Origin of the sequence: Mycobacterium xenopi, assembly GCF_009936235.1 — a bacterium.
GTDB lineage: Bacteria > Actinomycetota > Actinomycetes > Mycobacteriales > Mycobacteriaceae > Mycobacterium > Mycobacterium xenopi.
Window position 1 is genome coordinate 1,659,708 of sequence record NZ_AP022314.1, and the last position, 57,671, is coordinate 1,717,378.

A 57,671-nucleotide genomic window follows, 5' to 3' on the forward strand; every position below is an offset into this window, starting at 1 on the left:
TTCCGAGCAGCCTAAGTACGAGAATGCCGTGGAAATCGCCTCGACGCTAGTCGAAACATTCATGGCCGGCACCGGCGAAGGTAGTGGGGGCCGCGAGGCTGACACTGAGGGTGTGGACGAGTTGCACATTGTTGCGACCGAATTCAAGTCGATGTTGTCGCAATCGGCTGAAGCGCGGCGGATCGCACCCATGGTCGTGGAGTACGTCGAAGAGCCGCCAACAGTGCGCACGCTCTACTCGTTCGAACCAGACGCGACAACACTATTCGAGTCATTGTTGCCGCGGTATCTGACCACCCGGGTCTACGCCGCGCTGCTCGAAGCCGCCGCCTCCGAGCTGGCGTCGCGGCAGCGGGCGATGAAATCAGCCACCGACAATGCCGACGATCTCATCAAAGCCCTGACGCTGGAAGCCAACCGCGAGCGGCAGGCCCAAATCACCCAGGAGATCAGCGAAATCGTCGGTGGCGCAAACGCATTGGCCGAGGCTGTCGGCAGGTAAGTCCCATAAGGAAGCGAAGACGACATGGCTACTACTACTGAGAAGTCCACCAACAGACAACGCCGCGATTCGGTGAGCAACGGCAAAGGTACGGACACCAACGGACGCGTGGTGCGGGTCACCGGGCCGGTGGTCGACGTAGAATTCCCGCGGGGTTCGGTGCCGGAGCTGTTCAACGCGCTGCACGTCGACGTCACGTTCGAGGCGCTCGCGAAAACCCTGACGCTGGAGGTTGCTCAACACCTCGGCGACAACCTGGTGCGCTGCATCTCTTTGCAGCCCACCGACGGGTTGGTGCGCGGCATCGAAGTGATCGACACCGGCAACTCGATCTCGGTCCCGGTCGGTGAGGGCGTCAAGGGTCACGTGTTCAACGTGATCGGTAATTGCCTCGACGACCCGGGCTACGGAAAAGACTTCGAGCGCTGGTCGATTCACCGCAAACCGCCGTCGTTCGAGCAACTGGAACCGCGCACCGAGATGTTAGAGACCGGGCTGAAGGTCGTAGATTTGCTCACCCCGTATGTGCGTGGCGGAAAGATCGCGCTGTTCGGTGGCGCCGGCGTGGGTAAGACGGTGCTGATCCAGGAGATGATCCAGCGTATCGCTCGCAATTTCGGCGGTACCTCGGTGTTCGCGGGCGTGGGTGAGCGCACCCGTGAGGGCAATGACCTGTGGGTTGAGCTTCGCGAAGCCGACGTGCTCAAGGACACCGCGCTGGTGTTCGGCCAGATGGACGAGCCGCCTGGTTGCCGCATGCGGGTTGGGCTGTCGGCGCTGACGATGGCCGAGTGGTTCCGCGACGTGCAGGGCCAGGACGTGCTGTTGTTCATCGACAACATTTTCCGGTTCACTCAGGCCGGCTCCGAGGTGTCGACGCTGCTCGGCCGAATGCCGTCCGCGGTGGGGTATCAGCCCACCCTGGCCGACGAGATGGGCGAGCTGCAGGAGCGCATTACCTCGACGCGGGGCCGGTCGATCACGTCGATGCAAGCAGTCTACGTGCCCGCCGACGACTACACCGACCCGGCGCCGGCGACCACCTTCGCGCATCTGGACGCCACCACCGAGCTGTCTCGGGCGGTGTTCTCCAAGGGCATCTTCCCTGCGGTGGACCCGCTGGCGTCCAGCTCGACGATCCTTGACCCGGGTGTCGTCGGTGACGAACACTACCGGGTGGCACAGGAAGTGATCCGGATCCTACAGCGCTACAAGGATCTTCAGGACATCATCGCGATCCTTGGCATAGACGAGTTGTCCGAGGAGGACAAGCAGCTGGTGCAGCGCGCGCGGCGGATCGAGCGTTTCTTGTCGCAGAACATGATGGCAGCTGAGCAGTTCACAGGTGTGCCCGGCTCGACCGTGCCGGTCAAGGAAACTATCGAGGCGTTCGACCGGTTGTGCAAAGGCGAATTCGACCATGTGCCAGAGCAGGCGTTCTTCTTGATCGGTGGCCTTGACGACTTGGCCAAGAAGGCAGAGGAATTCGGCGCCAAGCTCGAGGGCGGCGGCCACAAGTCCAAGAAGGATAGAGGCGGCGACAAATCGGGCGGTGCCGACCAGGCCGACAACACCGACAAATCGGACGAAGACGAGTAGGCAGCGATGTGCGAACCCGCCAACAGCATCGACTTGCCTCACCGAAAGGTGATGTGACGTGGCCGAAATGGACGTCGATATCGTTGACGTCGACCGGAAGATGTGGTCGGGCAAGGCAACATTCATCTTTACTCGCACCACCGTCGGCGAGATCGGGATTATGCCGAGGCATATCCCGTTGGTGGCCCAGCTGGTCGAGGATGCGATGGTCCGCGTCGAACGCGAGGGCGAAGAGGATCTGCGCATCGCGACGCACGGCGGGTTCTTGTCGGTGACCGAGGACGGTGTCACCATCCTCGCCGAATCTGCCGAGTTCGCATCAGAGATCGACGAGGCGACCGCCCGGCATGATGCCCAGTCCGGCGATCCGCGGATCGCCGCACAGGGCCGAGCCAGGTTGCGCGCCTTGGGCGTTCTGGACTAGCGGGCGCGGCGATGAGCGCGCCCATGATACTCATGGTCGCGCTGGTTTTTGTGCTATTTCTGGCCGTCGTTGCGCTTAGCTACCGGCTCTGGAAACTCCGGCAGGGCGGGACCGCGGCGATCTTGCGCGACACGCCGGCCATCGGAGGTCAGGGCTGGCGGCACGGCGTGGTCCGCTACCGCGGTGGTGAAGCTGTGTTCTACCGGTTGTCCAGTGTGCGCTGGTGGCCCGATCGCCGGCTCAGCAGACGGGGCATCGAAATTGTCTCGCGCCGTTCACCACGCGGCGACGAGTTCGACATCATGACCGACGAGATCGTTGTGCTGGAATTACACGACGCCACACAGGATCGCAGGTGGGGTTACGAAATCGCGCTGGACCGTGGTGCTTTGACCGCGTTCCTGTCATGGTTAGAGTCCCGGCCGTCACCGCGTGCGCGCCGCCGCGCTGTGTGAAATCGCCGAATCTCAGCCGCGCCTTCAGTTCTCGGGCTGCCCCGCTTGCCCACCGCCTGGCTGCCAAAGTACGTCGCCATCGGGGTTGGCCAACCTCGACAGTATGAACAGCAAGTCTGAGAGCCTATTTAGATACTTTGCCGGCAGCGCGCTGACCCCTGAGGGATAAGCATCCACCGCTGCCCACGCCGAACGCTCGGCGCGGCGCACCACAGTGCGCGCAACGTGCAGGAGCGCGGACAGCGGTGAACCCCCGGGCAGCACAAAGGAATTCAACGCTGGCAGATCCGCATTGTACTGGTCGCACCACTTCTCCAGCCGGTCGATGTAGGGCTGGGTGATGCGCAGCGGCGGATGCTCGGGGTTTTCCACGACGGGAGTCGAGAGGTCCGCCCCGGCATCGAACAGGTCGTTTTGGATTTGCCGGAGCACGTCAGCGATTTGCGCGTCTGGCCGGCCCAGTGCGATGGCGACACCGATTGCCGCGTTCGCTTCGTCGCAGTCGGCATATGCCACCAGTCGGAGATCGTTCTTCGAGACCCGCGAGAAGTCACTCAAACCGGTAGTCCCGTCGTCGCCGGTACGGGTATAGATGCGGGTGAGGTGAACGGCCATACCTCAAACCTACTGGGCTGACTGACAGGCGGGTACCGCCTCACTAAACTAGCCCGAGTGGGCGAGCGTTTCGTGGTGACCGGCGGGAACCGGTTATCGGGCGAAGTTGCTGTCGGGGGCGCCAAGAATAGCGTGCTTAAGCTGATGGCTGCCGCGCTGTTGGCCGAAGGCACCAGCACGATCACCAACTGTCCAGACATCCTCGACGTCCCATTGATGGCCGAGGTGCTTCGGGGCCTGGGCGCGACGGTGGAACTGTCAGGTTCGACCGTGCGGATCACCTCCCCCGACGAGCTCAAATACGACGCGGATTTCGCAGCGGTACGGCAGTTTCGGGCCTCGGTGTGTGTGTTGGGGCCACTAGTCGGCAGGTGCAAGCGCGCCAAGGTCGCCCTTCCGGGTGGTGATGCCATCGGCTCGCGGCCCCTAGACATGCACCAAGCGGGTCTGCGACAGCTGGGAGCGGACTGCAATATCGAGCACGGCTGTGTCGTCGCTCAAGCAGAAACGTTGCGCGGCGCGGAGATTCAGCTGGAGTTTCCGTCGGTGGGCGCTACCGAGAACATCCTGATGGCCGCGGTGCTGGCCGAGGGTGTTACCACCATCCACAACGCGGCGCGCGAACCCGACGTGGTCGACCTGTGCACGATGTTGAATCAGATGGGCGCGCAGGTGGAGGGCGCAGGCTCGCCGACGATGAAGATCACAGGGGTGCCGCGGCTCTACCCCACCGAGCACCGGGTGATCGGTGACCGCATCGTCGCCGCCACCTGGGGGATCGCGGCGGCCATGACCCGCGGCGATATCACGGTCACCGGTGTCGACCCCGCTCATCTGCAGGTGGTGCTGCACAAGTTGCATGACGCCGGCGCCACCATCACGCAGACCGACGACAGCTTCCGGGTTGTGCAGTACGAGCGTCCGAAGGCTGTCAATGTCGCGACGCTGCCGTTCCCGGGGTTTCCGACCGATCTGCAGCCGATGGCGATCGCGCTGGCCTCGATCGCCGACGGGACGTCGATGATCACCGAGAACGTGTTTGAAGCGCGGTTCCGCTTCGTCGAGGAGATGATCCGACTCGGTGCCGACGCCCGCACGGACGGGCACCATGCCGTGGTGCGGGGTCTGCCGCAACTCTCCAGTGCGCCGGTGTGGTGTTCGGACATCCGTGCCGGGGCCGGGCTGGTGCTGGCCGGACTGGTGGCTGACGGCGACACCGAGGTCCACGACGTCTTCCACATCGACCGGGGCTATCCGTTGTTCGTGGAAAACCTTGTTAGTCTCGGCGCCGAGATCGAACGCGTAGAATAGCGACCAGTTGGAGAACCGCGTCTCTCCAGAAACGGAGCGACGCAAAAGGAGTTGACGCTTACCCTGCGACGGAGTATAGTCACAGGGTTGCCTGTTGGTGGGTGTTGTTTGAGAACTCAATAGTGTGTTGGTGGTTTTGTTTGTTGTTTTTGCCGTGCCCTGATGTTCCTCGTGTCGGGGTGTGGTGTTTTGTTTGTCGGGGTTTTCTCTGAATGGTTTTGTTTGGAGAGTTTGATCCTGGCTCAGGACGAACGCTGGCGGCGTGCTTAACACATGCAAGTCGAACGGAAAGGCCCCTTTTTTGGGGTGCTCGAGTGGCGAACGGGTGAGTAACACGTGGGTGACCTGCCCTGCACTTCGGGATAAGCCTGGGAAACTGGGTCTAATACCGGATAGGACCATTCTGCGCATGTGGGGTGGTGGAAAGTGTTTGGTAGCGGTGTGGGATGGGCCCGCGGCCTATCAGCTTGTTGGTGGGGTGATGGCCTACCAAGGCGACGACGGGTAGCCGGCCTGAGAGGGTGTCCGGCCACACTGGGACTGAGATACGGCCCAGACTCCTACGGGAGGCAGCAGTGGGGAATATTGCACAATGGGCGCAAGCCTGATGCAGCGACGCCGCGTGGGGGATGACGGCCTTCGGGTTGTAAACCCCTTTCAGCCTCGACGAAGCTGCGGGTTTTCTCGTGGTGACGGTAGGGGCAGAAGAAGCACCGGCCAACTACGTGCCAGCAGCCGCGGTAATACGTAGGGTGCAAGCGTTGTCCGGAATTACTGGGCGTAAAGAGCTCGTAGGCGGCTTGTCGCGTTGTTCGTGGAATGCCACAGCTTAACTGTGGGCGTGCGGGCGATACGGGCAGGCTGGAGTGCTGCAGGGGAGACTGGAATTCCTGGTGTAGCGGTGGAATGCGCAGATATCAGGAGGAACACCGGTGGCGAAGGCGGGTCTCTGGGCAGTAACTGACGCTGAGGAGCGAAAGCGTGGGGAGCGAACAGGATTAGATACCCTGGTAGTCCACGCCGTAAACGGTGGGTACTAGGTGTGGGTTCTTTCCTGAAGGATCCGTGCCGTAGCTAACGCATTAAGTACCCCGCCTGGGGAGTACGGCCGCAAGGCTAAAACTCAAAGGAATTGACGGGGGCCCGCACAAGCGGCGGAGCATGTGGATTAATTCGATGCAACGCGAAGAACCTTACCTGGGTTTGACATGCACAGGACGGTCGAGATACGGCTTCCCTTGTGGCCTGTGTGCAGGTGGTGCATGGCTGTCGTCAGCTCGTGTCGTGAGATGTTGGGTTAAGTCCCGCAACGAGCGCAACCCTTGTCCCATGTTGCCAGCACGTGATGGTGGGGACTCATGGGAGACTGCCGGGGTCAACTCGGAGGAAGGTGGGGATGACGTCAAGTCATCATGCCCCTTATGTCCAGGGCTTCACACATGCTACAATGGCCGGTACAAAGGGCTGCGATGCCGTGAGGTTAAGCGAATCCTTGGAAAGCCGGTCTCAGTTCGGATCGGGGTCTGCAACTCGACCCCGTGAAGTCGGAGTCGCTAGTAATCGCAGATCAGCAATGCTGCGGTGAATACGTTCCCGGGCCTTGTACACACCGCCCGTCACGTCATGAAAGTCGGTAACACCCGAAGCCGCTGGCCTAACCCCGTTTGGGGAGGGAGGCGTCGAAGGTGGGATCGGCGATTGGGACGAAGTCGTAACAAGGTAGCCGTACCGGAAGGTGCGGCTGGATCACCTCCTTTCTAGGGAGCACCGTAAACGCATCCCGCGTGGGGTGTGGGTTCGGCGTGTTGTGGCGTCGGGCCGAGGTGTTGGGCAGCAGGCAGTAACCGCCGGCACACTGTTGGGTTTTGAGGCAACACCCGTGGTGGTGTTGTGCTCCGCGTGGTGGCGGGGTGTGGTGTTTGAGTGTTGGATAGTGGTTGCGAGCATCTGGCAAAGACTGTGGTAAGCGGTTTTTGTTGAGTGTTTTCTGGTGTTTGTAAGTGTGTAAGGGCGCATGGTGGATGCCTTGGCATTGGGCGCCGATGAAGGACGTGGGAGGCTGCGATAAGCCTCGGGGAGCTGCCAACCGAGCGTGGATCCGAGGGTGTCCGAATGGGGTAACCCGGCACGAGTGATGTCGTGTCACCCGCATCTGAATGGATAGGGTGCGGGGGGGAACGCGGGGAAGTGAAACATCTCAGTACCCGTAGGAGAAGAAAACAACCGTGATTCCGTTAGTAGTGGCGAGCGAACGCGGAGGATGGCTAAACCGCGCGCATGGGATACCCGGCGGGGGTTGTGTGTGCGGGGTGGTGGGGCGTTTCGTCTCGGGTCCGCCGGCCGGGCGGGAGTGAGAAACCGTGGTGTTAGCCGAAGTGGCCTGGGATGGTCTGCCGTAGACGGTGAGAGCCCGGTAGGCGAAAACATTACGGCTCCCGAGGAGGCGTTCCCGAGTAGCAGCGGGCCCGTGGAATCTGCTGTGAATCGGCCGGGACCACCCGGTAAGCCTAAATACGTCCCAATGACCGATAGCGGAAAAGTACCGTGAGGGAATGGTGAAAAGTACCCCGGGAGGGGAGTGAAAGAGTACCTGAAACCGTGTGCCTACAATCCGTCAAAGCCCCCGGGTGGGGTGATGGCGTGCCTTTTGAAGAATGAGCCTGCGAGTCACTGGCATGTCGCGAGGTTAACCCGGGTGGGGTAGCCGCAGCGAAAGCGAGTCTGAATAGGGCGTAGCACGTGTTGAGCGTGTGTAGTGGCATGTTGTGGACCCGAAGCGGGGTGATCTACCCATGGCCAGGGTGAAGCGCGGGTAAGACCGCGTGGAGGCCCGAACCCACTTAGGTTGAAGACTGAGGGGATGAGCTGTGGGTAGGGGTGAAAGGCCAATCAAACTCCGTGATAGCTGGTTCTCCCCGAAATGCATTTAGGTGCAGCGTCGCATGGTTCACACCGGAGGTAGAGCTACTGGATGGCCGATGGGCCCGACTAGGTTACTGACGTCAGCCAAACTCCGAATGCCGGTGTGGTTAGTGTGGCAGTGAGACGGCGGGGATAAGCTTCGCGCGTCGAAAGGGAAACAGCCCAGATCGCCGGCTAAGGCCCCTAAGGGTGTGCTAAGTGGGAAAGGATGTGCAGTCGCGAAGACAACCAGGAGGTTGGCTTAGAAGCAGCCATCCTTGAAAGAGTGCGTAATAGCTCACTGGTCAAGTGGTTGTGCGCCGATAATGTAGCGGGGCTCAAGCACACCGCCGAAGCCGCGGCAACACGTAGGTGTTGGGTAGGGGAGCGTTCCCTCATCGGGGAAGCAGCAGAGTGATCTGTTGTGGAGGTGGGGGAAGTGAGAATGCAGGCATGAGTAGCGTCAAGGCAAGTGAGAACCTTGCCCGCCGGAAGACCAAGGGTTCCTGGGCCAGGCCAGTCCGCCCAGGGTGAGTCGGGACCTAAGGCGAGGCCGACAGGCGTAGTCGATGGACAACGGGTTGATATTCCCGTACCCGTGGGTGCGCGCCCATACCGAATCGGATCTGCTAACCACCCAAACGGTGGGTGATCACGCCCTTTCGGGGGTGTGGGCCCGCCCGCTGCGTGGGGCCCGGTCCGCTAGTAGGTAAGCGAGGGGGTGACGCAGAAAGGTAGCCGTACCAGTCAGTGGTGATACTGGGGCAAGCCCGTAGGGAGTCGGATAGGCAAATCCGTCCGGCGTGAAATCCTGAGAGGTGATGCATAACCGGTTGAGGTGAATTCGGTGATCCTCTGCTGCCAAGAAAAGCCTCTAGCGAGTGCACGCACGGCCCGTACCCCAAACCGACACAGGTGGTCAGGTAGAGAATACCGAGGCGTACGAGTTAACTATGGTTAAGGAACTCGGCAAAATGCCCCCGTAACTTCGGGAGAAGGGGGACCGGAATACCGTCAAGGCCCCCGCGGCCGGCAGCGGGATCCGGTGGCACAAACCAGGGAGAAGCGACTGTTTACTAAAAACACAGGTCCGTGCGAAGTCGCAAGACGAGGTATACGGACTGACGCCTGCCCGGTGCTGGAAGGTTAAGAGGACCCGTCAACCCCGGTTTTCGGGGTGAAGCGGAGAATTTAAGCCCCAGTAAACGGCGGTGGTAACTATAACCATCCTAAGGTAGCGAAATTCCTTGTCGGGTAAGTTCCGACCTGCACGAATGGCGTAACGACTTCTCCACTGTCTCAACCATAGACTCGGCGAAATTGCACTACGAGTAAAGATGCTCGTTACGCGCGGCAGGACGAAAAGACCCCGGGACCTTCACTACAACTTGGTATTGGAGTCCGGTGCGGCTTGTGTAGGATAGGTGGGAGACTAAGAAGCCCGCACGCCAGTGCGGGTGGAGTCGTCGTTGAAATACCACTCTGGCCGTATTGGGTTTCTAACCTCGAACCCTGAACCGGGTTCAGGGACAGTGCCTGGCGGGTAGTTTAACTGGGGCGGTTGCCTCCCAAACGGTAACGGAGGCGCCCAAAGGTTCCCTCAACCTGGACGGCAATCAGGTGGCGAGTGCAAGTGCACAAGGGAGCTTGACTGCAAGACCCACACGTCAAGCAGGGACGAAAGTCGGGACTAGTGATCCGGCACCCCGAGTGGAAGGGGTGTCGCTCAACGGATAAAAGGTACCCCGGGGATAACAGGCTGATCTTCCCCAAGAGTCCATATCGACGGGATGGTTTGGCACCTCGATGTCGGCTCGTCGCATCCTGGGGCTGGAGCAGGTCCCAAGGGTTGGGCTGTTCGCCCATTAAAGCGGCACGCGAGCTGGGTTTAGAACGTCGTGAGACAGTTCGGTCTCTATCCGCCGCGCGCGCCAGAAGCCTGAGGAAACCTGTCCCTAGTACGAGAGGACCGGGACGGACGAACCTCTGGTGCACCAGTTGTCCCGCCAGGGGCACCGCTGGATAGCCACGTTCGGCAAGGATAACCGCTGAAAGCATCTAAGCGGGAAACCCCTTCCAAGACCAGGCTTCTCACCCATCAAGTGGGATAAGGCCCCCCGCAGAACACGGGATCAATAGACCAGACCTAGACACCCCGCAAGGGGCGAAGGCCACTGGCACTAACCGGCCGAAAACTTACCCACACCAAGCAACCACACACCACACCACACCACACCCCCCACCACCCACCAACAAAAAACTCCACAAAGTTACGGCGGTCCATAGCGGCTGGGAAACGCCCGGACCCATCCCGAACCCGGAAGCTAAGCCAGCCAGCGCCGATGATACTACCCACCCCGGGTGGAAAAGTAGGACACCGCCGAACACACAAAAAAGCACCCCCACACCAGGGGTGCTTTTTCAATTTGGTGTATTTAGTCGAATAACGTTGGATTAAGCGTTGTCCGGCCCTTTTCCAATTCGAGCAAAGCCCTTTTCCGGTCGAGTCCGCCGCCGTATCCGGTAAGGCTGCCGCTGGCGCCGATTACCCGGTGGCACGGCACGATAATTGCGATAGGGTTTCTTCCATTAGCAAATCCGACAGCTCGGGCTGCGCCCGGCGCACCAATTTGCTCGGCGATTTCTCCGTGTGACCTGGTTTCGCCGTATGGGATCGTCAGCAGTGCCTCCCATACTTGCCGCTGAAACTGTGAGCCCCGCAGTTCGAGTTGGAGGTCAAATGTGGTGCGCTGGCCGGCGAAGCACGCTTCTAGCTGCTCGACTGAACCGTCCCGGGTTTCGTGCACACCTTCTTTTGAGGGAAGGATGGCACGATGCCGAGCAAGTACGATGAGAACACCAAGGCCAAGGCGGTGCGGCTGGTCCGAGAGCATCGCGATGACTACGAGACCGAGTGGGCGGCGATGCGCGCGATCTCGGCGCGGTTGGGGATGAGCGCGGAGACGCTGCGCAAATGGGTGCGCCAGGCCGAGGTGGACGACGGTGAGGCTGCGGGTGTGCCGACTGAGACCGCACGCGAGCTGCGGGAGCTGCGCCGCAAAACCAAGGAACTTGAGCAAACGATCGAAATACTAAAGGCCGCAACAACTTTCTTCGCGCGGGAGTGCGACCCGCTACACCGCTGATCTGCGAGTTCATCGACGAACACAAGGACCGGTTCGGGGTCGTACCGATGTGCCGCGCCCTGGGTGTCCAGGGCGTGGCGATCGCCCCACGCACCTACTGGGCACACCGGTCGTCGGCGCCGTCAAAACGGGCCCTGTGGGACACCACGATCACCGAGATCCTCGCCGGCGTCTATGAGCCTGACGAGCACGGCAAACGCCCACCGGAGTGCCTGTACGGCAGCCTGAAGATGTGGGCGCACCTGCAGCGCCAGGGCATCCCGGTGGCGCGCTGCACGGTCGAACGGATCATGCGCAAGCACGGCTGGCGCGGGGCCACGCGCGCCCGGACGATACGCACTACCGAGCGCGATCCGGCCGCCGCGAGAGCGCCGGACCTGGTGCGGCGGCGCTTCCATGCATCGCGGCCCAACGAGCTGGACGTGGCGGACTTCACCTACGTGCCGCTCGATGGCGGCGGGTTCGGCTACACCGCATTCGTAATCGACGCCTATGCCGGGCTGATCGCGGGCTGGGAGTGCTCGTTGACGAAGAACACCGCCTTCGTCGAGCGGGCGATCCGCCAAGCCACGGCATACCGGGCGCGGCAGGGACATCCGCTCACCGGTGACACGATTCATCACAGCGATGCCGGATCACAATACACCGCAACACATTTCACTGAGACACTGATGCTGGCCGGACTCGTCCCGTCGATCGGGACTGTCGGGGACGCCCTCGATAACGCGTTGGCCGAAACCACGATCGGGCTCTACAAAACCGAGTGCGTGCGCGCGGGCTCCCCGTTCCGCACCGGACCGATCCGCACCCTCGCCGACCTGGAGAACATCACCTCGGCGTGGGTGCACTGGTATAACACCGCCAGGCTCATGCACCGCCTTGGCCGCCGCCCGCCAGCCGAAGCCGAGGCCGAGTACTACGCCCGGCTGCAAGCCGGCGACCCCATCAGCAGTCCGTAGGCTCGGGTCGCGACGGGGGTGTCACCCAACACCGATGGCAGACTCGGGACTTGTGGCGGAGTTGTTGATCGCGGTCAACCCGGATGAAGACTCCAGGCTGCCGTTGTTGCTGAGGGTCCCGCTCGGTGGCGGTGACCTGCTGTTCCGCACGTCGGGAACCTGGCCGCGGGAAAAAGCTTTGTTCGCCTACCCGGTACCGCTGGACGAGTGGCCCGACGATCCGGTAATCGTCGAACGAGTGCGGTTGCGGTCGTGTCGTCGGCGCGGCGCAGCGATCGACGTGATCGCCGACCGGTCCCGGCACAACCGCTCCCAGCTCGTGTTCACCCAGGCTCGGGGCCGCGACGTGGTGTTTTGGCAGTCGCCGCGCACCCGCAAACAGGCACGCCCGAACGTGCGCACCCCGACCGCCCGCGCGCACGGCATCGAGGAGCTGCAGATCGTGGTCGACAGCCACGAGCAGTACGCCTACCGGTTCGCAACCCAGCAGGTCACCACGGTCAAGCGGGCGCTGCCGTGCGGGGACTACGGAATCGTCGTTGATGGTCAGCTTGTCGCCAGCGTGGAACGCAAGTCACTGGTCGATCTGGTAGCCAGCCTCACCGGCGGCAAGCTGCGCTACCAGGTCGGCGACCTAGCCGCGCTCCCGCGCGCGGCGGTGGTCATCGAGGATCGCTACTCGCAGCTGTTCAAGCTTGACCGCATCCGGCCCGCGGTGGTCGCCGACGGGCTCGCCGAGTTGCAGATCCGCTGGCCGAACGTGCCCGTCGTGTTCTGCGAGACCCGCCAGCTCGCCGAGGAATACACCTACCGGTTCCTCGCCGCCGCCAACGCCTGGGCGACCACCGAACACGCTGCCATGCAACGTATCTCACCGATCAGAGTCGACATCGCCCACCTCGACCAGGCACCCGCAGCGCCGACGCCATCCACCGCCGAAGTCCGCGCCTGGGCTCGCGGCACCGGCTTACCGGTACCCGACCGCGGCCGGCTCCGCCCCGAGATCTGGACTGCTTGGTACGACACCAACTCGTCGAACCGAACCTAGCGTCTACGGCCGCGTACTACGCTCACCACCAGATCAGGAAGCACACCGGTCACACGAAACGAGGTGTGCATCAAACCCGGGATGGTTCACGACCGCGTCCGGAAACGCCCGGCCATCGGATACCCACTCGGCGCGGCTGGGCTCCGCAGTTTGATCGACCATGCGTAGATGGGTCAGGACTGGCCCGCGACCGGCCAATGTCAGCGGACCAATCGGACTGTCGACGGTGCGGTAAAGAATCACGCTGTCTCCTGTGCCGGCCAGCGGTGTACTGGGTGGTCGAGCGCGGTCCACAGATGCTGAGTGGCGTAGGACCGCCATGGTCGCCAACGCTGGCTTCGCGCGGTCAGCATCCGTCGATCCCTGGGCAGGCCAGCCAGCCTGTTGAGCTGCCAGGCGTAGACCGAGGTCCCCGAGGGGCAAGGCATCCGGATCGCCGAGGCCGCGCATCGCGATCACTTCCGCGCTCCCGGGGCCAATTCCCGGCAACGCCAATAACTGTCGGCGCGGGCGTTCCCAGTCGCAGTGCCAGCGTCCAAGACCACGCTGCCGTCCCTGAGCCCAGCAACGAGTGCGGCCAGGCTCCGTCGGCCGCGCTCTTGGGACCGCCAGATGCGCCGAATCGATTTCGCCAAGCCGGTCGACGGACGGAAAGAGATGCGTCAGGCTACCGTGCGCGTCGTGAATCGGTTGCCCATAAGCCGCGACCAGCCTGGCCGCGTGGGTCCGCGCCGCGTGGGTCGACACCTGTTGGCCCAAAACGACGCGCACTGCCAGCTCAGCCTCGTCGATGGTGCGCGGGATCCGCTGCCCGGGTGCCTTGGCTACCAGCGGGCCCAAACTGGGATCCCGCTCCAGCACTTCGATTACCGCTTCGGGGTCCGCATCGAGGTCCAACAGCCGGCGGCAACGGGCGATCGCGGTTGCCAAGTCGCGGAGGTCGTCGACCAGCAGCAGGCAACGGACATGGTCGGGGGCCGGGGTGAGGCTAACGAGGCCATTGCCGTTTGGCAGCCGCAGTGTACGCCGGTACGCGCCATCGTGGACCTCCTCACAACCGGGCACAGCGGTGGTGGCCAGATGCCCCAAAATTCCCTCATAGGCGAACGGCGTGCGGACCGCCAGGCGCAGCGACACGCTTCCGGCGAAGCCGGTCTTACTGGTGAACCGGGCCGCTGCGCGGTTGCGCACTGCCGTCGGGGTGGTGCCGCAAACGGAGTGGATGGTGTCGTTGAACTGGCGGATGCTCGAAAACCCCGCCGCAAACGCGACGTCGCTAAGCGCGAGCGCCGTGGTCTTGATGAGTATCCGGGGGGTCTGCGTTCGCTGGGCACGGGCCAAAGCGAGTGGGCCAGCACCGACTTCGGCCTGCAGCAGCCTCTTCAGTTGGCGTGTGGTGTACCCCACCCGCCGGGCTAGACCTGCGACGCCCTCACGATCTACAGTGCCGTCACCTATCAGGCGCATGGCGCGGGCGACGACGTCGCCGCGCACATTCCACTCCGGAGAACCCGGGGAGGCGTCGGGACGGCATCGTTTGCATGCCCGGAAACCGTCCCGTTGCGCGGCCGCGGCTGTGGGATGGAACCGCAGGTTGCAGGCGAATGGTGTACGAGCAGGGCAACTGGGCCGGCAATATATCCCGGTGGTCAACACCGCGGTGACAAACCAACTGTCGAACCGGGCATTTCTGGATTGGACGGCCCGATAGCAGCGGTCGAAATCTTCGTGCACGCTTGACACGATTACACCTGACCACCGACACCACTGGCGGAAATACGACATCGTCGTCGGACCAGACCCGGAGCCGCCCTATACCGGAGCGGCCAGGCGGGTGGGCTGGTCGTGGCCACGCAACGTCACGGTCTCGCCCAAAGACCAATGCGCACGCTCTTTTTCGCTCGCGGCATCGACCGTCTCCGACGACGCCAGTAACCGGGTGGGCTGAGACTTCGCCAGTTCGCAGAGCCGGGCCGCTTCGTTGACCGGTTCGCCGATCACCGTGTATTCAAACCGCTCCTTCGCGCCGACGTTGCCGGCGACGACCTGTCCGGCCGCCACCCCGATCCCCGCCTGGCACTCGGGGACCTCGCGCTCCAACCGATCCGCGATGGCCCGCGCGGCGGCCAGGGCTTCGTCCTCTGGACACTCCAACCGGTTCGGCGCACCGAAAACGGCCAGCACAGCGTCACCCTCGAACTTGTTCACCAGTCCACGATGACGGTCGACCTCGTCGACGATCACTGCGAAAAACCGGTTGAGCAACTGGACGACCTCAGTGGCTGGTCGGCTCGTCACTAGCTGCGTTGAGCCGACAATATCGACGAAAACGACTGCGACATGGCGCTCTTCGCCACCTAGCTTGGGTCGCTCTCGTTCTGCGGCCGCCGCCACCTCCCGACCGACATGGCGTCCGAAGATGTCGCGGAGGCGTTCTCTTTCCCGCAACCCGTTGACCATCGCATTGAAGCCGCTCTGCAGCTCCCCGAGCTCGGTGCCGTCGAACACCACCAGCTCCCCGCGCAGATCCCCCTGTTCGACACGCTTCAGCGCGGCACGCACAACTCGAACCGGTGTTGCGATCAGCCAGGACAGGATCCACATCAACAGGAATCCGAATATCAGTGTTGCCGCCGCCAGCATCAGCACCGCAACTCCGAACTGGGTCTCGGTTAAATTCCGAAGCGTCAGCGCGAAGAACGCGGTGAGCGCGATGCCGATCACCGGCAACCCTGAGCCGAGCATCCAGACCACCATGGTGCGGCCCATGATTCCGTGCGCCAACCGCCGTGGCGGCGGTCCTGCCTGCAGCGCCTGGGCGGCCACCGGGCGCAGGGCGAATTCGGTGAACAGATAGCAGGCGGTGGAGACCATAACGCCGCAGAAGCTGCCCGAGAACAAGATTTTCGGGATGAACATCGTGTTGGCTAGCCCGTAGAGGACGGTCATCAGTGCCGTCCCCAACCCCCACAAAATAAGGCTGATGACCGCCACGCGCGCGGGGGCCACAAACGTGTTGCGCTCGTCGGCCGGGGTGGGCTCGCGTTCCTCGATCGCCCACCGCAGCATGGTCACGGTTCGCCGGGTGATCCAAAAGGTGCCCACCAGCACGGCGATCACGATGTAGCCGGGCGCCACCGCGAAGGTGACCCACCGCGGCGCCTCGGTGAACAGGCTGGGTACGGGAATAGCGACCGTGACTATGAGTAGGTCGACACCGATTCCGACCAGGCTGACCACCAGGATGAAGACGGTCAGAATGATCTGAATCCGCACCCGTCGGCGGCGCTGGCTCTCCGACACCCGCCCGAGCAGCCACGAGCCATATTCCGGGGGTTCGGTTAACCGGCCGCTCTGGTGGGTCAGTTTCTCCAGGACACGGCCCAGGCGTTGCGCGGCCGTTTTCTTGGCCATCATGGTGGCGTCAGCCTAATTTGTCCGCCGCGGTGGCTTTAAGGTGACTCAGGTGCGCCTCGTGATCGCTCAGTGCACGGTCGACTACCTGGGTCGGCTCAGCGCACATCTGCCGTCCGCGCGCAGGTTGCTGCTGTTCAAAGCCGACGGCTCGGTGAGTGTGCATGCTGACGACGGTGCCTACAAGCCGCTGAATTGGATGAGCCCGCCGTGCTGGCTCACCGAAGAACTTGACGGGCCCTGGCCGGTTTGGGTCGTGCAGAACAAGCTCGGTGAGCAGCTGCGCATCACCGTCGAAGACATCGAGCACGATTCCAGCCACCAGCTCGGCATCGACCCCGGGCTGGTCAAAGACGGCGTGGAGGCCCATCTGCAGGCGCTGCTGGCCGAGCACGTCGAACTGCTTGGCGCCGGATACACCCTGATCCGCCGGGAGTACATGACTGCGATCGGCCCGGTCGACTTGTTGTGCCGCGACGAGCAGGGTCGTGCGGTGGCTGTCGAGATTAAACGCCGGGGCGAGATCGACGGGGTCGAACAGTTGACCCGCTATCTCGAGCTGCTCAACCGTGACAGAGCGCTGGCGCCGGTCAGCGGCGTACTTGCCGCCCAACAGATTAGGCCTCAGGCGCGTACGCTGGCTACTGATCGCGGAATCCGTTGCGTCACTTTGGATTACGATAAAATGCGCGGACTAGACAGTGCGGAATACCGGCTGTTTTGAGGATGTCTCACTACACTGAAGCGATGGCACGCCGCAGCTCGCCCCGCCGGCAAACCAGGGTCGGATCGTTGCCGATGCCGGACCGCCTCGAAACCGGACCTGACGGCCACGAATACGCGGTGCGACCCGTCGCCGCGGCCCGAGCCACCAAAACATACCGCTGTCCTGGGTGCGACCATGAAATCCGTTCTGGTACAGCTCATGTCGTGGTGTGGCCAGCTAACTCGCGACAGGGTGTCGAGGACCGGCGCCACTGGCACACCCCATGCTGGGCCAACCGCGCAACACGCGGCCCGACCCGAAAATGGTCTTAGTGGCTAGCTGATTCGGCGGGCTCGACCAGTTCGATCAGCACCCCGCCAGCGTCTTTGGGGTGGATGAAGTTGATCCGCGAGTTCGCGGTGCCACGCCGCGGGGCGTCGTAGAGCAGCCGGATGCCTTGGTCACGCAGCCGCTCGGTGAGCGCATCGAGGTCGCTGACCCGGTAGGCGAGCTGCTGAATGCCGGGCCCGCGTTTGTCCAAGAACTTCGCGATCGCCGACGACTCGTCGAGCGGGGCCATCAGCTGAACCTGCGCACTGCCGACCGGGGCACCGCGCACCGACAACATCGCCTCGCGGATTCCCTGGTCGTCGTTGACCTCTTCATGCAGCACGATCATGCCCAGATGGTCGTGATACCACGCGATCGCTTCGTCCAGGTCGGGCACTGCGATTCCAACGTGGTCCACCGCCGTCACCAACGCCGTGGTCAGGGGAGGACGAACGTCAACGTGATCGGTGGTCATGACGCCACGGTAACCTGTAGGGAACGATTGTGCTTCTCCGATCGGCCAAATCGGCCGTCCACGCCCGCGCTGGAGGTAATCATGACGACGTCGGTGATCGTTGCTGGAGCACGGACACCCATTGGCAAGTTGATGGGTTCGCTGCGGGATTTCTCGGCCAGCGATCTGGGCGCGATCGCGATCTCCGGTGCCCTGGAGAAGGCCAAGGTGCCGGCGTCGCTGGTCCAGTACGTGATCATGGGGCAGGTGCTAACCGCGGGGGCCGGTCAGCTGCCGGCACGCCAAGCTGCGGTGGCAGCCGGGATCGGCTGGGACGTCCCGGCGCTCACGATCAACAAGATGTGCCTTTCCGGTCTTGATGCGATTGCACTTGCTGACCAGCTGATTCGTGCCGGCGAATTCGACGTGGTGGTGGCCGGTGGTCAGGAATCCATGACCCAGGCGCCACACCTGCTGATGGGCAGCCGGGCGGGCTACAAGTACGGCGATGTGACGGTGTTGGACCACATGGCCTACGACGGCCTGCACGACGTGTTCACCGACCAGCCGATGGGAGCGCTGACCGAGCAGCGCAACGAGACGGACAAGTTCACCCGCCGCGAGCAGGACGAGTTCGCTGCGCGTTCGCATCAGAAAGCCGCGGCAGCCTGGAAGGACGGGGTCTTCGCCGACGAGGTGGTGCCGGTGGACATCCCGCAGCGCAAGGGCGATCCGCTGCAGTTCAGCGAAGACGAGGGCATCCGCGCCAACACCACCGCCGAGTCGCTGGCCGGTCTGAAGCCGGCCTTTCGCCCCGACGGCACCATCACCGCCGGCTCGTCATCGCAGATTTCCGATGGTGCGGCGGCGGTCGTCGTGATGAACAAACAGAAGGCCATTGAGCTTGGCCTGAGCTGGCTGGCCGAGATCGGGGCGCATGGCGTAGTGGCCGGGCCCGATTCCACACTGCAGTCACAGCCTGCCAATGCGGTTAAGAAAGCTCTTGCCCGGGAAGGCATCTCCGTCGACGATCTCGATGTGGTCGAGATCAACGAGGCGTTCGCGGCCGTGGCTTTGGCCTCGACCAAGGAGCTCGGCGTCGATCCTGACATTGTCAACATCAATGGCGGCGCAATCGCGATCGGGCATCCGATCGGCATGTCCGGCGCGCGGATCACCCTGCATGTGGCCCTGGAGTTGGCCCGCCGCGGCTCCGGGTACGGGGTGGCCGCGCTGTGCGGTGCGGGCGGTCAGGGCGACGCGCTCATCTTGCGGGCCAGCTAGCCGACGCCACCAGACAACGACGGCCGGTGAAACGTTGCTGGCGCGGGGCCTTGCGCCACGGGTGTGATTTTCGTCATATCAGCTGATCAGCGCGTCCGGCGGCCCTGTTCTGGACGGTTTGCGGCGCAGCCGGGACAGCCGCAACCGGGTGGATTGGCGCTCGAAGCGACGTGACAGACTTGGTGATGTGACGCGTTCCCGTCCCCCGATTGGGCCCGCCATGGCCGGTGCGGTCGATCTGTCGGCCCTCAAGCAGCGAGCCCAGCAGCAGACCTCCGCTGGCGATGCGGCGTCGGCGCAACAGGCGGGCACCGAGATCACCGAGGCCAACTTCGAAGAGCAAGTACTGGTCCGGTCCAATCAGGTACCCGTCGTGGTGCTGCTGTGGTCCCCGCGCAGCGACGTATGCCTTCAGCTGGCCAACACGCTCGCGGATTTGGCCGCCGCCGACAATGGAAAGTGGTCGCTGGCCATGGTCAACGTCGACGCCGTACCCAGAGTGGCCCAGATCTTTGGTGTTCAAGTGGTGCCGACGGTGGTGGCGTTGGCCGCCGGACAACCGATTTCGAGCTTCCAGGGCGTGCAGCCGGCCGATCAGCTGCGGCGCTGGCTGGACTCGTTGCTTTCGGCGACAGCCGGAAAGCTAAGCGGTGCGACGACTTCCGGTGAACCCGAACAGGTCGACCCGGCATTGGCAAAGGCACGTGAGCAGCTCGAGGCGGGCGACTTCGCTGCTGCGCGAAACTCGTATCAAGCCATCCTGGACGCCAACCCGAACCACGCAGAAGCCAAAGGCGCGATCCGGCAGATCGACTTTCTGATGCGCGCGACTGGGCAGCGCCCCGACGCTGTGGCGGTCTCCGACGCGGCACCAGACGACATCGAAGCCGCGTTCGCTGCCGCCGACGTGCAGATTCTCAACCAAGAAGTCAGTGCCGCGTTCGACCGGCTGATCGCGCTGGTCAAGCGGACCTCCGGCGACGAGCGCACCAAGGTGCGCACTCGGCTGGTCGAGCTGTTCGACTTGTTCGATCCGGCCGACCCCGATGTGATCGCGGGCGGCGCAACCTCGCCAACGCGCTCTATTGAGGCGCCGGGGCTTGCCGCCCGCTACGCGGGTTCCAGCCACAGCGCCGAGCTGGGCGGCAGCACCAACACCGCCGACGCCGGGCGGCCGTGCCAGGGCTCCTCGGTGGCGTCGACACCGCCGAGGTTGCCGATACCGCCGCCGCGGTAGTCGGTCGCGTCAGTGTTGAGCACCTCGCGCCATCGGCCGGCCGAGGGCAGGCCGAGCCGGTAGCCGCTGTGTTCGACCCCAGCGAAATTGAACACGCAAGCCATGACCGATCCGTCGGTGCCATACCGCAGAAAACTCAACACATTGTTGGCCGAGTCGTTGGCGTCGATCCAGGAATATCCCTCAGGGCTGCTGTCCTGGCTCCACAGTGCGGGGTGGCTACGGTAGATCTCGTTGAGGTCGCGCACCAACCGCAAAATGCCGGTGGAGAAGCTGTCCTCCTCGAGCTGGAACCAGTCCACCCCGCGTTGCTCGGACCATTCGGCGCGCTGGCCGAATTCTTGGCCCATGAATAACAGCTGCTTGCCGGGGTGTGCCCACTGGTAGGCCAGCAGGCTACGGACCCCGGCGGCCTTCATGTGGTCGTTGCCGGGCATCCGGTCCCACAACGTGCCCTTTCCATGCACAACCTCGTCGTGGCTGAGCGGCAGCACAAAGTTTTCGCTGAACGCGTACAGCATCGAGAACGTCATCTCGTGGTGGTGATAGCTCCGGTAGATGGGGTCACGGCTCATGTAGTGCAGCGTGTCGTGCATCCAGCCCATGTTCCACTTCATCGAAAAGCCAAGCCCACCAACACTTGTCGGCCGCGAGACGCCCGGCCACGAGGTGGACTCCTCGGCGATGGTGACAATGCCCGGCGCCACCTTGTGTGCGGTGGCGTTCATCTCCTGTAGGAACTGCACCGCTTCCAGGTTCTCGCGGCCGCCGTAGATGTTCGGCGTCCAGCCGCCCGCCGGGCGGGAGTAGTCCAGGTAGAGCATGGAAGCAACGGCGTCTACTCGCAATCCGTCGACATGGAACTCCTGCAGCCAGTACAGCGCGTTGGCCACCAGGAAATTGCGGACCTCAGGCCGGCCGAAGTCGAAAACATAAGTGCCCCAGTCGAGCTGCTCGCCGCGTTTGGGGTCGGAATGTTCGTAGAGCGCTGTGCCGTCGAAACGGCCAAGTGCCCATGCGTCCTTGGGGAAATGCGCCGGGACCCAATCCACGATGACGCCGATCCCGGCCTGGTGCAGCGCATCCACGAGCGCCCGGAATTCGTCGGGGCTGCCGAATCGCGATGTCGGCGCATAGTAGGAAGTGACCTGGTATCCCCACGAGCCGGCGAACGGGTGTTCGGCGACGGGCAACATCTCGACATGGGTAAAGCCCTGTTTCACAACATAATCCGTTAGCTCACGAGCAAGTTCGCGGTAGCCCAGTCCTGGGCGCCACGAGCCTAGGTGCACTTCGTAGGTGCTCATCGGCTCGAACACCGGGTTACGGCGGGCACGTTGGGTCATCCACTCGCCGTCTCCCCAGGTGTAGCTGCTCGAGGTCACCTTGGACGCGGTGTGCGGCGGCACTTCGGTGGCAAACGCAAACGGGTCGGCCCGATCGGTGACCAAACCGTCGGCGCCGTGCACCCGGAACTTGTACAGCCCGCCGGGCGGGAAGCCCGGCCAGAAGAGCTCCCACACCCCTGACGAACCGAGCACCCGCATGGGTGCATCGTTGCCGTTCCAGTGGTTGAAGTCGCCGATGAGGCTCACGCCCTTGGCGTTAGGCGCCCACACCGCGAACGAGACGCCTTCAACGACGCCATCAGCGGTGGTGAACGAGCGCGGATGCGCACCCAATACCTCCCACAGGCGTTCGTGGCGTCCCTCCGCGAACAAATGCAGATCGACTTCGCCCAGGGTCGGCAAGAAGCGGTAAGCGTCCGCCACCGTGTGCACGTCGATGTCGTCGGCGCGCCGATAGGTCACCTCGAGTCGGTAGTCGATGAGGTTGGCGAATGGCAGCGCTACCGCGAACAACCCGGATTCGATGTGCTGCATCGGGTACCGTTTGCCGCCCACGAGCGCAACCACCTCCAGCGCATGCGGGCGCAGCGCCCGGATCACCGTGTGTCCGTCGTACTCGTGAGCACCCAGGATCCCATGTGGATTATGGTGTTCGCCTGCCACCAGTCGAGCTAGGTCCGCGGGGTCGGGTGCCAGATGTGCCTTGGCGAGTTGATCGGTTGGGGTCATCGCAACCTCACCTCCGGCGCAGCAGCGTCATTCGTGATTCGTCCGGAATCAGCGGCATGTTGATGATGTGGGCCACCGCTTTGGCCGGGTCGATCCGCACGTAGTTGGCTGCTCCCCATTGGTATTCCTCGCCGGTAATCTCGTCTCGCACCCAAAACCGTTCATAGGGCTCCATACCCAGCGCTGGCATGTCTAACCACAACGTCGCCTCTTCAGGCGTGAACGCATTCAGCGTGACAACCACCAGCACACAGTCACCGGTAGTGGGGTCGAATTTGCTGTAAGCCAGCAGCGCGTCGTTGTCGACGTGGTGGAAGTGAATGGTGCGCAGTTCGCGAAGCGCCGGATGTAGTCGACGAATTTCGTTGAGCCGCTTAATGAACGGCTCTAAAGATCGTCCCTCGGCCAGCGCACCAGCGAAGTCGCGAGGCCGTAATTGATATTTCTCTGAGTCCAGGTACTCCTCGCTGCCTTCACGCACCGCGCGGTGCTCGAAAAGCTCGTAGCCGGAGTACATGCCCCAGGACGGACCCATGGTCGCCGCCAGCACCGCGCGGATCGCGAACATGCCTGGGCCGTTGTGCTGCAGCACAGCGTGCAGGATGTCGGGGGTGTTGACGAATAGGTTGGGCCGCCGAAAGTCGGCGAGCTCGGCGATTTCGTTGCCGAACTCGGTCAGCTCCCACTTCGACGTGCGCCAGGTGAAATAGGTGTAGGACTGTGTGAAGCCGAGCTTGGCCAGCCCGTATTGCCGGGCCGGCGGGGTGAAGGCCTCGGACAAAAAAATCACGTCCGGATCGGCCGCTTTGACCTCACCGATCAACCACGCCCAAAAGTCCGGCGGCTTGGTGTGCGGATTGTCGACCCGGAAGACCTTCACCCCGTGGTCGATCCAATGCCGCACCACCCGCAGTACTTCGTCGTAGAGACCGGCCGGATCGTTGTCGAAGTTGAGCGGATAGATGTCTTGGTATTTCTTCGGCGGGTTTTCGGCGTAGGCGATGCTGCCGTCCGGCAGCGTGGTGAACCACTCCGGGTGTTCTCGTGCCCAGGGATGGTCCGGCGCGCATTGCAGCGCCAGATCCAGCGCAACCTCAAGGCCCAGATCGCGGGCCGTCGACACGAAGTCGTCGAAGTCGTCGAGGGTGCCCAACAGCGGGTGCACCGCGTCGTGGCCGCCCTCGTCGCTGCCGATCGCCCACGGCGATCCGACGTCGCCAGGCGCAGCGGTGGCGGCGTTGTTGCGGCCCTTGCGGTGCACCTTGCCGATGGGGTGGATCGGCGGCAGGTACACCACGTCGAATCCCATGTTCGCGATGCGGGGCAGTGCCGCCGCCGCGGTCGCGAACGTGCCGTGCACCGGGTTGCCGTCCTCGTCCCAGCCGCCGGTGGAGCGGGGAAACATTTCGTACCACGCACCGAAGCGGGCCAGCGGGCGATCTACCCAGATCCCAAACTGCTCGCCGCGGGTGACCAGTTCACGAAGCGGATAACGGCGCAGCAGTTCGTCGATTTGAGGACTCAGCGCCAGCGCGGCACGGGTCACCGGATCACCGGGGGTGCGCAGGGCAGCCGCGGCCGCCAGCAGGGGATCACGTTCGGCGCGCGGCACGCCGGCAGCGGCGCGGTCGAAGAGCCGGGCGCCCACCAGCAGGTCGTTGGACAGTTCGGTTTCACCTTGACCGGCGTCGAGCTTGGCCACCACCGCGTCGCGCCAGCTGCGAATCGGGTCACCCCAGCCGTCGACTCGAAACGTCCACAGCCCGACACTGTCCGGGGTGAACTGACCGTGGAAGATAAACGGCTCTTCGCCCATGGTCATCGGAACCAGCAGCGGCTTGACCCGTGTGGGTGCCTCAGGGGTCGCGGTCGGCACTTGGTCGGCGAGTTGCACCGCCTTGACCCGGCGCAGTTCGCTCACCTGCGGGTAGCGCGGGCCGAGATATCGCACCACCAGGGTTGCCGCGACCGCTTCGTGTCCTTCCCGCCAAACCGCGGCCCGTACCGGGACCACCTCACCCACGACCGCCTTGGCGGGGTACGTCCCGCACGAAACGACGGGCTGGACGTCATCGATCTCGACACGACCGGGCACCCGCCACTCCATCCTGCTGTATCTGTAGTCGCGTATTTCCTCACGCGGTCAAACCGCGATGTTGCGGGAAGCTCTGTGCGCCCAATACCCACCGTAATCTCCAGCCACACGCGGGGCGCGGTAGCGGTGGCTCTGGCGAACTACGCCCAGGCCGGGCACCAGTGAGCGTATGACTCCACCGGTGCTGGTCAGCGTCCTAGAACGGCTCTGGGATGCGACTTCTTCGATGCAAAAATTCGGTCCTTGAACCCCGTCGCTGCCAGTCAGCCGATATCAAAAACGTTTGCCGCAAGTCGTGAGAGGCATTCAGCTGCATCTAGGTACGTTTAGCCTAAATCCGTGGATGGTTCCGGTGATTTGATCGGCGTGTGAACAGCGAAAATGCCTTCTGAACTGGGACAATACGAGTGCTGAGGCCGCATTTGTCCATAGTCCGGGAAGGCACTTTCGATGCACTCATCGTATACGTTCACCACCGGATCGGCGGTGTTTGACGAGCAGAATCTGCTGTCGGCGGCCGGGTTGGTGCCAGTGCTGGAACTGGCTGAGCAGACCGGTCTTTCGGAATTGATCAACGAGCGCGTGGATCTGCCGTCGACTCGGGTGAAGTCCGGCGCGGTCAACCCGGCTGGCAAGCTGACCTCGATCGTCGCCGGGATGATGTGCGGCGCGGACAGCATCGATGATGCCAATGTGCTGCGCGCCGGCGGCACACCCCGGGTGTTCAACGAGGTATATGCCCCATCGACGTTGGGGATCTTTTTGCGCGAGTTCACCTTCGGGCATACCAAACAACTCGCCGCAGTGGCCCGCGAGCATCTGATCGCACTGGCGGCGCGCACCCCGCTGCTGGCTGGCGCCGACGAGCGGATGTTTTTGGACATCGACTCGCTGCTGCGCCCGGTCTACGGCCACGCCAAGCAGGGCGCCTCCTTCGGTCATGCCAAGATCGCCAGCCGCGCGCTGCTGCGGCTGGGCCTGTCCCCACAGATCACCACCATCTCCACGGCGACCGCCGCGCCGGTGATCGCCGAGGCGCAGCTACGGAGCGGCAAAGCCGCCTCCGGGCGCGGTGCCGCATACCAGCTCAAGCAGGCGATCACCACCGCGAAAGCGATCAACCCCGACGCGCCGATCCTGGTGCGCGGCGACTCAATGTTTGGCACCAAGAAAGTGATCACCACCTGCATTCAGCGAGGCGCCGAATTCTCCCTGTCGATCAGCCGCAACAAGCGCATCAACGCCGCGATCGCCGCCATCGACGAGGCCGCCTGGACCCCGGTGCACTACCCGGGCGCGGTCGAAGACCCCGACACCGGGGCGTTGATCTCCGATGCCCAGGTCGCCGAAACCCCCTACACCCTGCGCCTGGCCCGCGGCCGAACACTGACCGTGCGGCTGGTAGTGCGCCGGGTCAAAGACGCCCGCCACCTGGATGCGTTGTTTCCGGTGTGGCGCTATCACCCGTTTGTCACCAACTCCGCGCTGCCGGTCGACCAGGCCGATATCACCCACCGACGCCACGCCATCATCGAAACCACCTTCGCCGATTTAATCGACGGCCCACTGGCACACATCCCGTCGGGGCTGTTCGCGGCCAACTGCGCCTGGCTGGCCTGCGCGGTGATCGCCCATAACCTGCTGCGCGCCGTCGGCACCCTCGCCGGTGGCCACCATGCCGTGGCCCGCGGGGCTACCCTGCGCCGCGACCTGATCAACATCCCGGCCCGCTTCGCCGCCCCGGCCCGCAAACCAATGCTGCACCTACCCGCCCACTGGCATTGGCGAGCCAGATGGAAGGCCCTGTGGCACAACGTCATCGGTTACCCGATCGCGCAACCCCGCGCCGCCTGACCCCACCTTCCAAGCCCTGTCCGCCCCGCCATCCCAGGCCCGACCCAAGGAACCCAAAGGAAAGCTGGTACAGGCCAGCGGATCACCCACGCCCCACCGCGCCACACTCGGCCGCATCCCAAAACAACCGCGTCGACGGCAACACGAAATCACCCATCCACGGATTCAGGTTTAGACTCAGCCGATACGCGGCGCAGCTGCGCAGCGTCGGTAGAGAACTTGGGGCCTGGACGCTCCGACGGGAGGGCTTCGATGAGCAGCTTTATCGGCCGCGTGTCGGGCATGGTCGCGCTCGCGTTGGCGCCCACGGCATACGTGATAGCGGTATCGCTCGGGGTTAGCTCGGCGCAACCGCCCGACTGCGGGCCGGGCACCGCGTGGGACCCTGGAGCCAACGCGTGCCAGCCTCTCGGACCACCACCGCCACCCCCGGAGTGCGGGCGGGGCGAATGGTTCAACCAGCTAACCAATGAGTGCCAGCCTGTGAGCCCGTCGTTCCGCGGCTACGGTTTCCACTCGTCAGCGGGGGCAAATGGATCGCCTTGGCGGGCGTCATAGTTGTCGGCGGTTCGGCATCGCGACCAGCCTGATCGCACGTTTATTTGCCGCTGAAAACGCCACTGCCAGCGCCTATGTCGGCGCGCACAGCTGACCACTCGTCAGTAAGGTAGTGACGCGTGAAGGCCCTTCGCCGGTTCACCGTCCGCGCTCACCTCCCGGAGCGGCTGGCCGCGCTGGAACAGCTGTCCACAAATTTGCGGTGGTCGTGGGAAAAGCCGACCCAGGATCTGTTCGCGGCGATCGACCCCGCGTTGTGGGCGCAGTGCGGCCGTGACCCGGTGGCGTTGCTGGGCGCGGTCAGCCCGGCGCGGCTCGACGAGTTGGCGGTCGACGACGGTTTCGTCGCGCGCCTCGACGAGCTGGCGGCCGACCTGACCGACTATCTGACTCGCCCGCTGTGGTATCAGCAGCAGCAGAGCAACGGCATCGCGATGCCGACCTGCATCGCGTACTTCTCGATGGAGTTCGGGGTTGCCGAGGTATTGCCCAATTACTCTGGCGGGCTGGGCATCCTGGCCGGTGACCACCTCAAGTCGGCCTCTGATCTGGGGCTGCCGCTGATCGCGGTGGGCCTCTACTACCGCTCCGGGTATTTCCGGCAGTCGTTGACCGCCGACGGCTGGCAGCACGAGACCTATCCGTCGCTGGATCCGCAGGGGCTGCCGTTGCGGCTGCTCACCGACGACGGCGGCCACCCCGTGCTGGTCGAACTGGCGCTGCCCGACTCCGCCCGGCTGCACGCCCGGATCTGGGTCGCGCAGGTCGGTCGGGTTCCGTTGTTGCTGCTGGACTCCGATGTTCCGGAGAACGAACACCAGCTTCGCGGCGTCACCGACCGCCTCTACGGCGGTGACCAGGAACATCGCATCAAGCAGGAGATCCTGGCCGGCATCGGCGGGGTGCGGGCGATTCGCGCCTTCACCGCCATAGCAGGGTTGCCCGCGCCGGAGGTCTTTCACATGAACGAGGGCCACGCCGGCTTCCTCGGGGTGGAGCGCATCCGCGAACTCATGACCGATTCGGGGTTGGATTTCGACACCGCGCTCACGGTCGTGCGGGCCAGCACGGTGTTCACCACCCATACCCCGGTGCCGGCTGGCATCGACCGGTTTGCGGTGGACATGGTGCGCCGCTACTTCGGCGACCCCGACGGTCCCGACGGGCATGCACTGCTGCCCGGTGTGCCCACCGACCGGATCCTCGAGCTGGGCGCCGAGGACGACCCCACGACCTTCAACATGGCCTACATGGGCCTGCGGTTGGCCCAGCGCGCCAACGGCGTCTCGCAGCTGCACGGACGGGTCAGCCGGGCCATGTTCAACGGGCTGTGGCGCGGGTTCGACCCCGATGAGGTGCCGATCGGGTCGATCACCAACGGCGTCCACGCCCGCACCTGGGCGGCGCCGCAGTGGCTCGAGCTGGGCCGCGAGCTGGTCGGCTCGGACTCGTTCAGTGAGCCCGCGGTGTGGCTGCGACTGCAGGATGTCGATCCGGCGAGATTGTGGTCGATCCGTTCCCAATTGCGAGCATTGCTGGTCGAGGACGTCCGGGCGCGGCTGCACCGCTCGTGGCTGGAGCGCGGCGCATCGGACGCGCAGCTCGGATGGGTCGCGACGGCGTTCGATCCCGAGGTGCTCACCATCGGGTTCGCCCGGAGGGTGCCGACCTATAAGCGGCTGACGTTGATGCTGCGCGATCCGCAGCGGCTGGAACGGCTGCTGCTCGACGACGAACGGCCGATCCAGCTGATTGTCGCCGGCAAGTCGCATCCCGCCGACGACGCCGGCAAGGCGCTGATCCAACAGGTGGTGCGGTTCGCCGACCGGCCCGAGGTGCGTCACCGTATCGCGTTCCTGCCCGACTACGACATGTCGATGGCTCGGCGCCTGTATTGGGGTTGCGACGTCTGGCTGAACAATCCGCTGCGCCCGCTGGAGGCGTGCGGCACCTCCGGGATGAAAAGCGCGCTCAACGGCGGGTTGAACGTGTCGATCCGCGACGGCTGGTGGGACGAGTGGTATGACGGCGAAAACGGTTGGGAGATCCCGTCGTCCGATGGGGTGGCTGAGGCCGGCCGTCGCGACGACCTGGAGGCCAGCGCGCTCTACGACCTGCTGCAGCACTCGGTAGTGCCGAAGTTCTACGAACGCGACGAGCGCGGCGTTCCACCGCGGTGGATGGAGATGGTGCGCCACACGCTGCAAACGCTCGGGCCGAAGGTCCTGGCCTCGCGCATGGTGCGGGACTATGTCGAGCGCTACTACACCCCGGCGGCCCAGTCGTTGCGCCGCACCGTGGGCGGCGACGGCTTCGGCCCTGCCCGCGATTTGGCCGACTATCGTCGACGCGCGTTGCAGGCATGGCCGAGCATCCGCATCACCGACGTCGACAGCACCGGGCTCCCTGATACCCCGGTGCTGGGTTCCAAGCTGACGCTGACGGCGACCGTCGAGCTGGCCGGGCTGCGTCCTGACGAGGTCGCCGTGCAAGCACTACTGGGCAGGGTCGACGCCGACGACAGCCTGCGCGACCCCGTCACGATCGAGATGTCACACAGCGGTAGTGTCGGTGCGGGTCGCGAGATCTTCTCGGCGACAACACCGCTGCCAGTGGCCGGGGCGGTCGGTTACACCGTGCGGGTGTTGCCGAACCATCCGATGCTCGCGGCCCCCAATGAGCTAGGCCTGGTCACGCTGGCCTAAGTCTCAGCACCCGGTTGTTGCCGGTATCGACGACGTAGAGGTTGCCCTGAGCGTCCACCGCCACGCCGCGTGGACTGTCCAAACCAGTCAACGGCGTCACAGATAACGTGGTGACCTTGCTCGCCGGGTCTGTCCTCAGTTTCAGTACCCGGTTGTTACCGCTGTCGGCGACGTAGACGCCGTCGGGGCCGACCGCCACACCGTGCGGATGGTTGAGGCCGGTGAACGACAGCGCGGTTTGGGTGGTGTTGGAGTGTGACGGCAGTTGCAGCACCCGGTTGTTGCCGGTGTCGGTGACCCACACGTTGGAATTGCCGTCGAGAGCGATGCCGTCCGGTTGGCTCAGGCCGGTGAAGGCCAGCACCTCAGGGGCGGTCATCCCGGTTTTCCAATGCAGCACCCGGTTGTTGCCGCTGTCGACGACATAGAAATCCTGGAAATCCTGGCCCGCGTTCATTGCTACACCGCGGGGTGTCTGCAGTCCGCCGAAGGGCCCCACCCATTCGGTGCGAGAGGTGGCTTGCCAGGGTGGAGTCGGAGCCGACCGGGGCGGGTGCGCCCACAACACCCGGTTGCTGTGGGCGTCGGTGACGTAGACGTTGCCGACGTTGTCGACCGCCACCCCAGCCGGGTCGTCGAGGCCGGTGAACGACAGCACGGTCTGGTTGTCAGAGTTTGCGCGCAGTTTTACGACGCGATTGTTGCCGCTATCGGTGACGTAGACCGCGCCGCTGGGGTCCACGGCCACGCCGGTTGGGCGAGCCAGGCCGGTGAAGGGCAGCACCGTCATCGGACCCACCGGCGCTGCAGATGTTGACGATCGTTCCGGGGCCGGTGCGCCAGTCGTTTTCACCGTCGCGGTAGTCGTCGCCGCGGTCGTGCCAGCGGTGGTGACGCCTGTGTCCCCGCAGCCGGCAGGCACCGTCGCGGCGAGCACGGTGATCGCGACCACGGCGCTAAACCAGGCCAGCCGACGAGCACAACAAGCGAAGCTCATCGCTGCACTTTATGCTGCCGGAGCCCGCGGGCGCCCGCTGAGCGGACGCTTGCGCCCTGCCCGCGCCGCCTCACGTCGCACTGCGCAACCGCTCAAGCGCCTGGCGCACCTGCGCCGCATCCGTCGTCGTCCAGAACGGCGGCAGCGAGGCGCGCAGGTAGCCGCCGTAGCGGGCGGTGGCCATCCGCGAGTCGAGCACCGCGACCACGCCGCGGTCGTCGACACTGCGCAGCAGCCGGCCCGCGCCCTGCGCCAGCAACAGCGCCGCGTGGCTGGCGGCCACGGTCATGAACCCGTTGCGCCCGCGCGCGGCCACGGCTCGCTGTCTGGCGGAGAGCAGCGGGTCGTCGGGCCGCGGAAACGGGATGCGGTCGATGATCACCAAAGACAGCGACGGGCCCGGGACGTCGACACCTTGCCACAGCGACAGTGTCCCGAACAGGGACGTGGCGGGGTCGGCGGCGAACCGCTCGACCAAGGCGGCGGTGCTGTCGTCGCCCTGGCACAACACCGGTGTGGACAACCTGTCCCGCATAGCCTCGGCGGCGGCCCGCGCCGCACGCATCGACGAGAACAGCCCCAGCGTCCGGCCTCCGGCAGCGTCGACAAGGCCGGCGATCTCGTTCAGCTGCTCGACCGAGCCGGTCCCGTCTCGCCCGGGCGGCGGCAGGTGGGCCGCCACGTAGAGAATTCCGGCCCTGGCGTGCGCGAACGGCGATCCCACGTCGAGCCCGCGCCAGCGCGGGGGGTCGCCGCCGTCGCCGGTTAAGCCCCACGCCGCGGCCATGGCATCGAAGTTGCCGCCGACCGTTAGCGTGGCCGACGTCAGCACCACCGTGGAGCGCGCGAACAGCCGCTCGCGCAGCAGCCCCGCCACCGACAGCGGCGCCACCTTGAGCACCGCGCGTGTTGCACCGCGGTTCTCCTCGTGCTCCAGCCAGACCACGTCGGTGCGCTCCGGGATCGTCGGGGTGAACGAGGCCAGGATTCGCGCCGCGGTGTCTTCGATCTCGGTGAGGCCGACGACGGCCTCCAGCCGCGCGGCGGCGGCCTTCGGATCGCCGGGCGCGGTATCGATCGCGGCCCGGGCCTTGTTCGCCGCGTCGCGCAACGCAGTCAGATGGGTGGCCATCTGGTCATCGATGCGGTCGATGCGTCCGGGTACGGCATCGTGGATCGCAGACGACACGATTGTCGTAGCGGCCTGGAGCCGCTCGGCGAGCTCAGAATCGATCAAGCGACTGGCGCGCCGGTGGACAATTCCCAGCGCGGGGGCCGACAGTTCTGCGGTGACCACCGCCGTGACCCGGTTGGCCAATTCGTGTGCTTCGTCGACGACCAAGAGCTCGTGATCGGGCAGCACTGCCGATTCGGCGAGGGCGTCGATGGCCAGCAGCGCGTGGTTGGTGACGACAAGATCGGCAGCGCCGGCGCGCCCACGCGCCCGTTCGGCGAAGCACTGACCGCCGAACGGGCAGCGGGCCACGCCCAGGCATTCCCGCGCCGACACGCTGACGTGCGCCCACGACCGGTCCGCCACGCCTGGCTTGACGTCGTCGCGGTCCCCGGTGTCGGTCGTCGACGCCCACGCGGTGAGCCGTTGCACGTCGCGGCCCAACGCGGTCACCGCCAGTGGCTCGAACAACTCGTCCTGCGGTGTATCGGCATCGGTGCCGTTGTGAATCTTGTTCAGGCACAGGTAATTCTGCCGGCCTTTCAGCAGCGCGAAGCGGGGCCGGCGGGGCAGCGCATCGGCGAGCGCGTCAACCAGCTGCGGCAGATCGCGGTCGACGAGTTGGCGCTGCAGGGCGATGGTCGCGGTCGAGACCACGACCGGTGTGTCGTCGCACACGGCGCGAACGATCGCCGGCACCAGATACGCCAGTGACTTGCCGGTGCCGGTGCCGGCCTGCACCGCAAGATGCTCTCCGGTTTCGAACGCATGGGCCACAGCCGTGGCCATCTCCAGTTGGCCGCTGCGCTGGCTGCCGCCGATCGCGGCCACCGCGGCGGCCAGCAGGTCGGGCACGGACAGGTCGGGCGTAGCTACTCCTGCCGTCGGGTGTTAGGGGTGTCGGGCCGGGATCTGCGTGGTCGGGATCGCCGGTTCGCCGTGCGACAACATCAGACCCTCCCACGGCAGGCTGCGCAATCCGGCTGCCACCAGCTTTCGCGCGGCGGATATGTCCGTGTCGGCCACCACCTTGCCGCCTCGCACCAGCGGGACCGTCAATATCCGGTAGGGCTCGGCGACGTCGGGACGGTGGCCCGCGGGGTGTACGACTTCTTCGGTGATCGTGCCCGTCGGGCGCGACAGCCGCAGGGCTTCCTTGTGGCCGCCCTGAGATTCCTTGTGGCTGCTGCGCTTCTGCACCGGTATCCCGTCCACCTCGACCAGCTTGTAGATCATGTTGGCTGTCGGCGCGCCCGACCCGGTAACCAGCGCGGTGCCGACACCGTAGCTGTCGACCGGCTCGGCGCCCAGCGCGGCGATGGCGAACTCGTCAAGATCGCCGGACACGACGATCCGGGTCTGCGTCGCTCCCAGGCGGTCAAGCTGTTCGCGCACCTGGCGGGCCAGCACGCCCAGCTCGCCGGAGTCGATACGGACCCCGCCCAGCGCGGTGCCGGCGGCCGCCACCGCATTGGCCACACCGGTGGTGACGTCGTAGGTGTCCACCAGCAGCGTGGTACCAACGCCCAACGCGTCGACTTGGGCGCGGAAGGCGGCCAGCTCGTCGGGCCCGTCGGGGTGCGTGTGCAACAAGGTGAACGCGTGCGCGGCGGTGCCTTCCGCCGGTACGCCGTATTGGCGTTGGGCCTGCAGGTTCGACGTAGCGGCGAAGCCGCCGATGTAGGCCGCGCGGGCGGCGGCGACCGCGGCCTGCTCGTGGGTTCGTCGCGAGCCCATTTCGATCACCGGGCGTTCACGGGCGGCGCTGACCATGCGCGCGGCCGCTGATGCGATGGCGCTGTCGTGGTTGAAAATCGACAGCGCCAAGGTTTCCAGCACGATGCATTCGGCAAAGCTGCCCGTTACCGAAAGCACCGGGGACCCGGGGAAGTACAGCTCGCCCTCGGCGTAGCCGTCGATATCGCCGCGAAACGCGTAACCGCGCAAGTATTCCACCGTGGCCGGGTCCAGGAACTCCGCGAGCAACTCCAGCGCGTCGTCGTCGAACCCGAAACTCGGCAACGCTTCGAGGAAGCGGCCAGTCCCGGCGACCACCCCGTAGCGACGGCCGTCCGGGAGCCGGCGGGCGAACAGCTCGAAGGTGGTGCGGCGCTCGGCGGTACCGTCGCGCAGCGCCGCCGCCAGCATGGTCAATTCGTACTTGTCGGTCAGCAGCCCAGCGCAAGCCGAGTTGTTCACACCGCAACGGTATCGGGTTGGGCCGGCGCGGCTCGGTATCCTGGGAGCATGGTTGCGTCTGCGCCGACTAAGCCGGGAACCACCGGGCAACGCCACGTCGATCCGGGTGACGTCACGGCCAGCCCGTGGGTGACGATCGTGTGGGACGATCCGGTCAACCTGATGACCTACGTCACCTATGTTTTCCAGAAACTCTTCGGCTACAGCGAGCCGCACGCCACCAAGCTGATGCTGCAGGTGCACAACGAAGGCAAGGCCGTGGTCTCGTCAGGCAGCCGAGAACAGATGGAAGTCGACGTGTCCAAGCTGCATGCCGCCGGACTGTGGGCCACCATGCAGCAGGACCGGTGACGGGTCAGAGACAGCCAGGACACGGTGCGCAAGTGGAAGCGGGTCGAGACCGCGGATGGTCCCCGTTTTCGGTCCGCGTTGGCCCCGCATGAGGCGGCCCTGCTGAAGAGCCTCGTCGGCTCGTTGATCGACATGCTCGATCAACGCGAATCCTCCGCGCCGCCAGACGAACTCGAGCAGATCACCGGAATGAGAACCGGCAATTCCCGGCCGCCCGACGATGCGACGCTGCGACGGCTGCTGCCCGACTTCCACCGGCCGGACGACGACGATCCCCACGCGGCCGAAAGCCTCAATGCCGCCTTGCGCAGCTTGCATGAGCCAGAGATCATCGACGCCAAACGTGTTGCGGCCCAACAATTATTGGACACGGTTCCAGACGACGGGGGTCGGTTCGAGTTGACCGAGCAGGCCGCCAATGCCTGGATCGCGGCCGTCAACGACATCCGGCTGGCGCTGGGCACCATGCTCGGCATCAGCCCGGACGGGCCGGAGCGCCTGCCGGACGACCATCCGCTGGCCCCCCACCTCGACGTCTACCAGTGGCTGACGGTCCTGCAGGAATACCTGGTCCTGGCGTTGATGGGGCGTCGATGACACCGACGGCCACCCGATGAACTCGATCACCGACGTCGGAGGCATCCTCGTCGGCCATTACCACCGGTTGGATCCCGACGCGGCCATGGGGACGGGCTGGGCCCGCGGCGTCACCGTTGTGGTGACCCCGCCCGGAACGGTCGGTGCGGTCGATGGCCGCGGCGGGGCGCCCGGCACCCGGGAAACCGACCTGCTCGACCCCTCCAACAGTGTGCGTTACGTCGACGCGGTGCTGATTGCCGGCGGCAGCGCCTACGGTCTGGCGGCCGCCGACGGTGTGATGCGCTGGTTGGAAGAACGAGGGCGCGGCGTGGCCATGGCCGGTGGGGTGGTGCCCATCGTGCCGGGCGCGGTGATCTTCGATCTGGACGTTGGCGACTGGGGCTGTCGGCCGACGGCCGAATTCGGGTACGCGGCCTGTGACGCGGCCGGTGTAGAGGTCGACGTCGGCACGGTCGGCGCCGGCGTGGGGCCTGCGCCGGCGTGCTCAAGGGCGGTGTCGGCACGGCGTCGACGACACTGAAGTGCGGGGCGACGGTCGGCGCGTTGGTTGTGGTGAACTCCGCGGGCAATGTCGTCGACCAGGGCACCGGCCTGCCGTGGCTGGCTTATCTGGCCGACGAGTTCGGGCTGGTGCCGCCGTCGGCCGAGCAGCTGGCCGAACTGGCCCAGCTGGAATCGCCGCTGAGCTCGCTGAATACCGCCGTGGCGGTGATTGCCACCGACGCCGCGCTGAGTCCGGCGGCGTGTCGGCAGGTCGCAAGCGCGGCCCACGACGGCCTGGCCCGCAGCATCCGGCCGGCGCACACCCCGGTCGACGGCGATATGGTGTTCGCGCTGGCGACCGGGGCCGTAGAGGTAGCACCACCTGCGGACACGCCGGCCGCGTTCTCCCCGGAGACGGCGCTGGTGACCGCGGTGGGCGCCGCGGCGGCCGACTGCTTGGCGCGTGCCGTGGTGGCCGGGGTGATCGCCGCCGATCCGGTGGCCGGAATACCCACCTACCGCGGCATGTTGCCCGGAGCGTTCGACCGGCGGCGTCGAGACGATGCCTAAGCGACGAGGAGGAACGGGTGACGTGCTGGTGATCCGAGCCGATCTGGTGGACGCGATGGTCGCGCATGCGCGCGCCGACCATCCCGACGAGGCGTGCGGGGTGCTCGCAGGCCCGGAGGGTTCCGATCGTCCCGAGCGGCACATCCCGATGGTCAACGCCGAACGTTCGCCCACCTTCTACCGTTTCGATTCCGCCGAGCAGCTCAAGGTGTGGCGCGAACTGGAGGCATCAGGCGACGCGCCGGTCGTGATCTATCACTCGCACACCGCGACCGAGGCGTACCCGAGCCGAACCGATGTGCGTCTGGCCGCCGAGCCCGATGCCCACTACGTGCTGGTGTCCACCCGCGACCCCGACCGGTACGAGCTGCGCAGCTACCGCATCGTCGACGGGGTCGTCACCGAAGAGCCGGTCAAAGTCGTCGAGCAATACCGAGAGCCCTGAAGGAAGGCCCCATGAGCGTCATCGTGTCAATCCCCACCATCCTGCGGCCCCACACCAAGGGGCAAAAACGTGTCGAAGCAAGCGGGGACACGCTGCGCGCGGTCATCAGCGACCTGGAAGCCAGCTACTCGGGCATCTCCGAGCGGCTGGTCGAAAACGGCAAACTGCACCGCTTCGTCAACATCTACGTCAACGACGAGGACGTCCGGTTTTCCGGCGGCCTGGACACTGCGATCTCCGACGGCGACACGGTCACCATCCTGCCGGCCGTCGCCGGTGGCTGAGCGTGACCAGATACGACTCGCTGCTGGCCGCGTTGGGCAATACGCCGTTGGTCGGTTTGCCGCGCCTGTCGCCGCGCTGGGACGACGGGCCCGACGGCCCTCACGTGCGGCTGTGGGCCAAACTCGAAGACCGCAACCCGACCGGCTCGATCAAAGACCGTCCGGCGTTGCGAATGATCGAGCAGGCTGAGGCCGACGGGCTGCTGTCGCCCGGGGCGACGATTCTCGAACCGACCAGCGGCAACACCGGGATCTCGCTGGCGGTCGCGGCGAGGCTCAGGGGTTACCGGCTGATCTGTGTGATGCCGGAAAACACCTCTGTCGAACGGCGTCAGCTACTTGAGCTGTACGGCGCGCGGATCATCTTCTCGCCGGCAAAGGGCGGCTCCAACACCGCGGTCGCCAAAGCCAAGGAGCTGGCCGCGGCCAACCCGTCGTGGGTGATGCTCTACCAGTACGGCAACCCGGCCAACACCGACTCGCACTACCACGGCACCGGTCCCGAGCTGCTGGCCGACTTGCCCGAGATCACCCACTTCGTCGCCGGACTGGGCACTACCGGCACCCTGATGGGCACCGGACGGTACCTGCGTGAGCGGGTGCCTGACGTGCGGATCGTGGCAGCGGAGCCACGCTACGGCGAGGGGGTCTACGCGCTGCGCAATATCGACGAGGGCTTCGTGCCCGAACTGTACGACCCCGACGTGTTGACCACTCGCTACTCGGTCGGTTCGGCCGATGCCGTGCGCCGCACCCGGGAATTGATCGACGTCGAAGGCATCTTTGCGGGCATTTCCACCGGCGCGGTGCTGCACGCCGCCCTAGGGGTGGCCGCGAAGGCGCTGGCGGCAAAGGAGCGAGCCGACATCGCGTTCGTGGTCGCCGACGCGGGGTGGAAGTACCTGTCCACCGGTGCCTACACCGGTAGCCTTGACGAGGCTGAGCAAGCGCTGGAAGGGCAGCTATGGGCGTAAGACGCGCCGACGACGAGGTTGTAGCCGGGTGGCGCCCATGACGCAGCCAGCGCGATATCCGGCCGCACAGCAAAGCGGGAAACGGCCCCGGTGGAAGGTCGGCGGGGCCACGATCATCAGTTTTGTGGCGCTACTCTACGTCGCCGAGCTGGTCGATCAGCTCGACGGCCATGCCCTGGACCGCAACGGCATCCGGCCGCTGGAGACCGACGGTCTGTGGGGCATTATCTTCGCGCCGCTGCTGCACGCCAACTGGGCGCATCTGATGGCCAACACCGGGCCGGCATTGGTGCTTGGTTTTCTGGTGACCTTGTCCGGTCTGGCCCGATTTGTCTGGGCCACCGCCATCGTCTGGATTATCGGCGGCTTCGGCACCTGGCTGATCGGCAACGTGGGGTCGGTGTGCGGGGAGACCGACCACATCGGTGCGTCCGGCCTCATCTTCGGCTGGCTGATGTTTCTCGTGGTCTTCGGATTCTTTACCCGCAACCCGTGGCAGATCGTGGTCGGGCTTTTGGTGCTGTTCTTCTACGGCGGCATCCTGTGGGGCGCGGTTCCCGTGCTGAACATGTGCGGCGGCGTGTCCTGGCAGGCACACCTGTGCGGAGGCCTCGCCGGCGTGCTGGCGGCCTATCTGCTGTCCGGCCCGGAACGCGCAGCCCGCGCCCGGCGAACAGCCCGCCCGGTTCGCAAATGACGTCGCCGCTGGCACCGATCGGGATTTTCGACTCCGGTGTGGGAGGACTCACGGTCGCGCGCGCGATCATCGACCAGCTGCCCGACGAGGACATCATCTACGTCGGCGACACCGCCAACGGCCCTTATGGTCCGCTCACCATCCCCGAGATTCGCGCGCACGCGCTGGCCATCGCCGATGACCTGGTCGACCGCGGCGTCAAGGCATTGGTGATCGCCTGCAATTCGGCGTCCTCGGCTTGCCTGCGCGATGCCCGCGAACGCTACGACGTACCGGTCGTCGAGGTGATCTTGCCGGCGGTGCGACGGGCGGTCGCCGCCACCCGCAATGGGCGCATCGGGGTGATCGGCACCCGGGCGACCATCACCTCGCACTCCTACCAGGACGCGTTTGCCGCCGCCCCTGACACCGAGATCACCGCGGTGGCCTGCCCCCGGTTCGTCGACTTCGTCGAGCGCGGAATCACCAGCGGTCGCCAGGTGCTCGGGCTGGCCGAGGGTTACCTTGAGCCGCTCCAGCGGGCCGGGGTCGACACCCTGGTGCTCGGCTGCACGCACTACCCGTTGCTGTCCGGGATCATCCAGCTGGCCATGGGGGAGAGCGTCACACTGGTCTCCAGCGCCGAGGAGACCGCCAAGCAACTGGTCCGGGTGCTGACTGAGCAGGAGCTACTGCGGCCACATGACGCCCCGCCCGCCACACGGGTATTCGAAGCCACCGGCGACCCCGACGCGTTCACCAAGCTGGCGGCGCGGTTTCTGGGCCCGGCGATCACGAGCGTGCAACCAGTGCACCATCGTTTGCCGCCCACTAACGCGGTGGGGTGACGATGACCGCAGGGCAAAGCGGCGATGTTTTCGCCAATCAGGTACCGGGCATGGCACAGTAGTGACCGTGCGAATGACGGTGCTCGGCTGCTCTGGCAGCGTGGTGGGTCCAGATTCGCCGGCATCGGGGTATTTGTTACGCGCGCCAGATACTCCACCGCTGGTTATCGACTTCGGCGGGGGAGTGTTGGGTGCGCTGCAACATCAAACCGATCCCGCTTCGGTGCATGTTCTGCTCTCGCACCTGCACGCCGACCACTGCCTGGATTTGCCCGGCCTGTTCGTGTGGCGTCGCTACCACCCGACCCCCCCGGAGGGTAGGGCGTTGATGTACGGGCCCAGCGACACCTGGGCGCGGCTGGGCGCGGCGTCCTCGCCGTACGGAGGCGAGATCGACGATTTCTCCGACGTCTTCGAGATCCGCCACTGGGTCGACGGTGAGCCGGTGACCTTGGGGGCGTTGACTGTGCTGCCGCGAGTGGTGGCGCACCCGACCGAGTCGTACGGCTTGCGGATCACCGATCCGGGCGGTGCGACGTTCGTCTACAGCGGAGACACCGGCTGCTGCGATTCCCTTGTCGAGCTGGCGCGCGATGCCGATGTCTTTTTGTGCGAGGCGTCGTGGACGCATTCGCCGAAGCGACCGTGCAACCTGCACATGTCGGGCACCGAAGCCGGACGGGTGGCGACCGAAGCCGGCGTGCGGGAGCTGTTGCTCACCCACATTCCGCCGTGGACGTCTCGCGAGGACGTGATCAGCGAGGCCAAGGCCGAGTTCCATGGTCCCGTACATGCGGTGGTGTGCGGTGAGACGTTTGAGATCAAGCGCTTCTAAACCTCGACCATTAGGGTTGATCGGTGTCTACACGAGAAGACGGCCGCCTCGACCACGAGCTGCGCCCGGTGGTCATCACCCGCGGGTTCACGTCTAACCCAGCTGGATCGGTGCTGGTCGAATTCGGTCGCACCAAGGTCATGTGCGCGGCGAGCGTGGTCGAAGGCGTGCCGCGGTGGCGAAAAGAATCCGGATTAGGTTGGCTCACAGCCGAATACGCGATGTTGCCGGCGGCCACCCATACTCGCGGTGACCGGGAATCGGTGAAGGGCCGGCTAAGCGGGCGCACCCAGGAAATCAGCCGGTTGATCGGCCGCTCCCTGCGAGCATGCATCGACCTCGCGGCGTTGGGGGAGAACACCATCGCGATCGACTGCGATGTGCTGCAGGCCGATGGCGGTACCCGCACCGCGGCTGTCACCGGCGCCTATGTGGCGCTGGCCGACGCGGTGACCTACTTGTCGGCGGCGGGGGCGCTCTCTGATCCGCGGCCGCTGTCATGCGCGATCGCCGCGGTTAGCGTCGGAGTGGTCGACGGCCGTATCCGGGTGGACTTGGACTACGCGGAAGACGCGCGCGCGGAGGTCGACATGAACGTGGTCGCCACCGATACCGGGACCCTGGTCGAGGTGCAGGGCACGGGCGAGGGCGCGACGTTTCCGCGCACCACGCTGGACAAGCTGCTCGACGCCGCGCTGGCCGCCTGCGACAAGCTGTTCGCCGCGCAACGGGAAGCGTTGGCGCTGCCGTATCCGGGTGTGCTGCCCGAGGGTCCCGCTGCCCAGAAGGCGTTCGGCACCTGACCGCCCTGCTGGTCGCCAGCCGCAACCGTAAGAAGCTGGCCGAATTGCGGCGGGTGCTGGACGGGGCTGGCGTTGCCACCCTCAAGTTGGTATCGCTCGACGACGTGCCGGCTTTCGACGAGGTCCCCGAAACCGGCGTCACCTTCGAGGACAACGCGCTGGCCAAGGCACGTGGCGGGTTTGCTGCCACTGGATTGGCTTGTGTCGCAGACGATTCCGGCTTGGAAGTCGACGCGTTGAACGGCATGCCCGGGGTGTTGTCGGCGCGGTGGGCCGGCGTGCACGGCGACGACGCCGCCAACACCGCATTGTTGTTGGCGCAACTGCGCGACGTGCCCGACGAGCGGCGTGGCGCGAGATTCGTGTCAGCGTGCGCGTTGGTGTCAGGCTCAGGTGAGGTCGTTGTGCGCGGTGAGTGGCCGGGTGTGATCGCGCGCGAGCCGCGCGGTGGCGGCGGCTTCGGTTACGACCCGGTGTTCGTCCCGGAGGGCGAGACACGCACCGCGGCTCAGCTCAGCCCGGCCGAGAAGGATGCGCTCTCACATCGGGGCCGCGCGCTAAGCCTGAATCCGTGGATGGGTGATTTCGTGTTGCCGTCGACGCGGTTGTTTTGGGATGCGGCCGAGTGTGGCGCGGTGGGGCGTGGGTGATCCGCTGGCCTGTACCAGCTTTCCTTTGGGTTCCTTGGGTCGGGCCTGGGATGGCGGGGCGGACAGGGCTTGGAAGGTGGGGTCAGGCGGCGCGGGGTTGCGCGATCGGGTAACCGATGACGTTGTGCCACAGGGCCTTCCATCTGGCTCGCCAATGCCAGTGGGCGGGTAGGTGCAGCATTGGTTTGCGGGCCGGGGCGGCGAAGCGGGCCGGGATGTTGATCAGGTCGCGGCGCAGGGTAGCCCCGCGGGCCACGGCATGGTGGCCACCGGCGAGGGTGCCGACGGCGCGCAGCAGGTTATGGGCGATCACCGCGCAGGCCAGCCAGGCGCAGTTGGCCGCGAACAGCCCCGACGGGATGTGTGCCAGTGGGCCGTCGATTAAATCGGCGAAGGTGGTTTCGATGATGGCGTGGCGTCGGTGGGTGATATCGGCCTGGTCGACCGGCAGCGCGGAGTTGGTGACAAACGGGTGATAGCGCCACACCGGAAACAACGCATCCAGGTGGCGGGCGTCTTTGACCCGGCGCACTACCAGCCGCACGGTCAGTGTTCGGCCGCGGGCCAGGCGCAGGGTGTAGGGGGTTTCGGCGACCTGGGCATCGGAGATCAACGCCCCGGTGTCGGGGTCTTCGACCGCGCCCGGGTAGTGCACCGGGGTCCAGGCGGCCTCGTCGATGGCGGCGATCGCGGCGTTGATGCGCTTGTTGCGGCTGATCGACAGGGAGAATTCGGCGCCTCGCTGAATGCAGGTGGTGATCACTTTCTTGGTGCCAAACATTGAGTCGCCGCGCACCAGGATCGGCGCGTCGGGGTTGATCGCTTTCGCGGTGGTGATCGCCTGCTTGAGCTGGTATGCGGCACCGCGCCCGGAGGCGGCTTTGCCGCTCCGTAGCTGCGCCTCGGCGATCACCGGCGCGGCGGTCGCCGTGGAGATGGTGGTGATCTGTGGGGACAGGCCCAGCCGCAGCAGCGCGCGGCTGGCGATCTTGGCATGACCGAAGGAGGCGCCCTGCTTGGCGTGGCCGTAGACCGGGCGCAGCAGCGAGTCGATGTCCAAAAACATCCGCTCGTCGGCGCCAGCCAGCAGCGGGGTGCGCGCCGCCAGTGCGATCAGATGCTCGCGGGCCACTGCGGCGAGTTGTTTGGTATGCCCGAAGGTGAACTCGCGCAAAAAGATCCCCAACGTCGATGGGGCATATACCTCGTTGAACACCCGGGGTGTGCCGCCGGCGCGCAGCACATTGGCATCATCGATGCTGTCCGCGCCGCACATCATCCCGGCGACGATCGAGGTCAGCTTGCCAGCCGGGTTGACCGCGCCGGACTTCACCCGAGTCGACGGCAGATCCACGCGCTCGTTGATCAATTCCGAAAGACCGGTCTGCTCAGCCAGTTCCAGCACTGGCACCAACCCGGCCGCCGACAGCAGATTCTGCTCGTCAAACACCGCCGATCCGGTGGTGAACGTATACGATGAGTGCATCGAAAGTGCCTTCCCGGACTATGGACAAATGCGGCCTCAGCACTCGTATTGTCCCAGTTCAGAAGGCATTTTCGCTGTTCACACGCCGATCAAATCACCGGAACCATCCACGGATTTAGGCTAAGGCAGCTGGTGCCCGCGTTACGCGCGCTCGCTTGACGGTTTTGGGCACGGCGCAGTCGGGGAGTTACAGAGCGAACTGCGCCCTGACGCTTCTGGTTTGAAAATGCTCCACGATGATGCCCAACAGCGGGATAGTGCCGGATAGCAGCACACCGATTGTCTTCGCGATCGGCCAGCGGACCTTGACCGCCAGATTGAATGCGGCCAGCACGTAGGTGAAATACACCCAGCCGTGCACCACTTCGATCCACCGGATTTCGTGACGGAAAACCAGGTGCGAGACGATCTCGTAGCACAGCGCGATCAGCCAGATACCGGTCGTCCACGCCATCACGCGGTAGCCCAGCAGCGCCGTGCGGATCTTTTCGACGGGCACGGCCGACGAGGCGGGCCGCGCCTCAGAGCTGTCGGGCGTGGTCATGCGGTGGTCCCCTTCTGTCTTTCGTGGTCTGATTTGGCCAGCTCGGCGAGGTAGGCGTTGTACTCCCGCAACGCCGGATCGTCGACCGGCGGCGGTGCGGGCTGCGGCCGCTCGGGCAGCAGTCCGGGTGGTATCTCGGTCACGGCATCGCGCGTGCGCGGCTTCGGCGGTGCGTCCTCATAGCGGACGAACTTGCAGTACGCGTACACACAGAACCAGGCAAACAGCGGCCACTGCAGCGCGTAGCCGAGGTTCTGGAAGGTCCCGGACGCCGACTGGAACCTGGTCCACTGCCACCAGCCCAGGGCAAGGCAGCCACCAGCGGCGATGATTACCAGCGCAACCAGCGCGGGCCTCCGACGACGCGTAGTGGACACCTTTCGACGGTACCGCGCTGGAGCTCAGGCAGTGGCACCGACAGAATTGGCCGTTCGGTAGGCGTTACGATCGGTGGGGCCGCGGGCGTGATGGAACTGGGATACATGCCGGTTTTAGGTGCCGGTGCTCGAAAGAGCATGAGGGTTCGAATCCCTCCGCCCGCACTGCTTTTATTTGCCTAATTGTGCTGGCACACAATGACTTTCATGTTGGCAAATTCGAGATCGTCGGCGAACAAGCCGCGTTGGATATGCCACATCACCTCTGCTGGTTTGCGGGTCTCAGCATCCGTTGCAGTACAGCCACATTGAAGCAGTGATAGGTCATGCGGCGTGTTCTTTCGCGCCAGCGCTTTTCGGTCGGGCTTCGGCAGCGGAAAACAGCCATATTCGCGGCTGGCAGCACGAGGTCAATCGGAGGGCTTCGTCGCACTGCAACGTCACGAGCCGGCGGGCATGGCGGCGTGGCGCTGTTCAGCAGTTGCGATGAGTTTGTACCATTCCGTGTTACGGCGATGTCGCTGCCGGCACATGAACGGTTACCCTGCCGCGTTGAGGCTGTGGCAATACGCTTAGATGCCGGTATCTCCGCGAAGGAGAGGGATCATGCGGCGGTTGTGGTCTCCGAGAACGCTTGCCAGCGTGCCGACCCGGCAGTGGGACGCGAGGCCGTCCGCGGTCCCTGCGACGATCCCCGGCGAGCCGCTCCTCTCGCGGCACGGCTTTGGGACGTGGCCCTGATGAACTGGTCAGATAGTGCGGCCACGGCGTTCGGGGTACTGCTGACGATCGGTTTGGCCGGCCTGGTGCTGGTCGTGATGGATTTCTTCGGAGGCCCGACGAGAGAGGCCGAGCAACCGGCGCAGGTCGTGGCTGGTCAGGGGCACCGCAACCGCCACTGGCGCACCGAGCAAGCGGGGGGACAGGCCCAACCGAAACTGAGGCGACTGGAGTCGAAAGCCGAGGCGCGGGCGCGGGGACAGGCCGCTGAAGCCGAGGCGGTGGCCGCGGAGTTGCGGGCGCGGGCCGGAGCGGCCGAAGCCGAGGCCCTGGCCGCCGAAGCCGGAATTCTGGCGGCCCAAGCCGAAGCGCTGGCCGCTCAGGCGCGGGCGCAAGCCGAAGCCGCCGAAGCCGAGGCCCTGGCCGCTGCGGCACGGGAGCGGGCGCGGGTGCGGGCCGATGCCGCCGAAGCCGAAGCGGAAGCGGCCGAGGCGCGGGCGCGAGGACAGGTCGGCCAGGCTGAGGCCCTGGCCGCTGCGGCGCGGGAGCGGGCGCGGGTGCGGGCCGAAGCTGCCGAAGCCGAAGTGGAAGCGGCCGAGGCGCGGGCCCGGGCCGAAGCCGCCGAAGCCGAGGCGGTGGCCGCGGAGGCGCGGGCGCGGGCGGCCGCTGGAGAAGCGGAAGCCCTGGCTGTTGAGGCGCGGGCGCAAGCCGACGCCGCCGAAGCCGAGGCGGTGGCCGCGGCGGCGCGGGCGCGCGCGGCGGCTGGAGAAGCCGAAGCGATAGCTGCTCAGGCGCGAGAGCGGGCGCGGGAGCGGGCGAAAGCCGCCGAAGCCGAGGCCCTGGCCGCGGAGGCGCGGGCGCGGGCCGAAGCCGCCGAAGCCGAGGCGGTGGCCGCGGAGGCGCGGGCGCGGGCCGAAGCCGCCGAAGCCGAGGCGGTGGCCGCGGAGGCGCGGGCGCTCGCGATCAGGCTGCGACTCGAGGCCGAAGCCAGTGGCAAGCCGCTTCGTCGGCCCGACTAGGCATGCGCTGAAGCACCATTCGCGCCATCGCCACGTCGTCGCGTAGCCCTTGGCAACGTCTCAGCGATTGCGACCGCCCCGGTGGACAAACCAGATGCTCAATGCGACGGAGGCGACCACGGCGATGCTGAGCAAGACAGTGGTTGTCATCGCAATACTCTATCGGTGAGCCCCGAGCGCCCAGTCATCCGCGCAGCGTCCACGCCCGTGGGGCATGGTGGCCGCGTGCGCTAGACGGGATGGGCGGCGAACCATTCCAGCAACAAGTCAGCGACGGCATCGGGCCGTTCGTCGGGTATCCAGTGGGACACGCCCTGCAGAATCTCGAACCGGTATTCGCCGGTGACGTAACGGCCGCAGTTGCGAGCCGCCGTGCCGAGCACCGCGGTGTCGCCATCGCTCCACACGTACAGCGTCGGAACGCTGGCCTTGCGGATTGTGCTTCGCACGCCCGACACTGGCATCGCGCGATACCAATTGAGCGCGGCGGTCAACACCCCAGGCTCAGCCATTGCGCGCGCGTCGCGGTCGGCGGCGTCGGCTGACTGGCCAGCGGAGCGCAACGCCTTCGCTAGCTGGGCGGTATTTCGCTGCCCGCCAAGGAGAAACGACTCTGGCAGCGCCGGCAGCTGGAACACATACATGTACCAGGACGCCAGAACCTGGCGACTGGTAACGAGGGCCCTGAGGAACGCGGCTGGGTGCGGGACAGACAGTGCCGACACCGTCGCTAGGCGGTCCGGCATCTCCGCGGCGGCACCCCAAGCCACCCCTGCGCCCCAGTCATGCCCAACCAGATGAACCCGGCCCGCGCCGCTGGCATCGATCAGCGCACGGACGTCGCCGATGAGCTCGGTCATGCGGTAGTCACGTCGGCGCGTCGGACGGGCACCGGGCGAGTAACCGCGTTGGTTGGGAGCCAAGCAGCGATATCCCGCCGCGCTGAGACGGTCGATGACCTTACTCCAACTGGTGTTGAACTGAGGGAAACCATGCAACAGCACCACAACCGGCCCGTCGGTGGGGCCCGCACCGATGACGTCGAAGACGAGGTTTCCGCGGCGGTACTGATCCATGGCTTCAACCTCACGCCGTGCGCGAATGGCGCTCGGCCGCCGCCACATCCAACCACACCGTCGCCCCGGCCAACCCGGGTGTCCTGGCGGAACCGCCAGGGCTCGCGCCGTCGCACCCCGGGTGCCGTGTCAGCATTGCGTCTCGATGTTGAAGTCTGCCGTCTTCGGCGTGGACGGGTCTTCGGTATTGGTTCCTTCCGCGGTGCCGGTGATTCTGTAGGTGCCGTTGGCAAAAGTCGCCTTGGCCTTGCCGACGCCGGCGTCGGCAAGGCCGGTGAAGCCATTGACGTTGTTGATGTTGACGCTCTCGGCTTTCGGGTCATCAGACTGCAGCCGCAGCATGGCCTGCACGTTACCCGGGGCCGCGCCGATGTCGACGGTCATTAACCACTCGACTTGAGTGCACGACACAGCATGTGAGGTGCGTGTGTTGCCGTCGACGGTGATCCGAGCGGTTTTCTGCGGCACCGTTTCAGCACGCGAACATCCGATACCGCCTGCAAGAACGGCCAAAGCGACCACCGCCGCCGCGACCATCCGGTTTTTCACCGGGCACCTCCGTTCCGCAGCGACGCGCTGCTGTCTTGCCGCACCAATTTGTACCAGTTCGGTGCGCACGTCGAGGGGTTATCGACGGCACTGCCGGTTGCCGTATGCCTTACAGTTGACGGATCAAGGCGACAACTTTACCGACTGGTTCGGAGGCACGTTGACGAAAAGCATGACCCAACACGTCGCTCCCGTTGCCGAGCCCTGGTGGAGCCAGGGGTGAGCGCTGCCCTGTCCATACCCCGGTACCCCCACGACGTGACCCGTGAATGGCTTGCGGCCGTCCTCTGCGACCGCGGGACGCCAGTTGAGGTCTCCGAGGTCAGTGTGGTGCCGATCGGCACGGGACAAACGGGTGCGACGTTTCGGGTGTCGGTCGGCTACGGCGCGGCTTCGGCTGGCTTGCCGGATACCTTCGTCATCAAGTTGCCGGCTCAGGACGACGCCGTGCGTGACCGCGTCGTCATCGGCTACCGCAGCGAATGCGCGTTCTACTCCGCAATCGCCGAGCGGGTGCAGATCCCGACACCGCAGTGCTTCTACTGCGAGATCACCGAAGATGCCGCGCAATACGCGCTGCTGCTCGCCGATCAGGCGCCGGCCGTGCAGGGCGATCAAATTGCGGGCTGTGGCGAAAAGGAGGCCCGACTTGCGGTGACGGCGTTGGCCGGCCTGCATGGGCCGAGCTGGTGCGATCCGGTGTGGCTGGATTTCCCTGGCATCGCCTTTGCGCGGCCGGACGACGCGTCGGCCCAAGGTCTCGGTGAGGTCGCTCGCATGAGTGCCGACATCACTCTGGGCAAGCTCGGCGAGCGGATGAGCGCAGCAGACCGCGAAACCTTCACCAGCGTAATGGATTTGGTCACACCCTGGCTGTTGGCCGAACGTGACCGGTTCGCATTGCTGCACGGCGACTATCGGCTCGACAACATGCTGTTCGATCGCCGGGCCAACACGATCAGCGTCGTCGATTGGCAGACGCTCGGCGTGGGCCTGCCGGCACGCGATCTCGCATACTTCACGGCCACCAGTCTCAGGCCGGATCTGCGCTCGGCGATCGAGGAAGACCTGGTCGATGAGTATCACCGGATGCTGTGCGGCTGCGGCGTCACCGACTATGACCGTGAAACGTGTTGGCGCGACTACCGACTCGGCATGCCGCAAGCACTGCTAATCTCCGCCCTAGGATTCGCATTCGCCACCGCCACCGACCGCGGCGACGATATGGTGCTGACGATGCTGCAGCGCGGCTGCCGCGCGATCCGCGAGCTTGGGACACTGGAGCTGATCGGGTGAGAATGTGCGGCGATGAATGCCGCTTTGCCCGTATGCCGACCGGTGTGTGCTCCCCGGGCGAAGTGGATCCTTGTCACTGCTGACGTTGGGCCGCCTTGACCAGGTTGGACCCGATGATCAGCCGTTGGATTTCGCTAGTACCTTCGTATAGGCGAAGTAGCCGGACATCACGATAGATGCGCTCGACGGGAACCTCCCGCATGTAGCCGCTGCCGCCGTGAATCTGCACCGCGAGATCGGCTACCCTTCCGGCCATTTCGGTGCAGAACAGCTTCGCCGCCGACGGTGCGATGCGGCGATCCTGATTACTCTCCCATTGCCGAGCGGTCTCGCGGACGAGCGCCCGCCCGGCCAGCACCCCGGTCTGCTGGTCGGCGATCATCGCCTGCACCAACTGGAAATTCCCGATCGGTTCGCCACCCTGTGTGGCGGTGGCCGCGTACGTCACCGATTCGTCGAGTGCTCGCTGCGCGGTTCCCACGGCGAGCGCAGCGATGTGTACCCGGCCGCGCGCGAGCGAGATCATCGCTGCTCGATAGCCGATGTCTGCACTGCCGCCCACCAGCGCGCCTGCTGGAACCCGGACGTCGGCGAAGCTGACGTCGGCCGTCCACGCACCTTCCTGGCCCATCTTGGCGTCTTTGGCGCCGACCACCACGCCCGGTGTGTTCGCGGGAACCAGGAACACGGCGATGCCGGGACCGGTGTCGTCGGCGGGCCGGGTTCGCGCGAAAACCACGAACAGATCGGCGACCGGCGCATTGGTGATAAACCGCTTCTGGCCGGAGATAATCCAATCATCACCGACGCGAACAGCTTTCGTGCGCAGCCCGGACGGATTCGATCCTGCGCCCGGTTCGGTGAGCGCGAAGGAGGCGACGACGTCGCCTGATGCCATCTGCTCGAGCCAGCGGCTCTTCTGCTCCTCGGTGCCGAATCCGACGAGCACTTGGCCGGCGATGCCGTTGTTGGTGCCGAACATCGACCGCAACGCGAGCGAGGTGTAGCCCAATTCCATCGCCAACTCGACGTCTTGGATCAGGTTCAGGCCCAGCCCGCCCCACTTCTGCGGGATCGCATATCCGAAGAGCCCCATCTTCTTGGCTTGATCGCGCAGGTCGTCGGGCACTTTGTCGTTGGCCAGTATCTCTCGCTCGCGCGGGACGACGGCGGTGCGCACGAAACGACGGGTCTGCGCCAGGATCTCGTGAAAGTCCTCGTCGCTGACTTCGGCCATAGACGGATGCTCCTTCTCGGCAGCGCGGGGCCTCCCCCGTGGTGGTGTAGGCGATCCTATATGAAATATGATGTTGCATCGCTGGCCGTCCTGGGGGCTTAGGCGGTCACACGGAGCAAAGGACAGGTGGTCAGGTGTCGTTGTTGACCGGGCGCACCGCTGTCGTCACCGGCGGTGCTCAAGGGCTGGGACTCGCAATCGCGGAACGGTTCATTGCCGAGGGTGCTCGAGTTGTGCTGGGCGACATAAATTTTGAGGCCACCGAGGCCGCCGCTAAACAGTTGGGCGGCGACGATGTCGCGCTGGCTGTGCGCTGCGATGTCACCGTCGCCGCCGACGTCGACGCGCTGGTCGGAGCCGCTGTCGAGCATTTCGGTGACCTGGACATCATGGTCAACAACGCCGGGATCACCCGCGACGCGACGATGCGCAAGATGACCGAAGAGCAGTTCGATCAGGTGATCGCGGTGCACTTGAAGGGAACCTGGAACGGCACCCGTAAAGCGGCGGCGATCATGCGCGAAAACAAACGCGGCACGATCGTGAACATGTCGTCGCTGTCGGGCAAGGTCGGTCTGGTCGGGCAGACCAACTACTCGGCGGCCAAGGCGGGCATCGTCGGGATGACCAAGGCGGCCGCCAAGGAGCTGGCTCACCTCGGGGTCCGGGTGAATGCCATTGCACCGGGTTTGATCCGCTCGGCTATGACGGAGGCGATGCCGCAACGCATTTGGGACGAAAAGGTCGCCGAGGTCCCAATGGGTCGGGCAGGTGAGCCTCACGAGGTCGCCAACGTCGCATTGTTCTTGGCCTCCGATTTGTCTTCGTACATGACCGGAACGGTGATCGAGGTCACCGGGGGGAGGTTCATGTGAGCGGGCCGAGCAGACGCAAAAGCACTCAACTCGGGACCAATTCGCGCGCTTTTGCGTCTGCTCGGCCGACTGAGGCCGTGATCTGTGAACCGCTGCGTACCCCGATTGGCCGCTACGGCGGAATGTTCAAGTCGCTGAGCGCCGTCGACCTAGGCGTCGCCGCGCTGAAAGGGTTGCTCGACCGCACGCAGATCGCGCCGGAATCGGTGCAAGACGTCATTCTTGGCCACTGTTATCCCAGCAGCGAGGCGCCGGCGATCGGCCGGGTGGTGGCGCTCGACGCCGGCCTGCCTGTGACCGTTCCCGGCATGCAGATCGACCGTCGCTGCGGTTCTGGACTGCAGGCGGTGATCCAGGCCTGTCTGCAGGTAAGCAGCGGCGACCACGATCTAGTCGTCGCTGGCGGCACGGAGAGCATGAGCAATGTGGTCTTCTATTCCACCGATATGCGTTGGGGTGGTGCCCGCACCGGGATCAGGGTGCACGACGGGCTGATCCGCGGACGTACTACGGCGGGCGGCCGAAACTACCCGGTCCCGGGCGGAATGCTGGAGACCGCCGAAAATTTGCGCCGCCAGTACAACATTTCGCGCACCGAACAAGATGAGCTTGCGGTCACCTCACACCAGCGGGCGGTCGCCGCGCAGAAAGACGGCGTTTTCGCCGAGGAGATCATCCCGGTCGCGGTGCAAACCCGGCAGGGCGAGGAGTGGCTCGACACCGACGAGCATCCCCGGGCAGACACCACGGTCGAGTCGCTCGCCAAGCTCAAACCCGTTCTGCTGAAAGACGATCCGGATGCCACGGTCACCGCCGGCAATGCCAGCGGACAAAACGACGCGGCATCGATGTGTGTGGTCACCACGCGGGAGAAGGCCGACGAGCTCGGGCTGACGCCGCTGGTGCGACTGGTGTCGTGGGCTGTCGCGGGTGTACCGCCCGACGTGATGGGCATCGGCCCGGTGCCGGCGACCGAGGTAGCGCTGGCCAAGGCGGGTCTGCGGCTGGCCGACATCGACCTGATCGAATTGAACGAAGCATTTGCCGCCCAGGCGATTGCCGTGATGCGGGAATGGAAATTCAGCGCCGCCGACCGGGACCGAACCAACGTCCACGGTTCCGGGATTTCGCTGGGCCACCCGGTTGGAGCGACCGGTGCCAGGATGTTGGCCACGCTGGCTCGCGAGCTCAACCGGCGCCAGGCGCGCTATGGCCTCGAAACCATGTGCATCGGCGGGGGCCAAGGCCTTGCCGCGGTCTTCGAACGGGTCACCTCCGGATGAACATGCCGTTGACCGGCGTCACCGTTGTCGAGGTGTCCAGCTTCGTCGCGGCACCGTTGTGCGGTATGACGTTGAATCAGCTGGGCGCACAGGTGATTCGGATCGATCCGCTCGGCGGTGCGTCCGATGTGCACCGCTGGCCGCTGGCAAAAAGCGGTACGTCGATCTACTGGACCGGCCTGAACAAGGGAAAGCGCTCGGCGACTATCGACCTGCGTTCACCGCAAGGACAAGAACTGGTCCAGCGACTGGTTGTCGATGGCGACGGCATCGTGGTGACCAACGCCGCAGGCCTGTCCTGGCTGTCCTACGAGCGGCTGGCCAGGCTGCGATCCGATGTCATCCACGTCCAGTTGCTTGGCCGCGGTGATGGTTCCACCGCCGTGGACTACACGGTCAACGCCGCGACGGGGTTTCCGTTGGTGACCGGTCCGGCGAACCATGCCGGTCCGATCAACCACGTGCTGCCCGCGTGGGACGTGTGCTGCGGCCTGTATGCGGCGCTGGCAGTGTTGGCCGCGCTGCGTCGTCGCGACCATTCCGGTGTAGGTACCCAAGTCAGCGTGGCCCTGGAAGATGTCGCGTTGGCCACCGCAGCCAATCTCGGCTGGCTGACCGAGCCCCAGGTGAACGGCACCCAACGCCCACGACTCGGAAACGCCATCTACGGCCAGTACGGCCAGGACTTCACCAGCAGCGACGGCGTCGCATTCATGGTTGTGACGTTGACCCCCCGGCACTTTCGTGACCTTGTCGAGGTCACGGGTACCGGTGCAGCGGTGTCGGCGCTTGCGGAGGCGCTCGGCGCCGACTTCAGCGACGAAGCCGACCGCTACCGCTACCGCGATGCGCTGACGGCCCTGTTCAGCGTCTGGTTCGGTGCGCACACCGCCGACCAGATCACTGAAGCGCTGGCCGCAACGACCGTGCTGTTCGAGCGCTACTTGACCTTTGCTGAAGTCGCAGCAGACCCGCGGGTGACAGCGAATCCGATGTTCTCCCTACTTCACCAAGACGGCGTCGGAGACTATCTCGCCCCGGGCTTGCCGACCGCATTCGACGGTGTTCATCCGGTGTGCGCGCCCGCACCGAATCTGGGCCAAGACACCGTCGATGTGCTCACCGAGCGCCTTGGTTTGGATTCCGACGACATTGCGCGTCTGATCCGGGCCAAGACGATCGCTGGTTGAGCCGGGCAGAAGGGAAATATCAGCATGACCAGACTGGCGCAGACGCTCGGACTTACCGAATTTCAGACCGAGATCATCGCCACCGTACGCGAATTCGTCGACAAGGAAGTCATTCCCGCAGCGCAGGAGCTCGAGCACAGTGACACCTACCCGCAGGCCATCGTCGACCACATGCGTGACATGGGCCTTTTCGGCCTGATGATTCCTGAGGAGTATGGGGGGTTGGGCGAGTCGCTGTTGACCTATGCGTTATGTGTCGAGGAACTGGCGCGCGGATGGATGAGCATCTCCGGTGTGATCAATACCCATTTCATCGTCGCCTACATGGTGCGCCAGCATGGAACCGAGGAGCAGAAACGGCGTCTGCTGCCCCGCATGGCGACTGGCGAAGTGCGCGGTGCATTTTCGATGTCCGAGCCGGAGTTGGGATCCGACGTGGCGGCGATACGAACCAGGGCGGCGCGCAATGACGACGGCAGCTACACCATCGATGGGCAGAAGATGTGGCTCACCAATGGTGCCAGTTCGACACTGGTCGCCGTTCTGGTGCGGACCGACGAAGGCGCGGATGCCCCACACCGCAACTTGACAGCATTCCTGATCGAAAAGCCAACCGGGTTTGGCGAAGTAGCACCGGGTCTGTTGATCCCAGGCAAGATCGACAAACTCGGGTACAAGGGCATCGACACCACCGAGCTGATCTTCGACGGATACGTGGTCAGTGGCAACGACATCCTCGGCGGCACGCCTGGGCGAGGCTTCTACCACATGATGGATGGCATCGAAGTCGGGCGGGTCAACGTTGCGGCACGGGCCTGTGGTGTGGGCATCCGGGCTTTCGAACTCGCTGTGCGGTATGCGCAGCAGCGGCATACATTCGGCAAGCCTATTGCCGAGCATCAGGCCATCGCCTTCCAGTTGGCCGAGATGGCAACGAAAGTGGAAGCGGCGCACCTGATGATGGTCAATGCGGCCCGGTTGAAGGATTCGGGTGAGCGCAACGACATGGCCGCGGGAATGGCCAAATACCTGGCCAGTGAATTGTGCAGCGAGATCACCCAGCAGAGTTTCCGAATCCACGGGGGCTACGGATACTCCAAGGAGTACGAGATCGAGCGGCTGATGCGCGACGCGCCGTTTTTGCTCATCGGCGAGGGAACCAGTGAGATCCAAAAGTCAATCATCAGCAGGCGACTGCTCGCCGAGTACCGAATCTGACCAATGACTACTCCCGATTTCGCCGCACGGCCCCAGCTCTCCGAAGATGTGGCCCGCTATGTCCGTAACCGGATTTTCGACGGCACCTATGTCGCTGGCGAGTACGTTCGTCTCGACCAGCTGGCAGCGGAGTTGGGCATCAGTGTGACGCCGGTGCGTGAGGCGCTCTTCGAGCTGCGCGCCGAGGGTCTGTTGGCTCAGCAGCCGCGCCGCGGCTTTGTCGTGTTGCCGGTGACGAGTCAAGACCTTACCGATGTCGCGAATGTCCAAGCCCATGTGGGTGGTGAACTGGCTGCGCGGGCCGCGATCAACATCAAAGACGACCAACTGGGCAACCTCAAGGACATTCAGGCTCAGCTGGAAGCTGCCTACGCGCGCAGCGACGATGAACGAGCGGTCCGCCTCAATCATGAATTCCACCGGGCAATCAATCTTGCCGCCGACTCACCCAAGCTTGCCCAGTTGATGTCGCAGATCACTCGCTATGCACCGGAGTCGGTGTTTCCAACCATCGTCGGTTGGCCCCAACAGTCGATAAAGCACCACCGCCGGGTGCTGGCCGCACTGGAAAAACGCGACGACAGGCTCGCCCGCAAAGCGATGTCGGAGCACCTCGCGGCGGGGGCCATTCCGTTGATCGAGCATCTCGTCGAGCGTGGCGTGGTCGACGAAGCGATCCGCCGGGATTCGAAGAGGTCGCGGCGTTCACCGAGCTGACCGTGGGCCATAGTATCGCTGTTCACGGCCGCGCAGCCGAACCCAGGCTAGCAAGAGTCTCACGTAACCGGTGATGATCCACTTTCCCGGTTGGCCCACGCGGGATGTCGTCATCGGAGTCCACCAGCAACCACACGGTGGGCACCTTGAAGGTGCTGAGCAGTCGGCGAGCAGCTTCCCGCAGCTGGTCAGCCGTCATGGTCGCGGTCTCGCACACCACCGCCGCGCCCACCTGGTTACCTTGTGCGCCAACAACATTGGTGACGAAAGCGTTGTCGACACCCTCCACAGTCTTCAGCGCCTGCTCGACTTCGGCGGGATAGACGTTGGCCCCACTGACTTTGAACATGTCGTCGACTCTGCCGTGATAGAAGAGGAAACCATCCCGGTCGAGACGACCGAGGTCGCCGGTGGGATAGAAACCCTCCGCGGTGAAGACCTCTTCGCGACTGCGGCGGCATATGCCGCGCAGGGTGTGCGGTCCCCGAATCTGGATCACCCCAACGGTTCCGACCGGCAGCGGGCGTCCGGTGTCGGGGTCGGCGATGCGTACCTCCATGCCGGGAAACGGTTTACCGCAGCTACCCCAGGCAGACCGCGGCATATCGGTGTCGGCGGGGTAGCCGCAGTACGGACCGAACGACTCCGTCATACCAAACAAGTTAGCCCTGGCGCCCGGCGCCGCGCGCCGCCCGGGCGGCAGCAGCGCATCCAGGCTGCCCGGCCGCAAGACTGAAAGATCGAACTGCGAAGCGCTCGGATGGCGAGCTAGCGCCTCGGCTTGCTCGGGCCAGCCGCGGAACAAGGTGACCCGTTCGCGTTCCAGCAGTCGCAAAGTGGTATCCGGTCGCGGAATTGCCTCGGTGACCAAAGTGGCGCCGGCCAGCAGTGCCGAGAGCACTCCACCACCGAGCCCGCCTACCCAAAAGAACGGCAGCGGCAGATACAAGCGGGTCTGGGCATCGATGCAGCGGCTGGCCAAGCCTGACTGCACTGCGCCCAGTGCGCTGGCGTGTGAGTGCAGTACCCCTTTCGGCGGCCCGCTGCTGCCGGAGGTGAAGACGATGGCGAAAAGGTCGCTGCCCGTGACGGTTCGGGTCAGCGGATCGATGATGCTGGCGGGAGCGGCCTCGGCAGCAATTTCTGTCAACCGGTCGGCTGTCCAGACCCGACGCAGCGCAGGAAGCGCCGGATGCCCCAGCAATTCCCCGGCCCCCAGTGGCAAGCCCAACGCCGCCCGAAGATCGTCGACATAGCGGTGTCCCCGGAACTCTTCGACGGTCACCAAAAACTGCACGGCGGCGACCCGCAACTGCGCCAGCAGTTCTCGCGGCGGCAGCAGCGTGCTCAGCGGAACCAACACCGCCCCGATGCGAGTGACCGCGATCGCAATCTGCACCCAGCGGACACCGTTGGCCATGATCAAGCCGACCCGAGCGCCCTTGCCGACGCCCGCTCCGACCAAGGTAGCGGCCAGAACCCTTGTCGAAGAGTCAAGTTCGCTGTAGCTGAGCCGCCTCACTGGGTCGATCACCATCGGCTTCGTGGGGTGCCGGGCGGCGCGAGACTGCACCACGTGGTCGATGGTGGACTCAGGCATCGAACACCTGCTTCAGCCGCTGTAGGTCGACCTTGCCGCTGGAAACCAGGGGAATATCGGCAGCCCGCATGGTGGCAAACCGCCGCGGAATCTTGTATGACGACAGTTCACTGCTGAGCTGTTCGCGCGTGACCTCTTCGTCGAACACAGCGCCATCCTCCAGGGCGATCACGGCGGCGACGACCTGCCCGCGCTCGGCATCGGGCAGCCCGATCACATGCGCCACCACACCGCCGGTGACCCGGGCGATCGCTTTTTCTACCTCGGCCGGGGAGACGTTCGCTCCTGCCGTCTTGATCATCGAGTCGCGTCGGCCAACGAAATAAAAGAACCCATCGTGGTCGGCACGCACCAGGTCGCCGGTGTGGAACCAGCCATCGGCATCGAAACACTCTTCGCGGCTGCGCTTGTAGTAGCGCTGCATCAGGTAGGGCCCGCGGATGCACAACTCGCCGACTTCGCCGGTCTCGACGGGCTCGCCGGTGTAGGGATCGATGATCTTGGCGTCGAATCCGGGTGCCGGCTTTCCGAACGAACCGCGCCGGTGTTCGGGCAGGTCGGTTTCCTCGCCGCTGACCAGCACGACGCTGCCGGACTCGGTCAACCCGAGCATGTTGTGCCGCAACTCCGGGTCGGCCGGACGGACATCAGCGTCCATGATCGGATACAGATTGCCCCGCCGTATCGACGACAGATCACGAGCACCGAAACTGGGATGGTGCACCAAATGCGTGATCCCGGCAGCAAAACCGTTGGCGATGGTTGGTTTTTCGGCTTCCAGCAGGTCCAGTGTTTGGCCCGGGTCGACGGCGTTGGAGCACACTAGTGTCGAGCCGGCAAGAAGTGTCGCAAGGAGGGCGAAGGCGAATCCGCCGATCCAGAAAAACGGCGAATTGCAGAACAGCTTGTCCTCGGCACTC

General features: G+C 65.1%; 46 protein-coding genes, 1 tRNA gene, 3 rRNA genes and 4 pseudogenes (2 of these 54 cut by a window edge). 35 read left to right on the forward strand and 19 right to left on the reverse strand.

From position 1 onward, the window contains the following. The 4 genes in view from MYXE_RS07835 to MYXE_RS07850 are tightly spaced (at most 58 nt apart) and all read left to right on the forward strand, a layout consistent with a single transcriptional unit that may run on beyond the window. Nucleotides 1-502, forward strand: the 3' portion of a protein-coding gene (locus MYXE_RS07835) for a F0F1 ATP synthase subunit gamma (protein WP_003922238.1). The gene continues 422 nt to the left of window position 1, outside the view; the window shows 502 of its 924 coding nt (coding positions 423-924); the start codon falls outside the window, past its left edge; its stop codon occupies nucleotides 500-502. A 24-nt stretch (nucleotides 503-526) separates the two neighbouring features. Continuing rightward, complete coding sequence (gene atpD / locus MYXE_RS07840; protein ID WP_232061762.1) at nucleotides 527-2,101, forward strand: F0F1 ATP synthase subunit beta; 1,575 nt, start codon at nucleotides 527-529, stop codon at nucleotides 2,099-2,101. 58 nt (nucleotides 2,102-2,159) lie between these two features. Continuing rightward, the gene (locus tag MYXE_RS07845; protein ID WP_003922236.1) at nucleotides 2,160-2,525 is read left to right on the forward strand and encodes a F0F1 ATP synthase subunit epsilon; all 366 of its coding nucleotides are present in this window, start codon (nucleotides 2,160-2,162) and stop codon (nucleotides 2,523-2,525) included. Nucleotides 2,526-2,536: 11 nt separating this feature from the next. Further along, complete coding sequence (locus tag MYXE_RS07850; protein ID WP_039890977.1) at nucleotides 2,537-2,980, forward strand: DUF2550 domain-containing protein; 444 nt, start codon at nucleotides 2,537-2,539, stop codon at nucleotides 2,978-2,980. Nucleotides 2,981-3,004: 24 nt separating this feature from the next. Here MYXE_RS07850 and MYXE_RS07855 read toward each other — a convergent pair whose 3' ends face one another. Continuing rightward, a complete protein-coding gene (locus MYXE_RS07855) occupies nucleotides 3,005-3,595 on the reverse strand; it encodes a cob(I)yrinic acid a,c-diamide adenosyltransferase (RefSeq protein WP_003922234.1) in 591 nt (196 codons plus the stop codon). Between the two features lie 57 nt (nucleotides 3,596-3,652). Between MYXE_RS07855 and murA the strand changes: the two genes are divergently transcribed. The 4 genes from murA to rrf all read left to right on the forward strand — a co-directional run bounded on the left by murA (nucleotide 3,653) and on the right by rrf (nucleotide 10,193). Continuing rightward, nucleotides 3,653-4,906: a UDP-N-acetylglucosamine 1-carboxyvinyltransferase gene (gene murA, locus MYXE_RS07860; protein WP_085195143.1), complete on the forward strand. Its 1,254-nt coding sequence runs from the start codon at nucleotides 3,653-3,655 to the stop codon at nucleotides 4,904-4,906. Nucleotides 4,907-5,125: 219 nt separating this feature from the next. Continuing rightward, nucleotides 5,126-6,663, forward strand: a 16S ribosomal RNA gene (locus MYXE_RS07865). A 237-nt stretch (nucleotides 6,664-6,900) separates the two neighbouring features. Further along, nucleotides 6,901-10,011 (forward strand): 23S ribosomal RNA (locus MYXE_RS07870). A 67-nt stretch (nucleotides 10,012-10,078) separates the two neighbouring features. After that, nucleotides 10,079-10,193, forward strand: a 5S ribosomal RNA gene (gene rrf / locus MYXE_RS07875). The 16S, 23S and 5S rRNA genes sit together here, the layout of an rRNA operon. A gap of 49 nt (nucleotides 10,194-10,242) precedes the next feature. Here rrf and MYXE_RS07880 read toward each other — a convergent pair. Next, nucleotides 10,243-10,701 carry a methylated-DNA--[protein]-cysteine S-methyltransferase gene (locus MYXE_RS07880; protein ID WP_112650291.1) on the reverse strand — a complete coding sequence of 153 codons (459 nt, stop codon included), beginning with the start codon at nucleotides 10,699-10,701 and terminating at the stop codon, nucleotides 10,243-10,245. On the opposite strand from MYXE_RS07880, the gene MYXE_RS07885 reads away from it, so the two are divergent. After that, nucleotides 10,642-11,912, forward strand: a protein-coding gene (locus tag MYXE_RS07885; protein WP_415624423.1) for an IS3 family transposase whose coding sequence is annotated in 2 segments (ribosomal slippage) — nucleotides 10,642-10,915 and nucleotides 10,915-11,912 — 1,272 coding nt in all. Because the reading frame shifts where the segments join, the coding sequence is not laid out codon by codon here. The two genes, MYXE_RS07880 and MYXE_RS07885, sit on opposite strands and share 60 nt — an antisense overlap. A gap of 52 nt (nucleotides 11,913-11,964) precedes the next feature. Next, a complete protein-coding gene (locus tag MYXE_RS07890; protein ID WP_085193081.1) occupies nucleotides 11,965-12,960 on the forward strand; it encodes an ERCC4 domain-containing protein in 996 nt (331 codons plus the stop codon). Between the two features lie 239 nt (nucleotides 12,961-13,199). Here the strand turns inward: MYXE_RS07890 and MYXE_RS07895 are convergent. Both MYXE_RS07895 and MYXE_RS07900 read right to left on the reverse strand, forming a co-directional pair. Beyond that, nucleotides 13,200-14,694 (reverse strand): annotated as a pseudogene (locus MYXE_RS07895) (AlkA N-terminal domain-containing protein). A 78-nt stretch (nucleotides 14,695-14,772) separates the two neighbouring features. Continuing rightward, nucleotides 14,773-16,377 carry an adenylate/guanylate cyclase domain-containing protein gene (locus MYXE_RS07900; protein WP_003920874.1) on the reverse strand — a complete coding sequence of 535 codons (1,605 nt, stop codon included), beginning with the start codon at nucleotides 16,375-16,377 and terminating at the stop codon, nucleotides 14,773-14,775. Nucleotides 16,378-16,426: 49 nt separating this feature from the next. On the opposite strand from MYXE_RS07900, the gene nucS reads away from it, so the two are divergent. Both nucS and MYXE_RS07910 read left to right on the forward strand, forming a co-directional pair. Beyond that, complete coding sequence (gene nucS / locus MYXE_RS07905) at nucleotides 16,427-17,098, forward strand: endonuclease NucS (protein ID WP_085194366.1); 672 nt, start codon at nucleotides 16,427-16,429, stop codon at nucleotides 17,096-17,098. A 23-nt stretch (nucleotides 17,099-17,121) separates the two neighbouring features. Then, nucleotides 17,122-17,412 carry a hypothetical protein gene (locus MYXE_RS07910; RefSeq protein WP_085194373.1) on the forward strand — a complete coding sequence of 97 codons (291 nt, stop codon included), beginning with the start codon at nucleotides 17,122-17,124 and terminating at the stop codon, nucleotides 17,410-17,412. On the opposite strand, the gene mce is transcribed toward MYXE_RS07910, so the two are convergent. Beyond that, entirely contained in the window at nucleotides 17,409-17,885 is a 477-nt protein-coding gene (mce, locus tag MYXE_RS07915; RefSeq protein ID WP_003920876.1) for a methylmalonyl-CoA epimerase, read from the reverse strand. The genes MYXE_RS07910 and mce overlap by 4 nt on opposite strands. 81 nt (nucleotides 17,886-17,966) lie before the next feature. Between mce and MYXE_RS07920 the strand changes: the two genes are divergently transcribed. Together MYXE_RS07920 and MYXE_RS07925 are read left to right on the forward strand one after the other, a co-directional pair. After that, a complete protein-coding gene (locus tag MYXE_RS07920; protein ID WP_003920877.1) occupies nucleotides 17,967-19,148 on the forward strand; it encodes an acetyl-CoA C-acetyltransferase in 1,182 nt (393 codons plus the stop codon). Nucleotides 19,149-19,335: 187 nt separating this feature from the next. Further along, a pseudogene (locus tag MYXE_RS07925) lies at nucleotides 19,336-20,237 on the forward strand (tetratricopeptide repeat protein). A gap of 21 nt (nucleotides 20,238-20,258) precedes the next feature. Here MYXE_RS07925 and glgB read toward each other — a convergent pair. Both glgB and MYXE_RS07935 read right to left on the reverse strand, forming a co-directional pair. Beyond that, nucleotides 20,259-22,463 carry a 1,4-alpha-glucan branching protein GlgB gene (glgB, locus tag MYXE_RS07930; RefSeq protein WP_085194368.1) on the reverse strand — a complete coding sequence of 735 codons (2,205 nt, stop codon included), beginning with the start codon at nucleotides 22,461-22,463 and terminating at the stop codon, nucleotides 20,259-20,261. A gap of 7 nt (nucleotides 22,464-22,470) precedes the next feature. Continuing rightward, nucleotides 22,471-24,558 carry an alpha-1,4-glucan--maltose-1-phosphate maltosyltransferase gene (locus MYXE_RS07935; protein WP_211280597.1) on the reverse strand — a complete coding sequence of 696 codons (2,088 nt, stop codon included), beginning with the start codon at nucleotides 24,556-24,558 and terminating at the stop codon, nucleotides 22,471-22,473. A gap of 450 nt (nucleotides 24,559-25,008) precedes the next feature. Here MYXE_RS07935 and MYXE_RS07940 point away from each other — a divergent pair, with 450 nt between their 5' ends. Then, nucleotides 25,009-26,412 carry an IS1380 family transposase gene (locus MYXE_RS07940; protein ID WP_085193969.1) on the forward strand — a complete coding sequence of 468 codons (1,404 nt, stop codon included), beginning with the start codon at nucleotides 25,009-25,011 and terminating at the stop codon, nucleotides 26,410-26,412. Between the two features lie 677 nt (nucleotides 26,413-27,089). Next, entirely contained in the window at nucleotides 27,090-29,675 is a 2,586-nt protein-coding gene (locus MYXE_RS07945) for a glycosyltransferase family 1 protein (RefSeq protein ID WP_003920881.1), read from the forward strand. Here MYXE_RS07945 and MYXE_RS25440 read toward each other — a convergent pair. The 4 genes and pseudogenes from MYXE_RS25440 to MYXE_RS07960 form a co-directional block, all read right to left on the reverse strand. Continuing rightward, a complete protein-coding gene (locus tag MYXE_RS25440) occupies nucleotides 29,662-30,132 on the reverse strand; it encodes an NHL repeat-containing protein (protein WP_438941790.1) in 471 nt (156 codons plus the stop codon). The genes MYXE_RS07945 and MYXE_RS25440 overlap by 14 nt on opposite strands. A 105-nt stretch (nucleotides 30,133-30,237) precedes the next feature. After that, nucleotides 30,238-30,498, reverse strand: a pseudogene (locus MYXE_RS25445) (serine/threonine protein kinase); the annotation flags it as partial. 244 nt (nucleotides 30,499-30,742) lie between these two features. Continuing rightward, nucleotides 30,743-32,707 carry an ATP-dependent DNA helicase gene (locus MYXE_RS07955; RefSeq protein ID WP_112650285.1) on the reverse strand — a complete coding sequence of 655 codons (1,965 nt, stop codon included), beginning with the start codon at nucleotides 32,705-32,707 and terminating at the stop codon, nucleotides 30,743-30,745. Nucleotides 32,708-32,737: 30 nt separating this feature from the next. Then, nucleotides 32,738-33,994 carry a nicotinate phosphoribosyltransferase gene (locus MYXE_RS07960; RefSeq protein ID WP_232061819.1) on the reverse strand — a complete coding sequence of 419 codons (1,257 nt, stop codon included), beginning with the start codon at nucleotides 33,992-33,994 and terminating at the stop codon, nucleotides 32,738-32,740. A 99-nt stretch (nucleotides 33,995-34,093) separates the two neighbouring features. Here MYXE_RS07960 and clpS point away from each other — a divergent pair, with 99 nt between their 5' ends. The 11 genes and pseudogenes from clpS (at nucleotide 34,094) to rdgB (ending at nucleotide 41,564) form a co-directional block, all read left to right on the forward strand. Next, nucleotides 34,094-34,396: an ATP-dependent Clp protease adapter ClpS gene (gene clpS / locus MYXE_RS07965; RefSeq protein ID WP_003920885.1), complete on the forward strand. Its 303-nt coding sequence runs from the start codon at nucleotides 34,094-34,096 to the stop codon at nucleotides 34,394-34,396. 24 nt (nucleotides 34,397-34,420) lie between these two features. Continuing rightward, nucleotides 34,421-34,993 carry an oxidative stress transcriptional regulator AosR gene (gene aosR / locus MYXE_RS07970; RefSeq protein WP_003920886.1) on the forward strand — a complete coding sequence of 191 codons (573 nt, stop codon included), beginning with the start codon at nucleotides 34,421-34,423 and terminating at the stop codon, nucleotides 34,991-34,993. A gap of 16 nt (nucleotides 34,994-35,009) precedes the next feature. After that, nucleotides 35,010-36,049: pseudogene (locus MYXE_RS07975) on the forward strand (P1 family peptidase). Continuing rightward, nucleotides 36,042-36,494 carry a M67 family metallopeptidase gene (locus tag MYXE_RS07980; RefSeq protein WP_086009183.1) on the forward strand — a complete coding sequence of 151 codons (453 nt, stop codon included), beginning with the start codon at nucleotides 36,042-36,044 and terminating at the stop codon, nucleotides 36,492-36,494. Before MYXE_RS07975 ends, MYXE_RS07980 begins: the two are co-directional and overlap by 8 nt. 11 nt (nucleotides 36,495-36,505) lie before the next feature. Continuing rightward, nucleotides 36,506-36,778, forward strand: coding sequence for a MoaD/ThiS family protein (locus MYXE_RS07985; RefSeq protein ID WP_003920890.1), 273 nt, complete (start codon nucleotides 36,506-36,508; stop codon nucleotides 36,776-36,778). A 2-nt stretch (nucleotides 36,779-36,780) separates the two neighbouring features. Next, nucleotides 36,781-37,752 carry a cysteine synthase gene (locus MYXE_RS07990; RefSeq protein WP_003920891.1) on the forward strand — a complete coding sequence of 324 codons (972 nt, stop codon included), beginning with the start codon at nucleotides 36,781-36,783 and terminating at the stop codon, nucleotides 37,750-37,752. A 37-nt stretch (nucleotides 37,753-37,789) separates the two neighbouring features. After that, nucleotides 37,790-38,449, forward strand: coding sequence for a rhomboid family intramembrane serine protease (locus MYXE_RS07995; RefSeq protein WP_085193729.1), 660 nt, complete (start codon nucleotides 37,790-37,792; stop codon nucleotides 38,447-38,449). Continuing rightward, a complete protein-coding gene (gene murI / locus MYXE_RS08000) occupies nucleotides 38,446-39,276 on the forward strand; it encodes a glutamate racemase (protein WP_003920895.1) in 831 nt (276 codons plus the stop codon). The genes MYXE_RS07995 and murI overlap by 4 nt, the downstream gene beginning before the upstream one ends. 61 nt (nucleotides 39,277-39,337) lie before the next feature. Next, the gene (locus tag MYXE_RS08005; protein ID WP_003920897.1) at nucleotides 39,338-40,111 is read left to right on the forward strand and encodes a cyclic nucleotide-degrading phosphodiesterase; all 774 of its coding nucleotides are present in this window, start codon (nucleotides 39,338-39,340) and stop codon (nucleotides 40,109-40,111) included. 23 nt (nucleotides 40,112-40,134) lie between these two features. Beyond that, nucleotides 40,135-40,914, forward strand: coding sequence for a ribonuclease PH (rph, locus tag MYXE_RS08010; RefSeq protein ID WP_085193727.1), 780 nt, complete (start codon nucleotides 40,135-40,137; stop codon nucleotides 40,912-40,914). Continuing rightward, nucleotides 40,911-41,564 carry an RdgB/HAM1 family non-canonical purine NTP pyrophosphatase gene (gene rdgB / locus MYXE_RS08015; protein WP_161552160.1) on the forward strand — a complete coding sequence of 218 codons (654 nt, stop codon included), beginning with the start codon at nucleotides 40,911-40,913 and terminating at the stop codon, nucleotides 41,562-41,564. The genes rph and rdgB overlap by 4 nt, the downstream gene beginning before the upstream one ends. 82 nt (nucleotides 41,565-41,646) lie before the next feature. Here rdgB and MYXE_RS08020 read toward each other — a convergent pair whose 3' ends face one another. The 3 genes from MYXE_RS08020 to MYXE_RS08030 form a co-directional block, all read right to left on the reverse strand. Then, nucleotides 41,647-43,050 (reverse strand): IS1380 family transposase, encoded by a 1,404-nt coding sequence (locus tag MYXE_RS08020; protein WP_085193969.1) that lies wholly within the window; start codon nucleotides 43,048-43,050, stop codon nucleotides 41,647-41,649. A 187-nt stretch (nucleotides 43,051-43,237) separates the two neighbouring features. Continuing rightward, nucleotides 43,238-43,594 carry a DUF3817 domain-containing protein gene (locus tag MYXE_RS08025; protein ID WP_085195443.1) on the reverse strand — a complete coding sequence of 119 codons (357 nt, stop codon included), beginning with the start codon at nucleotides 43,592-43,594 and terminating at the stop codon, nucleotides 43,238-43,240. Next, nucleotides 43,591-43,971: a hypothetical protein gene (locus tag MYXE_RS08030; RefSeq protein ID WP_003920901.1), complete on the reverse strand. Its 381-nt coding sequence runs from the start codon at nucleotides 43,969-43,971 to the stop codon at nucleotides 43,591-43,593. The genes MYXE_RS08025 and MYXE_RS08030 overlap by 4 nt, the downstream gene beginning before the upstream one ends. 81 nt (nucleotides 43,972-44,052) lie before the next feature. On the opposite strand from MYXE_RS08030, the gene MYXE_RS08035 reads away from it, so the two are divergent. Continuing rightward, nucleotides 44,053-44,136 (forward strand) — tRNA-Leu (locus MYXE_RS08035). 575 nt (nucleotides 44,137-44,711) lie between these two features. Further along, on the forward strand, nucleotides 44,712-45,710 hold the full coding sequence (locus tag MYXE_RS08040) for a hypothetical protein (protein WP_161552060.1): 999 nt from the start codon (nucleotides 44,712-44,714) through the stop codon (nucleotides 45,708-45,710). A 230-nt stretch (nucleotides 45,711-45,940) separates the two neighbouring features. Here the strand turns inward: MYXE_RS08040 and MYXE_RS08045 are convergent, their stop codons facing one another. Together MYXE_RS08045 and MYXE_RS08050 are read right to left on the reverse strand one after the other, a co-directional pair. Next, nucleotides 45,941-46,786 carry an alpha/beta fold hydrolase gene (locus MYXE_RS08045; RefSeq protein ID WP_085195446.1) on the reverse strand — a complete coding sequence of 282 codons (846 nt, stop codon included), beginning with the start codon at nucleotides 46,784-46,786 and terminating at the stop codon, nucleotides 45,941-45,943. A gap of 129 nt (nucleotides 46,787-46,915) precedes the next feature. After that, nucleotides 46,916-47,404, reverse strand: a complete 489-nt coding sequence (locus MYXE_RS08050; RefSeq protein ID WP_139821158.1) for a lipoprotein LpqH — start codon at nucleotides 47,402-47,404, stop codon at nucleotides 46,916-46,918. Between the two features lie 150 nt (nucleotides 47,405-47,554). On the opposite strand from MYXE_RS08050, the gene MYXE_RS08055 reads away from it, so the two are divergent. After that, nucleotides 47,555-48,631 (forward strand): phosphotransferase family protein, encoded by a 1,077-nt coding sequence (locus tag MYXE_RS08055; protein WP_085195449.1) that lies wholly within the window; start codon nucleotides 47,555-47,557, stop codon nucleotides 48,629-48,631. Between the two features lie 73 nt (nucleotides 48,632-48,704). On the opposite strand, the gene MYXE_RS08060 is transcribed toward MYXE_RS08055, so the two are convergent. Next, nucleotides 48,705-49,868, reverse strand: coding sequence for an acyl-CoA dehydrogenase family protein (locus MYXE_RS08060; RefSeq protein WP_085195451.1), 1,164 nt, complete (start codon nucleotides 49,866-49,868; stop codon nucleotides 48,705-48,707). Nucleotides 49,869-50,002: 134 nt separating this feature from the next. Here MYXE_RS08060 and fabG point away from each other — a divergent pair, with 134 nt between their 5' ends. The 5 genes from fabG to MYXE_RS08085 all read left to right on the forward strand — a co-directional run bounded on the left by fabG (nucleotide 50,003) and on the right by MYXE_RS08085 (nucleotide 55,151). Then, a complete protein-coding gene (gene fabG, locus MYXE_RS08065) occupies nucleotides 50,003-50,743 on the forward strand; it encodes a 3-oxoacyl-ACP reductase FabG (protein WP_003920907.1) in 741 nt (246 codons plus the stop codon). 122 nt (nucleotides 50,744-50,865) lie between these two features. Then, nucleotides 50,866-52,026, forward strand: coding sequence for an acetyl-CoA C-acetyltransferase (locus MYXE_RS08070; RefSeq protein WP_232061821.1), 1,161 nt, complete (start codon nucleotides 50,866-50,868; stop codon nucleotides 52,024-52,026). Then, on the forward strand, nucleotides 52,023-53,216 hold the full coding sequence (locus tag MYXE_RS08075) for a CoA transferase (RefSeq protein WP_003920909.1): 1,194 nt from the start codon (nucleotides 52,023-52,025) through the stop codon (nucleotides 53,214-53,216). Before MYXE_RS08070 ends, MYXE_RS08075 begins: the two co-directional genes overlap by 4 nt. Nucleotides 53,217-53,240: 24 nt before the next feature. After that, the gene (locus MYXE_RS08080) at nucleotides 53,241-54,434 is read left to right on the forward strand and encodes an acyl-CoA dehydrogenase family protein (protein ID WP_085195455.1); all 1,194 of its coding nucleotides are present in this window, start codon (nucleotides 53,241-53,243) and stop codon (nucleotides 54,432-54,434) included. Between the two features lie 3 nt (nucleotides 54,435-54,437). Further along, complete coding sequence (locus tag MYXE_RS08085; protein WP_003920911.1) at nucleotides 54,438-55,151, forward strand: GntR family transcriptional regulator; 714 nt, start codon at nucleotides 54,438-54,440, stop codon at nucleotides 55,149-55,151. Nucleotides 55,152-55,173: 22 nt separating this feature from the next. Here MYXE_RS08085 and MYXE_RS08090 read toward each other — a convergent pair whose 3' ends face one another. Next, nucleotides 55,174-56,751 (reverse strand): class I adenylate-forming enzyme family protein, encoded by a 1,578-nt coding sequence (locus MYXE_RS08090; protein WP_085195457.1) that lies wholly within the window; start codon nucleotides 56,749-56,751, stop codon nucleotides 55,174-55,176. Continuing rightward, on the reverse strand, nucleotides 56,744-57,671 hold the 3' portion of the coding sequence (locus MYXE_RS08095; protein ID WP_039890160.1) for a class I adenylate-forming enzyme family protein. Its footprint extends 677 nt past the window's final position; 928 of the gene's 1,605 nt are visible here — the last part of the coding sequence; the start codon falls outside the window, past its right edge; its stop codon occupies nucleotides 56,744-56,746. The genes MYXE_RS08090 and MYXE_RS08095 overlap by 8 nt, the downstream gene beginning before the upstream one ends.

Bases quoted from the DNA above. Each gene is read 5' to 3' on its own strand.
- MYXE_RS08080 (WP_085195455.1), top strand. From the start codon at position 53,241: ATGACCAGACTGGCGCAGACGCTCGGACTTACCGAATTTCAGACCGAG.
- MYXE_RS07910 (WP_085194373.1), top strand. From the start codon at position 17,122: ATGGCACGCCGCAGCTCGCCCCGCCGGCAAACCAGGGTCGGATCGTTG.
- MYXE_RS08045 (WP_085195446.1), bottom strand. From the start codon at position 46,786: ATGGATCAGTACCGCCGCGGAAACCTCGTCTTCGACGTCATCGGTGCG.
- MYXE_RS08085 (WP_003920911.1), top strand. From the start codon at position 54,438: ATGACTACTCCCGATTTCGCCGCACGGCCCCAGCTCTCCGAAGATGTG.
- murI (WP_003920895.1), top strand. From the start codon at position 38,446: ATGACGTCGCCGCTGGCACCGATCGGGATTTTCGACTCCGGTGTGGGA.
- clpS (WP_003920885.1), top strand. From the start codon at position 34,094: ATGGTTGCGTCTGCGCCGACTAAGCCGGGAACCACCGGGCAACGCCAC.
- MYXE_RS07940 (WP_085193969.1), top strand. From the start codon at position 25,009: ATGCACTCATCGTATACGTTCACCACCGGATCGGCGGTGTTTGACGAG.
- MYXE_RS07980 (WP_086009183.1), top strand. From the start codon at position 36,042: ATGCCTAAGCGACGAGGAGGAACGGGTGACGTGCTGGTGATCCGAGCC.
- MYXE_RS08040 (WP_161552060.1), top strand. From the start codon at position 44,712: ATGAACTGGTCAGATAGTGCGGCCACGGCGTTCGGGGTACTGCTGACG.
- MYXE_RS07850 (WP_039890977.1), top strand. From the start codon at position 2,537: ATGAGCGCGCCCATGATACTCATGGTCGCGCTGGTTTTTGTGCTATTT.
- MYXE_RS25440 (WP_438941790.1), bottom strand. From the start codon at position 30,132: ATGAACGCGGGCCAGGATTTCCAGGATTTCTATGTCGTCGACAGCGGC.
- MYXE_RS08060 (WP_085195451.1), bottom strand. From the start codon at position 49,868: ATGGCCGAAGTCAGCGACGAGGACTTTCACGAGATCCTGGCGCAGACC.
- mce (WP_003920876.1), bottom strand. From the start codon at position 17,885: ATGACCACCGATCACGTTGACGTTCGTCCTCCCCTGACCACGGCGTTG.
- glgB (WP_085194368.1), bottom strand. From the start codon at position 22,463: ATGACCCCAACCGATCAACTCGCCAAGGCACATCTGGCACCCGACCCC.
- atpD (WP_232061762.1), top strand. From the start codon at position 527: ATGGCTACTACTACTGAGAAGTCCACCAACAGACAACGCCGCGATTCG.
- MYXE_RS08025 (WP_085195443.1), bottom strand. From the start codon at position 43,594: ATGACCACGCCCGACAGCTCTGAGGCGCGGCCCGCCTCGTCGGCCGTG.
- MYXE_RS08075 (WP_003920909.1), top strand. From the start codon at position 52,023: ATGAACATGCCGTTGACCGGCGTCACCGTTGTCGAGGTGTCCAGCTTC.
- MYXE_RS07855 (WP_003922234.1), bottom strand. From the start codon at position 3,595: ATGGCCGTTCACCTCACCCGCATCTATACCCGTACCGGCGACGACGGG.
- MYXE_RS07900 (WP_003920874.1), bottom strand. From the start codon at position 16,377: ATGATGGCCAAGAAAACGGCCGCGCAACGCCTGGGCCGTGTCCTGGAG.
- MYXE_RS08070 (WP_232061821.1), top strand. From the start codon at position 50,866: ATGTTCAAGTCGCTGAGCGCCGTCGACCTAGGCGTCGCCGCGCTGAAA.
- MYXE_RS07985 (WP_003920890.1), top strand. From the start codon at position 36,506: ATGAGCGTCATCGTGTCAATCCCCACCATCCTGCGGCCCCACACCAAG.
- MYXE_RS07995 (WP_085193729.1), top strand. From the start codon at position 37,790: ATGACGCAGCCAGCGCGATATCCGGCCGCACAGCAAAGCGGGAAACGG.
- MYXE_RS07880 (WP_112650291.1), bottom strand. From the start codon at position 10,701: ATGCTCTCGGACCAGCCGCACCGCCTTGGCCTTGGTGTTCTCATCGTA.
- MYXE_RS07920 (WP_003920877.1), top strand. From the start codon at position 17,967: ATGACGACGTCGGTGATCGTTGCTGGAGCACGGACACCCATTGGCAAG.
- MYXE_RS08090 (WP_085195457.1), bottom strand. From the start codon at position 56,751: ATGCCTGAGTCCACCATCGACCACGTGGTGCAGTCTCGCGCCGCCCGG.
- MYXE_RS07960 (WP_232061819.1), bottom strand. From the start codon at position 33,994: ATGCTGGCGGCGGCGCTGCGCGACGGTACCGCCGAGCGCCGCACCACC.
- MYXE_RS08020 (WP_085193969.1), bottom strand. From the start codon at position 43,050: ATGCACTCATCGTATACGTTCACCACCGGATCGGCGGTGTTTGACGAG.